The sequence below is a fragment of the Thermosynechococcus sp. genome (assembly GCF_046299635.1).
GTDB lineage: Bacteria > Cyanobacteriota > Cyanobacteriia > Thermosynechococcales > Thermosynechococcaceae > Thermosynechococcus.
The window spans coordinates 1-49,420 of the sequence record NZ_JBKBHV010000019.1 but is presented as its reverse complement, the minus strand read 5'-3'; the positions used below and the strand labels follow the sequence as shown (position 1 = coordinate 49,420).

Here is a 49,420-nt window from a genome sequence, read left to right as displayed (position 1 = left end):
CAGGGGGTTGCAATCTGCTCAAGGAGAGGCTATAAAAGATGCTCTTGCTTCCCTTCGGGGAAGCTGATTAAATGGAAACACTCCGGAAAAATCCGGACTTGTGATTTGAATGGCGTAGCTTGCTTCCCTTCGGGGAAGCTAATTAAATGGAAACCATTGACGATATTGAAATGTTTCGTCTGTTCCTGAAGCTTTGCTTCCCTTCGGGGAAGCTGATTAAATGAAAAAAAACTGCTAGCTCACTTCACGGACACGGGGCTGGCCATCCACAATTTCACCAACGAGGATCACATCAGCCACGTTGACAAAAAGGCCATTTTCGACGACGCCGGGGATGTTGTTCATCGTTTTCTCCAGTTCGGCGGGGTTAGGAATGTCGGCAAATTTGACATCAAGGACAAGATTGCCTTGATCGGTGACCACCGGCCCATCTTTTTTCACCCCCATGCGCAGTTCGGGCTGACCGCCAAGGTTCTTCAGGGCGCGAGTGACGGGAGCCACGGCAAAGGGCAACACTTCAACAGGCACCGGGAAGGTGGACCCCAATTTCTGTACCAGTTTGGTGCTATCTACAACAACCAAGAACAGATCCGCAAGGGAGTCAACCACCTTTTCGCGGGTATGGGCTGCCCCACCCCCCTTGATCAGGTTTTTGGCGGGATCTACTTCATCGGCGCCGTCAATGGCAAGGTCAATGCACTCCACATCATCTAAGGTCGCCAAGGGAATACCGTACTTTTTGGCAAGAACGGCAGCTTGAAACGAGGTGGGCACACCGACGATGTTGCTTAGTTCTCCGTGGCGCAGGCGATCGCCCAAAAATTGGATGACAAAGGCGGTGGTTGACCCGGTGCCCAGGCCGACAATCATTCCAGACTGCACGCGATCGGCAGCGGCCTTGGCCACGGCCTGTTTCATCTGCTTGACGGCATCCTCACTCATGCACAGATTCCCCTAGCTTTTTCCAAAAGCACAATACCACACCACCGCCCTTTACAGGCTTTTTCTAAGGAATAGGAACCCGTTTCTCAGCCCACCTGTCTTTGGAAATGAGTTGCCGGTGACGTTGCCAACGAGGATAATGCTAATGGTTGGCTAAGGGTGTTTTAAGGATGGCGATCGCGCGTACAAAGCAAAAATGGCAGTGGTTTTCCCTCTTGGGGGTGGCCGCAGCATTTTGGGGCACCGGTGGACTGGCGGCCGAGCACCTTAGCCTTGGGCATCCTGCCTTCGGCAAACTAGAGGTTCAAGTTCGGGATCTTGCCACATTTGCAACAACGGGGAATGCTAGCCCGCAGCTCCGGTTCTTAATCCAGTTATTTCCCCCCGATCAGCAGCAAAGTCTGCGGGAGGCCTTGACGACGCGCATGGATCTAGAACCCACCACCGTCCGCCAGTTTGTCAAAAGTCCCATTGGTCAAAGCTTTTTAGAGCGTATCGGCCAAGTCATTCGTGCAGATAATGATGTTAATGGTGGCTCAGCCCTTGGTGAAGCCCTAACCACCGCCGCCAGTTCTCCCTCAGGCATTACCCTCCTCTCAGTGCTACAGGCCTTTCCAGGCAAGAGTGTTAAAGTCAACGGTGAGTTGGGTCTGAAGGCCGTGGGTGCCTTTACCCGTGCATTGAATCAAGAACAACGAGCGCAAGACTTTGTCGAACGCTTGGCGCAACTCCAACCGAAAACGCCTCTGCCAGCCCTCAATCCTGCTCAAAAGGGTCCCTTTCAGTGGCAAAAGCAAAAAATTGAATTTACCAATCCCAATCGCACCACTGGTTCCATTCCCGCAGATCTCTATGTACCCAGGGGAATCACCGCCCCTGCGCCTCTGATTGTGATTTCCCATGGTTTAGCCTCAGACCGCACGACATTTGCCTACCTCGCAGAGCACCTAGCCAGTTATGGGCTAGCCGTTTTGGCGGTGACTCACCCCGGCTCTGATGCCAGTCGGATCAGTAGTTTTCTGTCAGGGGCACCCTTAGACTATGAGAATTTGCCGAAGGATTGGGCGCAGCGTCCCTTTGACTTGAAGTTTGGCGTGGATGCCGTGGCGGCTTTGGTTCAGAAAAACCCTGCCCTGAAAATTGACACCCAAAATGTTGGCCTCTTTGGTCACTCCATGGGAGGCTTTACAGTACTGGCAGCGGCGGGGGGTACCGTTGACTGGAATGCCGTCAAACAACGCTGTCTGGCGGCGGCGAATGATCTCTTTATCTTTAACATTTCCCTGCCCCTGCAATGCCGTAGCGTTGGTCTTGCCGATCTACCCGTCATGCCCACAGATCCACGGGTCAAGTCTGTGATTGCTGTCAATCCGGTGAGCAGCGTTCTAATTGGCGAAAGCGGCATGGCCAACATCAAGGTACCCACGCTGATCCTTTCCAGTAGCAAAGATGTCTTTGCGCCCCCCTTGGAGGAGCAAGTCTTACCCTTTACGTGGTTGCAGGCACAGCCCAAGTACCTTGCCATGCTGGTGCCCGGCACCCATTTTTCGGCGGTGGGGGTCAGTGAAAAAGGGGTATTGCCGGTTCCCAACGACCTCATTGGCCCAAATCCGCGCTTGGCACAACCCTTTTTCAAGGGCCTAGCTGCCGCATTCTTTGGGGTGTTTAATCAAAAAAACGAGCAGTTGCGGCCTTTCCTGAGTCAAACGTTTGCTAACCAAGCGGCACAGCCTACCTTTCAAGCCTATTGGGTGGATCACATTAATCCGCAGCAGTTGCAGGAGGTACTGGCAGGCCGAATGGGGAGTCAGCCTCGCAAATAAAGTGCCCCGGAAATTAGCGTGAGGGCGATCGCCCCACCATAAACAATGACAATTCCCCCCTGCCAACTCGGAGGTAAGGGCGCTAAGAGCAAGCCCACGGCCACCATCTGGCTAACGGTTTTGGCTTTGCCCCAAAGGTTTGCCCCCTGAATTTGCGATTGCTGCACTCGCCAACCGGCAATCCCTAGCTCCCGAAACAGGATCAACGCCACCGACCATGCCGGCACCTCTCCCCATTCAATGCAGAGTAAAAGCGGCATGAGGATCAATAGCTTATCCACCAGCGGATCAAGCACCTTGCCCAAATCCGTGACCTGATGACAACGGCGGGCAATATAACCATCCAGCCAATCCGTAAGGGCAGCCATCAGAAACAGACCCACCCCCCACCAGCGATAGACCGCTCCATTATTGAAGGAGAGCAGACCCAGAATTCCGAACACGATTAATAGGCGAGCAAGGGTAATGGTGGTGGCTAAATTGAAGGGCATCCTCCTCCCCCCTAGACAATAAGAAAACCCCCTCGCGGGGAGGGAGTCTATTCTCGTTGATAACAGGCAGGGCTTAGTACAACTGGAGCGACTTCAACTGCTGATCGAACATGTGGATCGTATCCACAAAGCGCGCTGTCTTCGACTGCGTGGAAATGACCAAGGATTGGGTACGGGCACCGCCCTTGAAGAAGCGCACCCCCTTCATGAGCATACCGGGGGTAATGCCACAGGCGGCAAAGAGAACCGTCTCCCCAGAGGCCAATTCCTCAGCTTCATAGACTTTATCGGGATCCGTAATGCCGGCTTTTTTCAGTTCTTCGAGGTTGCCTTCGCGGGTGCGATTGGCCCACTCCTTGGTCATGACCACGGCGGGATCATAGACCAGTTGCCCTTGGAAGTGCCCGCCCAAGGCTCGCATGGCCGCAGCAGAAATCACCCCCTCAGGCGCAGCGCCAATACCCATGAGCGCATGAATGTTCGTACCAGAGAAGGCACAGGAGAGGGCTGCCGAGACATCGCCATCAGTAATCAGTTGGACACGGGCACCGGCGTCGCGGATTTCTTGAATCAAGTCATTGTGGCGATCGCGCTTCATCACCACCACCACCAACTCGTCAATGGCGCGGTCAAGGCACTCCGAGAGAATTTTCAGGTTTTCGGTCGCCGAGTAACGAATATCCACTTTGCCCTTAGCTGCCGGGGGTGCCGCCAATTTCTTCATGTAGAAGTCCGGCGCTGCAAACAACCCCCCTTTTTCGGAGATGGCCAAGACCGCCATCGAACCCGGTTGACCGTAGGCGCAGAGGTTGGTTCCTTCACAGGGGTCAACGGCAATGTCAATCTCAATGAGTTCTTCGGGGTTACAGTATTGGGCCGCATCGGGACGGGTACAAATGCCCACTTCCTCGCCAATATAGAGCATCGGGGCTTCATCCCGTTCCCCTTCACCAATCACAATGCGACCGCGCATATGGATTTGATTCATGCGGTTGCGCATGGCATCCACGGCCACCTGATCCGCCATTTTTTTGTCACCTTTGCCCATCCACCGCGCTGAGGCGATCGCTGCTTGCTCGACAACTTCAATAATCTCTAAGCCGATGACGTTATCCACACAACCCTCCTAACTGCACAAGTTGATCCCGCAGAGGTTTCCTCTCTGAGCTTACAGAACTTTGGTACGCAGAAAATAATTTCTCGCTGCAAATTATTTGCTTTCAAGCGTCGCTTCTTGGGGACAATAGGGCGATCGCTTGTTGTTAACGCTTCCCCTCAAGAGCTAGGGGGTGGTCAAAAAGAGCAGTTGCTCTGTGGGCAGATGATCTAAGTAATAGCCATCCTGGGCCAATACAATTAACAGATGCAAGCCACAATCAGGATGCAGGTGTAGATCTGCCCAAGGAATGGCCACCTCTAGGCAGGTGCCCAACGCATAGCGGGCATGGGTGGGGCGCTCTTCCCATTGATAGTTAGCGATCGCCTCCTTGAAGGTGAGCTGTTGCTTTTCTAGGTCAATCACTAACTGATGGTGGTACAGGTAGTTGAGGGGGGCTTCATCGGGGCAGTCCCGCAGGTCAGAGAGGGGGCTAGTGTACACCACCCTGTTGGGGTAGTACCAGCAAAAGTGCAGGGTACTGATGTCGGTTCCAAAGGGCTGTTTTTGGCGAGGGGCATCCAGACGCAAGTAGATATTCAGGTGATCTACCCCATACCAGAGGCGATTGATCAGGGTTTGGCGGTGCATCGTCCCCCGGCTGCCCCCGATTTGAATTCGGCCAGCAAAGTTCCAGTCCTGCTCATCACCGCGCCCATCAATTGCAGGGTGAATAAAGCCCTGGGGCGGGTAGGTCGGCTTGGCTGCGTGGACTTCTAGAGGCTCCTTGAGAACCTCAGGAATCGGTTCCCCCAATGCCGTGTAGAGCGCCATCAAGTGCTCACGGAAAAGCTGGTCAAACATGGCATCGTGGTTCGAGGAGTGGCCTTCACCAAACCACCAGAACCAGTCGGAGCCTTCTGCCGCCAAAAGGGCTTGCCATGCCGCAGGATTCTTCGTTTCCGTGGCCTCGGGATGCTGTTCTAGGGTTTGGCGAGCTGCCGCCAGACAGTCCCAAGCTTTGTTTTTGACCGGATCGCCAATCCAGGTGCAGAAATTGCCGTCAATCCAAGAGCCGCTGTGGAGCGCCGAACCGGAGATCACCGCCTGAGGGGGATACTGTTGCAGATACTCTGCTACCGAAACACAGGCAAAATGTTTGCTCTCGCTCAAGCCTTGGTAGAGCGCTTCCAGAAAAGGCAGGCCATCGCGGGGATAGTACTCCCAGCAGTTTTCACCATCGAGGGCAATGGTGACAAGCCAAGGGTGGGCTAGACTGGTCTGACCCCTGCCTTCATAGGCAAGGAGTTGTTGGCGAATGCCCTCCAGCTGCTGAAGCAGATCCGCTGCCGCTGCCTCCGGTGTCAGGGCACTGTAGGTAAAGCCGATTAAATCCGAGAGGCGGTGATCACGAAAGACAATGTGGAGATCGCCCTTGGCCGTGGTGAGGCGATAGGGTTGGTAAAGGACATGGGCCTGTTGCACCACACCCGCTTCGTTGCGGTGAAAATAGGTTCCCGTTGTCCAGCCCAAGACGGCTTCATCGGCACAGATCCACTCAAACCCCTGCTCCAGAATCGGTTCCAGAATGGCGGGACTGACCGCTTGCTCTGAGGGCCACAGGCCGCGGGGCGATCGCCCAAAGAATTGTTCATAGAGAACCCGTGCCCGCCGCAGATGCCGAGAGACATCTTCGGGATATTGAAATCGCCGTTGGGGCAAGGCAATATTGGGAACGGCTACTTTTGCAGCATCGGTATCCACCAAAAGGGGCAAAATTGGGTGGGTGTACGGCGTGGTGGTGACTTCAATTTGACCTACCTCTTGGAGGGCACGGTGCTGGGGAATGATTTGGCTGAGAATTTCTCGCTGTTTGGCAATGATTCGCTGGCGATCGCTGAGGCTAAAGTCACGTCCTTTGGACAACCACTGCGCAATCTCTGGCTCCTTCCAATAGAGAGGATCAATCCACGCTAAATTGTGCCACGCCAGCAAATCCCCATAGTCTTGGGGCTGCCAATTTTGCCAACACCATGTTTTCCCGTGAGTTTGCCGCTGCTCGTAGAGTTCCCGATAGCGAGGATGGGGATCAATCATTGTGCGGTGGTGGGCATCAAAAAAATGCTCAATGATAAACCACCGCTGTTGATCCGTGAGCTGCTCAACTGGTGTCAGTGTTGCTGTCAGGTAGGGATCCAGAGCCGTTCCGTTCACATAGTCCTGAATTTGCAGCAACAGTGAGGGGACAAGGTTGACAGTTTGCTTGAGGCGGGGATATTTGGCGAGGACAAGAACTAAATCTAAGTAATCCTTGGTGCCGTGGAGCCGTACCCAAGGGAGCAGGTATTGACCCGTGCGGCAACTTTTGTAGAGGGGTTGGTGCTGGTGCCAAATGAAGGCAATGTGCAAGGGATAGGCCACAACAAACTTGCCCCCAGTACTTAAGACTTCTCCTCTAGTATTTCAGGAGAGTTTCTTCCAGCACCACTTTGTTACGTAACATCTCACAAGCAGCAAAAATCTTAATATAGCCCTTTTCTAGAGTATGGGTTATGCTCCTGCCTCAGTGCCTGCTGTCGGCCCATAGTAGTTTTGACCATTTTGGGTGTATTCCATCCATATAAAAAGTACTGTACATACTGTACCATTCTCTATAAAGCTTTTGGATTTTCAAAAAATTGATTATGTCCACTGGAAGTCAGTACAACTTAGGGTTTATTAGCGACAATAATATTCGTAACCATGTTAAAGACATAATTTTAAAGTATCGTTTATCAATCAATTACACGGAATTCAAAAAGCTTAAAATTGATCCAATAAAAGCAACCTTTGATATGCTTGTATATAATCTCAGTGATGTCGAATTTATTCAAAGAGAAATCATAAGACAAATTGATAAGTCTAATAATAATCAAATTGGATATTTTCATCAAAATATTTTTAAATACATTCAAGGCTGGGAAGTTCTTAAATTAGGTTATGATATAGTTAATCATGAGAAAAATTATTATGCAGAAATCAAAAATAAATTTAACACAATGAACAGTAATGCAAAAGAAAACACTTTTCGCAAGATGCGAAGAACGATCGAAAATAATTTAAAAGCAACTTGTTTCTTGATTGAAGTAATTTCAAAAGAGTCTAGAAACGATCCTTGGTCTGTTACAATAGACAATGAAGTTGTTGAATGTGAAAGAATAAGAATAATTTCAATTGATAGATTTTATGCGATTGCAACGGGTGATGATCACGCATTTGTAAAATTGTGCAAAAAACTACCACGAATTATTCGTGATGTCATTAAAGTCATTAGAGATGAAGGAATTGAAATCGGCTTCTCATCTGAAAATAACAATATTATGGAAGAGTTAAGAAAACATAATCAAGATCTCTTGACAGCTCTTTATCTTTTAGCATTTGACAGCTATGAAGGATTTAAGAATTTTACACAAGACTAATGATGTCCTCTCGGCTGAGTTGATCGCCGATATTCTCAATGTAACAAAAACTACTATACAAAAGTGGGAGCGTCACGGTCTCTTGACCTGTAGTAAAGAAGATGAACGGGGCAAACGCTACTATCCTATGGCACAACTGCTTCAGTTTGCCAAATTCCGGGAACTTATTTTCAGCCCTTGGGAGCAGGAACAATTGATCCAGCCCTTGCGACCCTACCAAACCCTTGAATTATTTGCAGGGGCAGGAGGTCTGGCTTTGGGATTAGAACGGGCGGGGTTGCACGTTGTCTGTCTGAACGAAATTGATAAGGATGCCTGCGGGACGTTGCGGCAAAATCGTCCCCAGTGGCCAGTGGTTGAGGCAGATATTCGCACGCTTAACTGGGCAGGTCTAATCGAGACAGAAATTGACCTGCTGACCGGTGGATTCCCCTGCCAGGCTTTTTCCTATGCAGGTGAAAAATTAGGTTTTGCTGACACCCGCGGCACGCTATTTTTTGAATTTGCACGAGCCATCAAAGAAGTTCAACCCAAAGTGTTCTTGGCGGAAAATGTGCGGGGTCTGCTCAGCCACGATCGCGGGCGTACCATTAGAACGATTGAAACCGTACTTTCAGACATGGGCTATACGCTGCTGCCACCACAGGTTCTCAATGCCCTGTTCTATCGCGTTCCTCAAAAGCGACAGCGCTTATTCTTGGTAGGAATTCGTAATGACTTGGTTCTCTACGCGCAGTTCGCTTGGCCTAGTCCTTGTCCGCAAATCATGACGTTGGTGGACGCCCTCAAAGCCGGAGTGCTCTACGAAACCGATGTGCCGCCTTCTGAGGGTCAGCGCTACCCTGCGCAGAAAGCGGCAATTTTACAACGGGTGCCTGAAGGGGGATGTTGGCGCGACTTACCCCCCGACCTTCAGCGGGCCTATTTGATGGGCAGTTTTCACCTCGATGGGGGCAAAACGGGCATGGCACGGCGCCTTGCATGGGATGAACCGGCGCTGACATTGACTTGCTCTCCTGCCCAAAAGCAAACGGAACGCTGCCATCCCACCGAAACCCGACCCCTGACCGTGCGTGAATATGCCCGTATCCAAACGTTCCCTGACGAGTGGCGGTTTTGTGGTTCTCTTTCGAGTCAGTATCGTCAGATTGGCAATGCGGTGCCCGTTAACTTAGCGGCAGCAGTGGGGCGATCGCTGGTAAATTTATTGAATGCCCTTGAAACGAAATTGCCTCAGCCTGCTGTTTTTTCACCCTCGGCTAAGCAACTAGAGTTTTCATTTGCCTAGGGGGCGTGGCTTCCCTCCTTGGGAAAAGGGCTGTATCTTAGGGGTGACGAGTTTGCCAAGGTTGCAATGAAAGCCCAAGTGTTCCGAGGGGTAAATCAACTCAGCTACGAAGAGATTCCGATTCCAGAGATTGCTGCCGATGAAGTCTTGGTGCGGGTCAGGGTAGTTGGGTTGTGCCAATCGGACATCAAAAAAATTCGCTATCCCCTCTATGAGCCGCCCCGCATCTTTGGCCATGAAACGGCCGGTGAAATTGCGGCGGTGGGTGAGGCCGTGACGGGTTGGCAGGTGGGTCAGCGGGTGGTGGTGATGCACCATATCCCCTGTATGCACTGTGCCTACTGCTTGAATGAAAACTACTCCATGTGCCATGTCTATAAGACAGTAACGACAACGGCGGGCTTTATTCCCAGTGGGGGTGGCTTTGCCGAGTATGTGAAAGTGCCGGGACACATTGTGCAGCATGGGGGACTCATTCCGATTCCCGATGCGATTAGCGATGAAGAAGCCAGTTTTGTCGAACCCACCAACTGTTGTCTGAAGGCAATCAAGAAAGCGGGCGTTGCTCCCGGTCAAACGGTGCTGATCACCGGGGCAGGGCCTATTGGCCTGATGTTTGTCATGCTGGTGAATCTCTTTGGAGCGCGGGCGATCGCCACCGATTTATTGCCCTCGCGGATTGCCAAAGCTAAAGAAGTGGGTGCTGCTGCCGCCTTTGATGCCCGCGATCCCGATCTTGCTGCTAAGGTGCAAGCCCTGACCCACGGTCTAGGGGTAGATGTCAGTTTGTTGGCCGTCCCCAGTGAGAAGGCCTTTTTTCAAGCGTTAGAGTGTACGCGCAAGGGGGGCAGAATCCTCTTTTTTGCCGAGTTTCCCGATGAAGTCGAAATTCCCCTCAATCCCAATATCCTCTATCGGCGGGAGATTGACCTCATGGGCAGCTACAGCTCCTCCTATCGCTGGCAGTCCCTTGCCTGCGACATTATTTTTAACCGCCGCATTGATGTGAAAACCTTGGTGAGCGATCGCTATCCCCTCTCAAAACTGGCGGCAGCGGTGGAGCGGGCGGTTCACCCCGACCCGGACACCTACAAGATCCTCATCTATCCGGAGGCCTAATGCACGCCCTATCAATTCCCACCTGGATAGTGCATATTTCCAGTGTGCTAGAGTGGATGGCGGCCATTTGGTTTGTGGCTCAACTGGATCGTCGCCGTCCGGCACAGGGGTGGCGGTGGTTGGCGTGGGCAATGCTACCCGCGTTGGTGAGTGCCATGTGTGCCTGTACGTGGCATTACTTCGATAATGCGGTGACACTGGCTTGGTTGGTGGATCTGCAGGCCCTGCTGACTTTTGTTGGCAACTGTACCCTCTGTGGGGCAGCGGCATGGCTGTGGGGGCGATCGCAAAGCACGTCCTAGGGTGTTCGCAGGCCGTCTTACTTTTTAGCAATATTTATTGAAATTGGTAGTGTTGAAAGAGTTCCAGTATTCTGTAATCAGGTTCCCTAGGAATCCCTGTATCAAATCAATGCAAAGGATAGACCATCACATAGAGAACTATCACATAGAGAACTAAGGAGGAACATTTGCCCGTCAGTCTAGCCCTAAACGCCTAAACCTCTGTGGAGGCTGCAATGGAAAGTAGTGCCGAACTCACCGCCTTGTTCGTCATCACTGTGGTTTTGGGAATTGGCGCCCAAATCACTGCCTACTGGCTTCATCTTCCTAGCATTGTCCTGCTGTTACTCGCAGGTATTCTTTCGGGGCCAAGTGGCTTGGGTCTTGTGCATCCAGAGGTGTTAGGTGAAGGCCTAGAGGTTTTAGTGCCTCTGTGCGTAGCCTTGATTCTCTTTGAAGGAGGCTTGAGTTTAGATCTCACCCGTGCCGACCAAGACATTAGCGGCAGCCTTTGGAAGCTCGTGAGTATTGGGAGCTTGATTACCTTGGTGGGGGGAGCGATGGCCGCCCACTGGTTGGGGGAATTTCCATGGCAACTGGCGTTTCTGTACGCTTCCCTTGTGGTGGTAACCGGGCCGACAGTTGTTGGACCTCTGCTGCGGCAAGTGGGGGTAGAGCACAAACTGGCTGTCATTCTCGAAGGCGAAGGGGTTCTCATTGACCCCATTGGTGCCATTTTGGCGGTGATGGTGCTGAACGTGGTGCTCAATCAAGACCTTGGCATGGGGGCGATCGCCCTTGGGATTATTCAGCGCTTGGCGGTGGGTGCCTTGATCGGCGGCATGGGCGGTTGGTTGCTCAGTCGGTTTCTGCGCCGCGCTTGGTTTCTGGCCGATGATCTTCGCAATCTTCTCGTGCTGGCGGTGCTGTGGGGGCTGTTTTGGCTCTCGGATCAACTGGTGAGTGAATCCGGTTTGATGACAGCGGTGGTTCTTGGGCTGGTGCTGCGTTGGTCGGATGTGCCGGGGGGGCGCCTGCTGCGGCGCTTTAAGGGTCAATTGAGTACGCTCTCGATTTCGGTTTTATTTGTGCTGCTCGCTGCCGATCTCTCCCTCGCCGGTCTATTGGAGCTAGGGTGGTCGGGGGTGCTCACGGTGTTATGCCTGATGTTTCTCATCCGTCCCCTTGGTGTGCTGCTATGTACGTGGGGCAGTGATCTCAGTTGGCAACAAAAAGCCTTCCTCAGTTGGATTGCCCCGCGCGGAATCGTTGCTGCTTCGGTGGCTTCTCTATTTTCGATCACCCTTACCAATGCGGGAATTAGTGGGGGAGATGCCATCAAAGGACAAGTGTTCCTGACGATTTTGATGACCGTCTTTGGTCAAGGCTTAACGGCTCGCTGGGTAGCAATGCAACTGAATGTCCGTGCCCAAGGGGCTTCCGGGGTAATGATTGCGGGCTGTACACCCTTGGGTCGCCTGCTGGCGCGGATTTTGCGCGATCGCGGGGAAGAGGTGGTGATGATTGACACGGATCCAGAAGCCGTGGAACAAGCCCGCTGCGACCACCTGCCGGTTTATCTCAGCAGTGCCCTTGATTTGAATATTTTGCAGGAGGCAGGGATTACCCAGTTGGGTACCTATCTGGCGGTAACCAGTAATACAGAGGTGAATGCCGTACTGGCCCAGCGCGTTCTTGAGGAATTTCATCCCCCACGGGTTTTGGCTGCCCTTGAGTTAGAGGATTGTCCCTTGGGGTTGAGTCCAGCCTTTGCCACCCAACTCTCGATTAAAAAATGGAATGAGTATATCAACAGTGAGGCAGTTCGTCTGGGGGAGCTGGTAATTGAGGAGGAGCGATCGCAACTCCAACGCCAACACCTTGATGCTCTGGTGCGCTCTGGGAAAGTGCTGCCCCTTCTTGTGGAACGTCCAGAGGGATTGCGGGTGGTGCGAGCTAATGAAGAGTGGCAAGTGGGCGATCGCCTGATTTACCTGCTCCACAGTCCCAAACCCCATACCCTTCCTGCGGCGCTGATTTCCGGCTGGCAAATGAATACCCAAGTGGAATCGGTACTGGTGCCCAGCGAAGCGCCGACTGCCAAGGGAACCTAGAACCCTGTTGGCCGTCCATAAGCATCAGCAACATGAATAATTTCGTGATTCCCTAGCCGATACATGGTGGGGCAACCCAGCCCTGCTTGTAAAAGTTGAGTGATTTAGACTTTGGAGAGAGTTGTATGCCGAACCTAGCACAGCGCAGCTTGGCAGTTTTGAGCTGCGGTTTAATGAGTTCTGGTACCCTTGCCCTTGTAGCTGCTGTGCCGGCTCAAGCCCAATCCCGTTTTACCGATACCCAAGGTATTTGGGCACAGACCTGTATTGATCACCTTGCCAGTCGCAACATTATCAGCGGCTATCCCGATGGCACCTTCCGTCCCTTTGCGCAAGTCACCCGTGCTGAATATGCTGCCATGCTGGGGAAGGCGTTTCCCAATGCTCCTGTGGTGCGTGCGCCCGGTACGTTTAACGATGTGCCCACTACCTTCTGGGCTGCCGGTGCAATTCAAAATGCCACCCGTACCGGCTTCTTGAGTGGCTACCCCGGCAATGTGTTTCAGCCTAATCAAAACATTCCTCGCGTTCAGGCGATCGTGGCCTTGGCGAGTGGCTTGCAGTATCCCACACCGCCTTCTGTGGAGGGAGTCTTAGCCCAGTTCAATGATGCGGATGCAATTCCAGCCTACGGCCGTGGGGGGGTGGCTGCTGCCACTGCTAAACAGGTGGTGGTGAACTATCCCAATGTGCAGTTCTTTGCCCCCAATCAACTGGCCACCCGTGCGGATATTGCCGCCTTCCTCTGTCAAGCGACCCGTGCTCCCGGTACCCAAGCCTTGGTGCCCACTCAGTACATTGCCGGTGCAGCGACTGCTGCCCCCATTGCCCTCAACCTGCCGGCAGGGCAGCAAATTCCCGCCCGTTTCCCGGATGCGGAGCGGATTGTCCTGAGCCCCAATGAGACGGTTGCCATCCGCTTGGTGACGGCTGCTGATGTCCGCGATAGCCAAGGGCGTCTTGTGATTCCCGTGGGCAGTGAAATTTTTGGCCAAGTTCAGCCCGTCGAAGGGGGGTCTCAATTTATCGCCAATACGGTGGTGATCAATAATCGCCAACTGCCGATCGCCGCCAATTCTCAAGTGATTCGCACGATTCGCGATGCTCGTGACCCCAACATTGGCAATGTCTTCCGCAATGCGGCCATTGGTTCGGCAGTAGCTGCGGGGATTTCTGGCTTGGTGGGAGATCGCAAGATTACCCCCCTCAAAGTTCTCACCGGAACCGTGACCGGTGCCGCGATTGAAACCAACCAAGGACGGCCGGCTACCTCCATTATTCGCGATACCCTGATTGGCGCTGCCGTGGCTGCCGGTGCCTCTGCGGTGATTGGCGATCGCAAAATTACGCCCGAAAAAGTAATTACCGGAGCCGCCGCCGGTGCCACAATTGGGGGCGCCATTGATCCGGCCGTGCAGCGACTGGTGGTGATTGATGCCAATACGGACTTGGGCTTGACTCTGACTCAACCCTTTACGGTCTCCCGATAGCGACTAGGCACGCGCCAATCCCAGCGATCGCGCGCATTCCTCGACGGCCTTGGCCACCGCCGGTGCCACCCGTGGCTCAAACACCGAGGGAATAATATAGGCCGAGTGCAGTTCCGAGGGACTGACCAAGCTCGCGATCGCTTCTGCTGCGGCTAAAAACATCTCTTCGGTCAGCCGAGGTGTTTGGCAATTCAGTGCTCCCTTAAAGACGCCCGGAAACGCCAGCACATTGTTAATTTGATTGGGATAATCACTGCGGCCGGTGGCCACCACCGCCACATGGTCATAGATAAGTTCCGGTTGAATTTCCGGCACCGGGTTGGCCATAGCAAAAACAATTGCATCGGGTGCCATGCGTTGCACCATTTCCAATGTAAGCACGCCGGGAGCACTTAAGCCGATAAAAACATCGGCATCCTCAAGGGCATCGGCAAGGGTTCCCATTTGGGGAACGGCAAATTCCTGTTGGGCGGGGGTCAGCTCTCCTTGCACTGAAAGAATGCCTCGGCGATTGCACAGAATTAAGTCCTTGGCGCCGGCGTTGCGCAGGAGTCGAGCCACCGCAATCCCTGCTGCCCCCGCACCGTTAATGACAATACGCGCCTTTTCTAGGGATTTACCCACCCATTGCAGGGCATTTTTAAGGGCAGCAAGGGTGACAATGGCAGTGCCATGCTGGTCATCGTGGAAGACGGGAATCTCCAGTTCCGCTTGCAGCCGGGCTTCGATCTCAAAGCAGCGGGGGGCGCTAATATCTTCGAGGTTGATCCCCCCAAACACAGGGGCAATGTGCTTGACGGTGGCAACGATTTCCTCCACGTCTTGGGTGCCCAAGCAAAGGGGAAAGGCATCTAGGCCGGCAAATTCCTGAAAAAGCATGGCCTTGCCCTCCATGACCGGTAGAGCAGCCGCCGGCCCGATGTTGCCTAATCCCAAGACCGCACTGCCATCAGTGACAATGGCCACCGTATGGCTTTTAATGGTGAGCTTGTGCACCAATTGCGGATCGTCAGCGATCGCCTGAGACACGCGCCCGACTCCCGGCGTATAGGCCATTGCCAGATCGTCGTAGGTCTGAAGGGGATATTTGCTTTTGACGGTGATTTTGCCGCCCTCATGGAGCCGAAAGGTGCGATCGCTCACCTCTAGCACAGTAGCCTGAGTATCGGATTTCACAGCATTGACAATTGCTGTAGCATGATCGCGGCTAGCAGCCACCACCACCAGTTCCCGCAGAACCTTATTGGCCGTTTTCTCGATGAGAGTAATGGAACCCACTTGCCCCTGCTGCTCACCAATGACCTGAAGAACGGTTGCCAAGTCTGTCGGATCCAAAGAGGTCTCTAATCGCAGCGTCAGGCTATAGGCAGGCGTCGGGGTCAGCTTAACCATCTAAAACTTAACGGCAAAAGGTACTGTCTGATACGTTTCCATTTAAGTTTCCATTTAAGTTTCCATTTAATCAGCTTCCCCGAAGGGAAGCAAGAGCATCTCTCTGAGCGGATTGCAACCCCCTGTTCCGAGGGATCCCTTGCAAGGGGGGGCAAATTATTTTCTACAAAGTGACTAAAAATACTCAAACCTGCTCCCAGAGCGACTCCGAGGGATTCTACGAAAAAATGAGCTTGGCAGCAATTTGCCGAATCTGTCGGACTCGAACTCTCTACGCGACTTCAAGAGAGGAATTAATTTCTTTTTAACCCTTCGATATTGTAGAGCGGATAGAAAACGTTAATTTTCTTTGCAAAGTGTTGGGTTCTGTAGTCTGGATCGCATGGGTCAGGGAAAGTGAGAGGCTATGATGATTGTCAAATTGCTTCTGAGTTCGGATTATGACACTGTACATCGGCAACCTCTCGTACGAGGCCACTGAAAACGATCTTCGCGAGGTTTTTGAAAAATATGGTGCTATTCGCCGGATTGTGTTGCCGGTGGATCGCGAAACGGGCAAGCGGCGTGGCTTTGCTTTTGTCGAGCTGGTGGATGAAACTCAGGAGGCTGTGGCCATTGATGATCTTGACGGTGCGACATGGCTAGGACGGGTGCTCAAGGTCAATAAGGCAAAGCCAAAACAAGCGGGGGGGCAGTCAAACTCTGCCTTCTAAGGGCATACTGGTAGGGAAGTGCTGTTCACTCTTCCTGCTATGCCTCGACGTTCGCCCTCGCCATCGCGTCCCCAAACTCGTCGGCCTCCCCAGCCAGAATCAAAGTCACCGGTGAATACCCGCACTTTGGCCGTGTTGGGAGGGGTTTTTATTATTGGCGTCGGTGTGGGGGTCACCTTTAGTAAAACCACGACCCTGAACCCTGATAACGTGGCCTCGACGCAGTTTATTGATCAGGCAGCGCCCAATCCCGATATTTGTGTGCAATTTGGTGCCAGCGCGATCGCCGTGGATACGCGGATTTTCGTCACCTTTAACCCCTTTTCGGTCTTTGTGTCCCAGCCCTCGATGCAGCCGGGCTGTGTGATTCGCGCCAATAACGTCGCCCTCCTAGAGCAGCGCCAACTGATTACGGGAGAACAATTGCGCAGTTGTCGGCAGCGGCTGAATACCTTTGGCTATGTGGGCAACCTTGAAAGCAAACCGGAAATAAGCTGTGTCTATCAGAGCACAACGGATAAAAACCTCTTCCTCAAACTCTCAGGTTTGGGTAATGGGGCGGCGGGTGAAACCGGTAATTTCTAGGACGCAACGATGAAGGCGATGAAGTGGCCACGGCTGCGCTGGCGTGCAAGTCAGGGGGTACAACGCTTGGGTACGGCCTTTCTCTTGGCAGGTCAAGTCATCTTCTATCTGGTACGGGGACGGATTGCTCTGCGCAACTTAATTGAGCAAATGGCTTTGGTGGGGCCTGCCTCCCTTAGTGTTGCCCTGATTACAGCGGCGTTTGTAGGCATGGTGTTTACGATTCAAGTCGCCCGTGAATTTATTACCTTTGGTGCCACCTCGGCGGTGGGTGGGGTGCTGGCGATCGCCCTTGCGCGGGAACTAGGACCGGTGCTGACGGCGGTGGTGCTGGCCGGACGGGTTGGCTCCGCCTTTGCGGCTGAAATTGGTACCATGAAGGTCACCGAGCAAATTGATGCCCTCTATATGTTGAACACAGATCCCGTAGATTATCTGGTGGTGCCACGGTTTATTGCCTGTGTGCTGATGTTGCCGATTCTCAATATCTTGGCCTTGGTGACCGGCCTGTGGGGGGGCTTGATGATTGCCGAGTCTCTCTACGGCATTCCGCAGGGGGTCTATATTGACTCCATTCAGAACTTTCTGCAAACTTGGGATCTGTGGAGTTCAATTATCAAATCAGGTATTTTTGGCGGTGTAGTGGCCATCATTGGCTGCAATTGGGGCATGACAACCACGGGGGGCGCCAAGGGGGTCGGTCAATCCACGACGGCAGCTGTGGTGATCTCGCTATTGGCGATCTTTATTCTCAACTTTTTCCTATCTTGGGCACTCTTTGGCGGCAACAGTAGCCTCGTTCCCACGTTTTAGAGGTCTAGTCTGTGGAACTGCGGGTGGGGCAAGGCTGGCGAGTGGGCTGGCGCAAGGATCAACCCTATGCCGGGCTGGTGGGCGCTGAGGACTGGGCCACGGAACTCACAGAAGCGGAATTCAACGCATTTGTAGATTTATTTTGTCAACTCCACGAGGAGCTTCAGGCGATCGCCCCCGAATTGATGCCGGAGGAAATGATTACCCTCAATGGCCGCAACGACGCTGTGCATTTGGAATTGGAGGGCTATCCCCATGCCTATAGCCTGCATCTAATTGTGTTGGGCGATCGCCGCGTTGAAGGCACATGGCCTGCCCCTGTGCCTCCTGACTTTCTCCTTGCCTGCTGTGAGTTGCAGCACAGGATTGCGCAGGGGCAAAGTTTAGAATAGAAGACATCCCTTTCGGTTGCGATCGCCCCTATGACCTCTGCCAAATCCTCAAAGGTCAGCCCTGCTTTAGCGGCACTGGTCAACACCATCAAACAGTTACAACAGCAAGAGCAAATTGGTGGACTCGTCGCTCCCCTAGTGAATTTTGCCCAAGAAACCCTCGGCATGTCCTTTGTCTGGTTGGGACTGTACAGCGAAGCCGCCAAACAACTCATTGGCCAAGGGGGAACCACCCCCAGCGGAGATCACCCCTTTCTCAAGCAGAAAATTCCCCTTGCCGCCGGTAGCCTGCTGGATCAGGTGTTGATGAACCGCAAGCCCATTAGTTTGCCTAGCTTTAAGGAGGAACCCCGTCTAGGAGAGTTACGAGAAACCGCTACCCGCCTGGGCATTCAAGGCACCGCCATCTATCCGATTGTCCGCCATCGTCAACCCCTTGGCCTGCTGATGGTTGGTTCGACCACATGGGGCGATACGCTGCGGGGAGATGATTTAGCCCACATGAGCCTCTTGGTAAGTGCCCTGGGTGCAGAACTGGAGCGCCTGACGGCGACGCAAGCAGCAAAAGCGGCACCAGAAGCAAAGCAAACGACTGCTCCTACAATTACCGGTGATGACCCCGTGCGCCATCTCCTCCAAGAGGCCAGCCGTGCCCCTAGCTTGGGTCAACGCATTGACGCCCTGTTGCTGGCCTTGCACCGATTCTGTCAACCTCAACGTACGAGCCTCTTTTGGCGAGATTTAGAGCAGCCCCTCTATCGGCGGCGCAGCTACACCGTCGGCAAACCCCAGAGCCGTGAGAGCCAGCGGCAGCCCTTGGCGATTAGCCAGCAGGAGTTAGGGGGTTGTTATCCTGCCCTTGCCAGTGGCCAAACCGTGAGTGTCAGCGATAGTCAAAGTGTGGTCAGTGCCACCGCGCCCCTGCGGTTGATGCAAATGCTCAATTGCCGCGCCCTTGTGGCGACCCCGATTCTGGTGGAGACGGAGCTTGTCGGCTTTCTCACCCTAGAGCGCAATGAGCCTTACCCTTGGAATGACCACGAGAGGAAACTCCTCCAAGTCACCGCAGAGCTATTGGCCTTGGCCGCCCCCACCGAACGCCTAGAACACCTCTTGGCCCAGACCCAGCATGCCCAAAGCTTGGTGAGTGAGCTGGCTCAGGCTATCTGTGATGAGCAGGACTGGAAGCGGGTGCTCCACCATGCAGGCGAAACGTTAGCGGCGAATTTGGGGGCACAGTGGGTCTTTTTGCTGACCTATAACTCGCTGACCCAAGCCTTTGATGTCCTGTTGCAGTATCCGACCCCTCGGGGGCGCGATCGCCATCCACCCTTCCCACCTCTGCAAAAAATGGATTGGCAGCTTCTGGAAACGGCCACAACCGCCATTGCCCTTGAAGATTACCGCCATGAACTGCGCTTGCACTCTTGGAAAGAGGTTCTCGGCAAACTGAATCTCCAATCTCTTCTGGTGGCAACCACGACCCCCGGCCATTCTCTAGAGGCAGTGCTGTTGGTGGGGCGCACTGAACCCACAGCTTGGGGCAAAAGCCAGCAAACCCTCGTGCAGGAGGTGGCCCGCACCCTTGGCTTGATTAGCCATCAGTGGCAACTGCAAAACACCAATACGCAGCAGGAGCAGGTGCGATCGGCGATGCTGGCGGGTCTGACGGCGCTGCAGCGCACCCAAAACCTAGAGCGCATTGAACTGACGGGCTTGCAGCAGCTTATGAATTTGATGCAGGTGCCTCTTGTCGCTCTAGTGACTTGGCGCCCCGGTCAAACCATGGGTTCAATTGTGGCACCCCCCCCTGGCCATCCCAAATTTGCCATTCGTAACGAGGCCGAGATTGCCATTTATGAGGATCCGCTGATCCACAGTGCCCTGATGACTTCCCAAGCCGATGTCACCAGCAATCCCTACGCTTGGTTGATTCAAACCACGGCAGCAGAACTGGATCCGCAGACGCGGGAATGGCTGTCAGGGCCGGACATTGGTCAAATTTTGGCGATCGCCCTGCGCACCGATCCCGAATATGAACCTTCAGGCGTTCTGATTGTGGCCGATCGCTGCGATCGCCGCTGGTCAACCTTGCACCTAGAGGCCTTCGTTACCCTTGTGAACCATTTGGCTTGGGCACATCGCAGCACCGCCCTCATTCAGAGGCTCACCCAAGGTTGGCAAACCCTCGAAACCCTTAACTGGTACAAACACCGTCGCCTTGAGCAGGCCTATAGTCAACTCGCAGGTCTGTGCAATCAGTTGACGCAATGGCTTCAGCAGCACCCTGAGGCGGATCCCCTGCTGCGGCGGTTGGGCACACTCCTGCAAACCCAGTTGGAATCCCTGCATCCCCTCTTGAGCTATGAGGTGTGGCAACTAGACAAAGTCACCGACACAGCGGGTTTAGCGGTACTCCTTAAGCGAGTGATGGATCGCATCGAAAATTGGAAGCAGCGCAAACAACTGTGGATTCAAGTCCACAACCAACCTGTACTCACCCTCAATGGCGACATTAGCAAGCTGGAGTTAATCCTCTACGAATTGCTTCTCTTTGCCTGCCAGCGATCGCCCTCCCAAGGCCGCATTGACATTTGGTGCCAACAAATCGAAAGCATGGGTCAAGGGGGCAAAATGCTATCTTGGCTGGAACTCTCCATTACTGACAATGGGGAAGTGGAGCCACAGTTACTCATTAACCTGCGTCAACTCGAACATCTCGACTGGCTTGCCCCCTCCAGTCTCGATCAGCCCCCCGGACGACACCTCAAAGTCTGCTTTAACCTGTGTCAACGCCTAGGCTACAACCTCGATATGTATAAATTAGAAGACGGCCGCTTTCTCAGTCGCCTGCTGATTCCCCTGAATAATAGCGATACGGGTACCTTTGAACTCCACACTACCCAACCCCGCCAATGACCCCGAGCACAATCGCCCTTCTCGGCCTCCCCAACACCGGTAAATCCACCTTCTTTAATCGCATTGCCGTCGCCCGTGCCCATGTGGGCAACTGGCCGGGGATGACGGTGGACTTGCTAGAAGCTGAGATCTCCCTCAACGGTGAGCCGGTCAAGGTGGTGGATTTGCCGGGCATCTACGATCTGGCGGGGACGGCTGCCGATGAAACCCTTGTGCGTGAGTTTTTCCGCCAGGTGCCGGTGCGGCTGGTGTTGGTAATTCTTAATGCCAGTCAGATTCAGCATCAATTGCGCTTGGCGCTTCAGGTCAAGGCTTGGGGGCTACCGATGGTGGTGCTCCTGAATATGGCCGATGAAGCTCGGCAACTGGGGATTCAGATTGATAGTGAGACATTGAGCGATCGCCTAGGGGTGCCGGTGGTGGCTCTTAGTGCCAAGTACGGTGGCGGCTATTGGCAGGCCTATGAAACCATTTGCCATGCCCTCAAGGAGGCACCGATTCCCCCCACTCCCCTTTTCAATCCCACATTGCCGGAGATTGATCCGCAGGCGATCGCCCCTCTACTTGAAGGCACCGTTACTTTCCCCCGTCGCGCCGTTCGCCGACTAACCGAACAGTTGGATCACTGGTTACTGCACCCCCTGTGGGGACTGCCCCTCTTTTTGGCGGGGTTATACCTTGTCTTTCAGGTGGTGTGGGTGCTGGGTCTGGGGGTGCAAGGTTGGCTCAGTGAGACCTTTGAAGCTTTTCAGGCACAGGTGCTGGAGCCACTCCTTGCCGGGCTGCCCCCCTTGCTCAGCAGTTTGCTCATTGAGGGTCTCTATGGCGGCATAACCACCGTGGCAGCCTTTGTGCCTTTGGTAACTGTTTTCTTTATTGTGATGGCAATTGTTGAGGACAGTGGTTACCTTGCCCGTGCCGCCTACCTCATGGATGGCCTAATGGCACGCTTGGGGCTAGATGGCCGCAGTTTTGTCCTCAGCTTGATGGGCTTTGGCTGCAATGTCCCTGCCCTGATGGCCACCCGCATTATTCGCTCGCCGGAGCTGCGGCTGCTGACGATGCTGATTATTCCCTTTTCCCTGTGCTCGGCGCGGCTACAGGTGTTTGTGTTTCTCATTGCCTGTTTGTTTCCGCCGCAGTGGGGGGCAGCCGTCCTTGTCTCCCTCTATGGCTGGAGTATTCTGGCGGCTTTGCTCACGGCGCTCTGTTTTCAGGGCTATTTCCCCAACACCGATCCCTTTTTGCTAGAGTTACCTCCCTACCGCTGGCCAACAGGGCGACAGGTGTTTCTGCGGGCGTGGGGCGAGGTGCGCCATTTTCTCTCGCGAGCCACGGGTTTCATTTTGATTGGGGTTCTGGTGGTGTGGGCCTTGACCCATTTGCCTCTGAATGCAACACCGTCCAGTCCACAGACGTGGGCAGGTCAATTGGGGATAGCACTCCAGCCGCTTTTGGCACCCGTGGGAATTCCACCGACACTGACCATTGCCCTCATTGTTGGCTTTGTGGCCAAGGAAGTTGTCATTGGTGCATTGGCGGTGATCTATCACCTTTCGGGTACCGCATTACAGGAGGCGATCGCCCAAGACTTGACGCCCTTGCAAGCCTACAGCTTTATGCTCTTTACGCTCCTGTACACCCCTTGCCTCAGCACCTTGGCTACCCTCTGGAGTGAATCAAAACGCGGGCAGTTTACGATTTTTGCTACCCTCTATGCCTTGGTGACGGCATGGGTGGTGAGTGGTAGTGTCTATCAACTGGGGCACTGGTGGGGATGGGGCTAATGGCCACCCTTTGCGGCATCGGCGTCGGCCCCGGCGATCCCGAACTCATTACCCTCAAGGGTTGGCGACGCCTCCAGCAAGCAAGGGTGATTGCCTTTCCGGCGGGACGACAGGGGCGGCGTGGCATTGCCGAGGAGATTATTTCCCCCTACAAAGACCCCCAGCCCATTTATCTTCCCCTTGAATTCCCCTATGTCTTGGAAGAAGAGGTCTTAAAGCGGGCATGGCACAAGGCGGCAGAGCAAGTCTATGCATACCTCGCCCAGGGCATGGATGTGGTCTTTGTCTGCGAAGGGGATGTTAGTTTCTACAGTACGTTTTCCTATCTGGCGGCAGCCGTCCGGGCCCTTGACCCCCATATGGCGATTGAAGTGATTCCGGGAGTTTGCTCGCCCTTGGCCGCAGCGGCCAGTTTAGGAGTGCCCCTGACCGTGGGGAGCGATCGCCTGGCGATTTTGCCGGCGATGTACCATGTGGACGAGTTAGCCCAGGTGTGGGTATGGGCGGAAGTGGTGGTTTTAATGAAGGTGCGATCGGTCTATGGTCAAGTCTGGCAGTGGCTCAAGGAACACCATCTTTTGGCACAGGCGGCAGTGGTGAGCTGGGCAACAACGCCGCAACAGCAAATCTACACCCCCCTTACGAACTATCCCGAGTTAACCTTGCCCTACTTTTCGCTGCTCATTGTTTGGAAGCGGCGTCTGCGGTTCAATCCCGTTTAGGTTAAGCCGAGATGCCCACTTAAATAGTCCTGCAACTGGCGGGCATGGTCGTGGGCAAGATGGGCCAAGGGAAGGTCATTGAGGGGAAAGGACTGTACTGCCCGCACTTCCTTGGCATCTAAGACCTGTGGCTCACCGACAACGCGGGCGGCGATCGCAATACATACGGCATGGATGCGGGGATCTCGCTGCGGGTCAGAGTAAACTCCCACCAAGCCCTCAAACTGCTTGAGATGCAATCCTGTTTCTTCTGCCAGTTCGCGCGCTCCCGTTTCGAGAATGGTTTCGCCCCAGTCCATCATGCCCCCCGGCAGTGACCATTGGCCGGTATCGCGACGTTGGATCAAAATCAAGCGATCGCCCGCCGTCAGGGCAATCACCGACACCGCCACAAAGGGATGCCGCCAGACGCGCCTTAGGAAAAAACGGACGACTCGCCAAAACCCGTTCACGCTTGTAGCCGCTCCAGATCTGCTAGCACCTGTGCCACATGGGCATCGGGTTTGACGCGCCGATAAATGGCCGCAATTTTGCCCATCGGATCAATAAGAAACGTATCCCGATAAACACCGAGGGACTCCCGACCCATGAACTTTTTGGGGCCATAGCTACCGTAGGCTTGGGCGACGCTGGTGTCCTCATCTGCCAGCAGACGAAAGGGTAAGTTGACCTTTTGCTGAAATTTGGCATGGGAAGCGACACTATCGGGGCTGATGCCTAGGATCACGACGTTGCGCTCCTCTAACCTCGCACTGACATCGCGGTAGGCACAGGCTTCTTTGGTACAGCCGGGGGTATTATCGCGGGGATAAAAGTAGAGAATCACCCACCGCCCCTGAAAGTCGCTCAAGCGCACAGGCTGACCCGTGGCGTCTGGTAGTTCAAAAGGGGGGGCGATCGCCCCAACGGTAAGGGACATTTCTAAGCCATTCCCAAGGTTTTGCCATTTCTATCTTCTCCCAGTTTGGCTCCTGCTGCGGTGGCTTTAGCCCTCAACAATAAAAAGGCGGGCAAACAGAGACACCATGAGCCGGCGATAACGATAGACTAGGAGGGCGATCGCCGGGGTCAGCACCACAAAAAAGCCGTAGAGGCCGACCACCGTGGCTAAGTCGGTATGGAAAAAATCGCGAGCTAGACGCACAAAATCGTGATCAATGCCCCCTTTGCCCATCAGGTACCTCTCCCGAAACACGGGATTAAACTGTAACTGCCACGCCAAGCGCATATTAAAAAACACAATGAAAAACCCCACCATACCGTAGAGGGGACCTTCAATCGGGTAGCGGCACCCCCAACCACTGAGGGCACGGTAGAGAAAAATCACGGCAACAATGAGTTCAAAGCCATGCCCCATGGCTACAAAGAGCATTTCATGAACGGGACTAAAGGCCACAAGGGTATAAAGCAGCGTAAAGACTCCAAGGCAAGTAAGGGTAAGCCGACGGCGACGGTAGAAATAGGCCAAGGCCAGCAATCCCGTATAAATGAGCAGCACAATGACCCCTGCGCGATCGCCATGGAGGGTGACCCCGCCACCGTAGCGAAAATCAAAGGCAGAAATCGCTGGATAACCAAAAAACCACGCCGTCACCGCATGACCCATCTCATGCACAAGGGTAATCAGCGGACTAAGCAAAAACGTCACCTGCTCTGAGGCAAGGAGAAGGAGTGACAGACCTAACCCTGCCGCGATCGCCTGCCAATTTTGGGTGTTGAGGGGTTGGACGGAAATACCAAACTCTTCCTTGGGGGGGATGGAGAGGCTTTGGCGCAGATGTTCACCCTTGGCAAGGCGTTGCAGCTCATGGCGACTCCTGAGATCAAGCACCCCTTCCCAGAGTGCCTTGCTGTCTTGGTAGGCCGTAATCAGGAAGTTTCTGTGGGCGTAGCCGGGCCAGTGAATGAGTTCGCGAGCAAGGAGCGTGAGCACAATCGCAGCAGGAACTGCCGTCGGACACCAGAGGCTCACTAGGAGCGATTCGCGCCGCTGACTCACTGTGACGCCTATCCCCTTGGGGGCAAGTGCCGCTTCTAGGAGGGCTTGAATGGCCTCGAGATCCCCTGTAGCAGCTGCTAGGCGTCGGGCAGGGCGGGTCATGATCTACTCCGATTCGAGGCGGCGTAACCACTCGCGATCCACAGCTTCCGATTGGGCAAGTTCCTGCTCCACTAAATCCTGATCGGAGCGATAAATGACATCCTGTTCACGGATTTGCCGCTGCTGGGCATAGGCTTGAGCCGCCCGTAATTTGGTACGCAACTGCGGTGTGGGATTGGCCAAACGATTGGCGTAGTGGTAGCGGCGGGCATTGCGATCCCGAATACGTTGATTTTGCCACAGCAACCAGTAGTACCGCCCCAAGGGAATGCCCAAAAAGCCAATGCCATAGCCAAGCAAAACCCAAAAGATGGAGGCCACAAAGGCCACCAGTCCCCCCAGTTCTTGGGCGATCGCCCCATCTCCCAACAGGTAACCCAGCATCAAGGCACCAATGAGATTGACGCAACCCAAGCCAATGGCCACCATAATTTGCCAAGCGGGTGCCCGACTAAAGCGCCAGAGGTGCTCTTCCAAGATGGGGGGAAGCGTTTGCCGTTGACCCTTGGGAGCTTGAGCCGTCGTTTGTAACTCAGGAAAGCGATAGATAATCTGCCCAGTATCGGTGACTTCGGGGCGACCATTAAAGTGGGTGAGTACGGGTAGCATATACCACTCGTCATCCCCCGCATCGGTTTCTAAGTCAAGGTAGGGGGCAATCTGTTCTGCCGTAACCGCTCCGCCGTTGTTGCGGATCACTTGGCCAATGAGTTGCCAACGACGTTCTTCTAGGTCGGCATTGGGATTGCCATCGCCAAAGAGGAAGGAATAAACCCCCTCAAAGAAGTTCATTTCCTCGCCCTCGTCCCGCCCAGGGGGTTGCGATCGCCGCGGGGAGGGATCACCAAAGAAATACCAAACGTCAGGAAAGACCCAAAAATTGATGCCACCCCCACCCCAAGAGCTATCTTGAGCGCGATCGTCACCGTCTCGCCCTTGACTGGAAAGAGCAATCAAAATAAGGGCGATCGCCAGAAAAATCAGGACAATGGAAACAATGAGAAAAATGCCAAAGGAAATGCGAATCAGATAGAAAATAACCCCCCAAAACCGCTGCGCTACCGCCCGCAGTCGTAGTTGCCAATACTTGGCTTGCAGGATACTGCGAAAATTTCTTGGGAAGACGTAGACAATCTCGCCGCCTTCGGCCACTTGCAGCGTTCCCCCGACATCGGCAGCCAAGGCCATTAATCCCTTTTCGGCCGTGTGCAGCGGCAATCCCATCGTGCCTGCCACATCCCCTGCGGTCACTCGGTACCCCAGCGTTTCCACAGCTTGCATTAGGCGGCGATCCACCATCATGTTTGCCTCCCTATTTGGCAAAAGGCCTCCTGTTTCACCCTAACGCTTTCCCACAGGTCTTGGCGAGACAAAAAAGAACCCACCCCATGGGCAGGTTCGGCTGCACGAATCGGTTTGAGACAGAGGGGCAATTAGCCTACCGCTTCAAAATAGACTTTGGATTTGACGGGATCGGGGTTCATCGTTTTGTCGCCGGGTTTCCAGCCGGCAGGACAGACTTCGTCGGGGTGAGTTTGGACGTATTGAATCGCTTGTAGCACTCGCAGCGTCTCATCCACATTGCGGCCAAAGGCCAAGTTATTGATTGTCGCGTGTTGGATAATCCCTTCTTTGTCAATGATGAAAAGCCCCCGCAGCGCCACCCCTTCTTCGGTCAACACGTTGTAGGCAGTGCTGATTTCTTTTTTCAGGTCAGATACCAAGGGATATTTGAGATCGCCGACACCGCCAGCTTTGCGATCGGTTTGCGTCCAAGCCAAGTGGGAGAACTGGCTATCCACAGACACGCCCAGGATTTCGGTGTTCAGTTTGGCAAATTCGTCGTAGCGATCGCTAAAGGCGACAATTTCCGTGGGGCAGACAAACGTAAAGTCCAGAGGGTAGAAGAACAGAACAACGTACTTCCCCCGATAGTCCGAGAGCTTGACGGTTTTGAACTCTTGGTCATAAACGGCAACCGCTTCAAAATCCGGGGCGGGCTGGCCCACGCGCAGACAGTTAGACATAAGAAACCTCGTCCTCCTAACTACGACAGGTTGAATAGGGCTGTTCACATTTTTTAACAGCTACACCTACTATATCATACTCATAACGGTTTTGATTATGAAATAGCCGATCCTTGCTACCGCTGCTCAAGAAAACGTAAGAGTCAAGCCAGAGGAAAACAGAGAACATAGACAACGAGCTTGCGCTGCGAACCCGTAATCGGACTGGCAAAGGTACCGGTTCTGGGTTGCAGTTCGGGCACGCCAATCACCGCCAAGAGGGCGCGGTTCTGCATCAGGGCAATGACGTTGTTGGTAAAGGGGGGCAAGCTAGTCAAAATGGCTGGGGGCAGAATAATCCGCCATCGGGTTTGCCGTGCCGACAGCCCTAAGCCGAGGCTGGCTGCCGTTCGTCTTTAGGCCACTGCGAAGGACTTCGCTCAAGTAAGCACCGCAGTTCCAGCCCAAGCCCAGAATGCCGTAGAAAACCTAATTGAAAAGGGGACAAAAATGCCGTTTTTTACCAAAGGGGGGAGAAACGGTGCCACTTGTGGCCTTTCAGAAGGAGAATACCCCTCCCTTATTCTTGGGCAGGATGCTCCACAGCCCCACAGGAAAAGTAGGCAAGGAATTCCTGATTGCCCGCCGGCCCTAAAATCGGCGAGGGGGTCACCCCATGGCACTGCCAACCTAATGCCTCGGCGGCTGCAATTACCTGATCCACCGCTTCTTGACGCGCCTTGGCATCGCGCACAACCCCATGTTTGCCTAGGCGATCGCGCCCCACTTCAAACTGCGGTTTAATCAAGGCAATCAGCTCTCGCGGCGGCAGCAGCAATTCCCAGAGGGCGGGTAAAACTTTAGTCAGCGAAATGAAAGAGACATCCACCACCCCCAGATCAGGACGAGGGGCAGCCTCGGTGTACAGATCAGCCGGTGTAAGATAGCGCAGGTTGGTCCGTTCCCGCAAAATGACGCGCGGGTCTTGGCGCAGCTTCCAGTCCACCTGCCCATAGCCAACATCAATGCCATAGACCAGCTTGGCACCCACTTGCAGCAGACAGTCGGTAAAGCCCCCCGTGGAAATCCCACCATCTAAACAGACGCGATCGCGCACCCCCACAGGAAAGACCTGTAGGGCATGGGCAAGTTTTTCACCCCCACGGGAAACATAGGCAGATTTTGCCTTCACCTGAACTGTGGCATCCACCGCCACCAGCGTACCCGGCTTATCAATAGGGACGTGGTTCACTTGGACTTGACCAGCGCGAATCCAACGTTGTGCCTGTTGGCGGCTCTCACACAGGTGCCGCGCCACAAGAAGACTATCCAAGCGTTGCTTACGGGGACTCATTGATCTTTCTGAAGGGGGGCAAAGGCAAAGAGCTGGTTGACATCAAGAGCTACCCCCCGCAACTGAGGTTGGGCAAAGAGAGTGGTTTTACTCTGCCAGAGGGGCAAAAAGGCCACGGCCTCGGCATTGAGTTCCTGAAGCTGACGCAAGAGCGCCCCGCGGCGTTGGGGATTGGCCTCACGACGGCTGGCCACAATCAGCTGGTTGGCCTTAGGACTGTAGAAAAAAGAACCCCACGCCGCACTGGCACCGCTTTCACAGCCTGTTTCCTCCGAACCGCGATCGCAACTCAGAAAGGGTTCAAGGTAGTTATCGGCATCGTAAAAATCACCATACCAGTCGAGCAACACCAAGGGATAGGCTCCCTTTTCTAGATTGCGGTAGATGGTCGCCGAATCGGCACTGTCTAATTGCACCTGAACGCGATCGCCCAAATCTCGTTCCAATGAAGCCTTAAGAACCGTTGCCGCCAAGACATTACTGGGAACATTGGCGCGGTACCACAGGTTGACCACCAAAGGCTGCTGGGGTGAAATGGCGGTGTTCTTCAACCAGTGTTCAATTTGAGCAGTATCCCCATCCCCATAGCGATCGCGAAAAACGGGGTCACTCACAGGAAATAAACTCGGCACCAGCGAGTACAGAGGTTCTGCCTCCCCCAAAAAGACCCGTTCCGTGAGGCGCCGGCGATTGACACTGGCCGCCAAAACCTGCCGCGCCGCCAATTGATCCCAAGGGGGTTGGCGCAGATTAATGCTTAGGAGGGTTACCGCGTTGCCTGCCCCCGTAATCACCTGCCAGTTCTTTGCTGCCGCTTGAGCCTTGAGGGCACGCATTTGATTGGGATCCAGCGCACCGATCGCCACATCCACAGCCCCCGTGCGAAAAGCATTGTAGAGATTGGCACTGCTGGAGAAAATTTGCAAACGAATGCCGGCATTTCGAGGTTTGGCGCCCCAATAATCGGCAAAGGGTTCAAGGCGCACCCCATCCGTACTGGAGGCCGCTAGACGGTAGGGGCCTGTGCCCACAAACTGCGTTGGCAAAAAGCGATCGCCGGCTGCTCGGTAAGCCGTGGGGGAAACGGCACACAGACCACTAAAGGCCAACAAGTGGGGGAAAGCCACAAAGGGTTCCTTGAGGCGAATTTCCAGCAAATCTTCGCCGATTGCCCTAATTTCCTGCACGCGTCCCGCCAACAGCGAAGCGGGTTGGCCGCCGCTATTCATAAACCGCTCAAGGGAAAAGGCCATGGCTGCGGCATTAAAGGGCGTGCCATCGTGGAAGCGAACCCCGCGCCGCAAGGGAATACGGTAGGTGAGGCCATCCTTGCTCACTTCAGGTAGGGCTGTGGCCAGTTGGGGAACAAGCTCTTTGCCTGCGTAGGTATAGAGGCGATCGCCCAAATTAAACAGCAGCAGTCCCGCCAGCGTTTCGTAGGCATCCGCAGGATCGAGGGTGCGCAGGCGAGCCGTCGTACCAATGACAATACTGTGATCCCCTTGGCGAAGCCCCTCAGCGCCACAGGCAACCAGCCACAGACTCAACAACAGGACAAGACATCTCCACAGTCGCTGTCGTGCCACGGACACACCCGCTCGGTACATCATCCACTAGAATAAAGGGCGAGCGATGGGACTCGAACCCACGAATGGTGGAACCACAATCCACTGCCTTAACCACTTGGCTACGCTCGCCATCTTTCCTGAGCTAGTCTTCTAGTATAGCATAGAGACTTTCCCATGAAAGTGCCCCTTGTTTCCCAAATTGTGGCACGCCCTCTCTGGTGGGGCGGCGGCGCCTTCTTTCTCCTAGGGATGATTACAGCCTGTCTCACCAATCCCACCCCTGCGGACTATCAACGCCATGCCGCAGCGGAAATGAACACCTTCCTTTTGACTCAAGTGTGTCCAGAGATCATCAATCGCGACAGCGCGATCGCCATGGTGGCTTTGGAGATCTGCGATCAACTGGAATCCCGCCCAGCAGAAGAGATTGAGCGTTACATTGCCTACAACACCCAAGCCTATAACCTTGGCGTGGCCACCCTCTTTGTCACCGAACTGCCGATCCAAACCGTTTGGAGCCTCGGCCTCTTTGGTCAAATTATTCCGCTAACGCTATAGAACCTCCTTTCCTCTAGTGGTAGGTGCAAAATGCAAAACTCCATCGCCCAAGATATTGACCTAGTTCTTTGGGGAAATGCTGTCCTAGGGGCAATTGCGGCCAATGAATGCTCAAGAGAGGAGTTTGAGTTCTCCCAGCCCGTGACATTTCTGGATCTGCAAAAAAAAGACCACTCATGGCGCGAAATTCCCTATGCCCCTGACCCTATGACTTGGTTGAAACGCCTGTGGGGGGAGGGTGCTGGAGCCTTGCAGTTATTCTACGAAGCCTCCCAAAATCCCGAAATTCCCGACCGCCTATCAGTTGTCTTTCCCGGCGGCGGTGGCCACTGGTTGGTTGAGGCGGTGAAGTCAACGGGGTGTGATTATTGGCGCAGCCGCTGGCGCTGGAGCGAACGCAACCAACATTGGGAAGTGGCCTATGGGCGTATTCTTTGCAATCATCCCCGCTTAGCTTCGCCGATGAGAGCCATTCCCCCAGCAACCATCCGCGCAGAGTTACTCACCCACCTAGACCAGATGATTGAGTTTGCTACCAACCATGACCAAGAGACCTTTGCCCGCACCTTTGACCTTGCCCGACAAATGCTCAACAGCCCTAGTTTACTCACTGAGGAGGAAACACCTTGGCCAGTGAGTCGCTTAGCCGAGATTTGCCAACAACTCTTGAGTGCCGCAGAGGTGGCTTGGGTCTTTGGCGGTATGGGGTCGTGGAATGATCTCACCTTTAGCGGTGACAGCCAAACGGAATACGAAACCCTATCGGATGCCCTCTATCAGTTACTCAATACTGCCATTGTTGTGGCTGTTAACTCGAGTGCGATCGCACCCGTTTCCTGAAACTCATAGTCGTACAGGGAGTATTTTTATGGCCTCTAATCGTTCACTCCTGTTGCTACTATTCCTCCTCCTCCTTGGGGCGCTAGGGTTAACCTTGATTGCCCATTGGCGGCGAATCTCCCTCTGGAACTATTGGGCTGTACCCTTGGGAGCCATCCTGCCTTGGCTACTGATCACTGCGCTACTCCTTTTTAGGATTAGCTTTATCCAAGATGCCGATACCAAACAGGCGGCGATCATGACCGCGCTCTTTCCAATCCTAGGAAGCATGGGCTGTTTCCTACTGAGCCTCGTTATCAGCCTATTCATTGATCCTGCCGTGACGGGAAGGAGTCGTTTTATCTCGTCTTTTGCGATTTCTGGGGGTGCAGGGGTGGTTTTCCTCTCTCCTGTGCTGTACGCCGTCTTTACCGCCGAATAGCCACTGCATCAAGGGGACATCGTCATGGTGGAGCAGGGAAGGGCTGTGCCAAGATATATCAACGAGGAGAAGCCGGTGAAAAACAATTATCATGATTGGGAAAACCCTTGGCGGGCGCTATAAACTCATTCGAGTCTTGGGGGCTGGGAACTTTGGCCAAACGTTTCTGGCTGAGGATATTCACCGTCCCATTCGTGCTAAGTGTGTGGTGAAGTACCTGCGCCCTGCCCGTACCGATGCGGCGTTTCTCCCTTTGGCGCGATCGCTCTTTCAGCGGGAGGCACAAACCCTAGAGCGGCTGGGTAGCCATGAGCAAATTCCTCGCCTCCTTGCCTACTTTGAGGAAGACCACGAGTTTTACCTTGTGCAGGACTTTATTGAAGGCCAAGTCCTACGGCAGGAATTGCTGCCGGGCTGTGCGTGGTCGGCGGCTCAAGTGATTGAGTTCCTCCAAGATGTCCTTGGGATTCTGAGCTTTGTGCATCAATGGGGTGTCATCCACCGCGACATTAAACCCGATAACTTAATTCGTCGCCAGTCGGATCGGCGCTTGGTGCTCATTGACTTTGGCGCGGTAAAGGAGATGGGGGTTTCCATCGGCGGCGGTACCCTTGTTGGAGAAACCAATGCCCAGACGATCGCCATCGGCACGCCGGGGTATATGGCTCCAGAGCAAGCCCAAGGTCGTCCCCGTCCGGCCAGCGATCTCTATTCCTTGGGAATGGTGGCTGTACAGGCGTTGACGGGGCTGAGTCCGCTACAGCTCACCCAAGACCCCTACGGCTGCTGGTGTTGGCAGGCCGCTGAACCGGTCAGCGATCGCTTGGTGCAGTTTGTTAACAAGCTAATTCATCCTTCCCCCTACGAGCGCTTTACCACGGCTGCCGATGCCCTTGCCAGCTTGCAACAGGTGGAGGTGCCCAAGTCCTTTTGGTTTCGCCTTGGTAAATTGCTGAAAACGCCCGTTCAAGACCTCTGGCGATCGCCGAGGAAGGATGAGGGGACTACTACGGTGCCGCCTAGTCCTCTTCCCCCCCAAACTACGGTACCCAAACTGGGGGTCACTCCCCCCACGGCCACTGCCGCCCCTTCCCCCCAAGGTCGCTATGTGTTTATTAGTCACTCCAGTGACGGCACCGATTTGCAATTGGCGAGTGCCCTCCAGGAGGTACTGCAAAAGGCGGGACACCAGCCCTTTATGGCCAGCCAAAGTATCCGTCTAGGGGAGGCATGGGCACAGCGGATTGATCAAGAACTGAAGCGGTGTGATTTCTTTGTCCTGTTGCTCTCGCAAACGGCAGCGCAAAGTGAAATGGTGCTTGAGGAGATCCGCACGGTCAAACAGTTGCAGGCCCAACGGCGCGATCGCCGTCCCGTCATCTTACCTGTGCGGGTGAATTTTCCCTTGGATATGCCCTTGAACTATGAGTTGCGCGGCTACCTGCATCGCCTCCAACAGCGCTTCTGGCGATCGCCAGCGGACACCGACACCCTACTGCAAGAGATTCTCGATTTGGTGAATGCCACGACAGCCCCTGTGGCAACGAGTAGCGAGGTGGCACAAGAAACCATTGCTGAACCCGCCCAAACCGGCACATTGATAAGGGATGGTGCTCCCGTTCCCGTAGCCGAGCCAGAACTCCCCGAAGGTCAAGTGGAAGTAGCCTCGGCCTTTTACATTGAGCGACCCCCCATTGAGCAACGCTGTCGCGAAACCCTCTTGCAACCCGGCTCCCTCATTCGCATCAAAGCCCCCCGCCAAATGGGCAAAACCTCACTCATGGCACGGCTCCTCTACCGTGCCACCCAAGAAGGCTATGGCACCGTTCCCCTCAGTTTTCAACTGGCGGATGCCCAAGTCTTCAGTGACTTGGAAAAACTGCTGCGTTGGCTCTGTGCCAGTGTTGGGCGGCGCTTAGGGTTAGAAAACCGTCTCAATGAGTATTGGGATGACATCTTTGGCAGCAAATACAACTGCACCACCTATTTTGAGGAGTATCTTCTACCCAATTGTCAAAAAGCGGGGACGCAATTTGAGGGTCGCCCCCTTGTCCTCGGCTTGGATGAAGTGGATCGGGTGTTTGAATATCCCGACGTGGCCAGTGACTTCTTTGGCCTGTTGCGGGCTTGGCATGAAGAGGGCAAAAACCGCGATATTTGGCGCAACCTGCGGCTGATTGTTGTTCATGGCACCGAGGTCTATATTCCCCTGGACATCAACCAGTCTCCCTTTAACGTTGGCCTAGCGGTTGATCTGCCGGAATTCAATCAAGAACAAATTGCCGAATTGTGTCGTCTGCATGGCCTAAGTCTCTCAGAGGGGCAGCTTCAAGACCTGCAGTACCTGGTGGGAGGTCATCCCTATCTGATTCGGCTGAGCCTCTACCATCTGGCGCGCCAAGACTTGACATGGCAAGAGCTAATGGCCAATGCGGCCTCAGAAACGGGGTTGTATCGCGATCACCTGCGACGCCAGTGGTGGCATCTCCAGCAGCAGGCAGACTTGGTGCCCGCCTTTAGGGAAATTCTCAAGGCAGAGAACGGCAGCCTTGTTGATAGCACTATTGGCTTTAAGCTCCATAGTTTGGGTCTGATTACTCTTGATGGGAATCTAGCGAAGGTACGCTGTGATCTCTACCGCCGCTATTTTGGCGATCGCCTCCACTAGTTGACTGAACCATTGGTAAGACAGGCAGCGGTTGTGCGAGCAACAACTCCCTTGCTAAGCTAAAGGTAAAGGGGTTCGGTTATCCGCCAATGACTCTGACCAGTCTTGGATCTGTATCCCGCTGCCCAGTTATCCTTTGCGGGTTATGCCGTCTATGACGTTAATGTACGTTGCGCCTCAATGGCAAACCCTAGCATTTCCCTCAACCCTTTTTCTGCAACCCATCTTAGAAATTCTAATTAGTGATCTTCCCCCCCAGTACAAAGAGGAAATTAGGCTAGGCCTCCAAGAAGCCCTCGTTAATGCCGCTCGGCACGGCAATCAACTCAACCCTGAAAAGCTAGTTTCCGTCCGTTATACCTTCTCTGCCGATCAATGCTGGTGGGTAATTACGGATCAAGGCGACGGCTTCTCACCGCCCAGTCATGTATCTGAGACCGCCGATGAGTTGTTGCCAGCCGCCGACTGTGAGTGTGGTCGGGGCTTATTTTTGATCTATGCCATCTTTGATGAGGTGTATTGGAATCCCAAAGGAACTGAAGTGAGCCTCTGCAAGTACCTCACACGAGGGGATCACAGCCGCTTTGGCTAGAGCGGAATGATATCAATCCAATGGCGATACTGGGGATCGCGGCCTTCAACAATGGCTTGTAATTGTTTTTGCAGTTGGAGGGTCAACGGGCGATCGCTGGGCAGGGTGTAGGTTTCAATACGACTCACGGGCACAATTCGCGCAGCCGTACCGGTTAAAAAGACCTCATCGGCAATCAACAGTTCCGTGCGATCCACCGGCCGCTCAATCACCTTGACACCGGCAGCTTGCGCCAGTTCAATCACACTGCGGCGGGTAATCCCCTCAAGAATATCTTGATCGACACTGGGGGTAATCAGTTGGCCTTCCCGCACTAGGAAGAGATTCATTCCCGTAGCTTCGCAGACTTTCCCCTGATCATTGAGGAGAATTGCTTCATCAAAACCGCTGGCAACTGCTTCTGTTTTTGCCAAGGCAGAGACAATATAGGAGGTGGTCAACTTGCCCCGCAGGGGAAACGAGCGATCGCACTGCCGCTGCCACGAACTAATCCGGCAGGTAACGCCTGCGGCAGAAAGGTAGTCGCCAAGGGGCATGCCATAAATGAGAAAATCCTTCTCAATATCATGGAGCCGGGGGGCAATGCCCAGCCCAGAAGTATAAACCAAAGGCCGAATATAAAAGGGCACGTTGGGTTGATTCCGCTGCACCCATTCAACAATCTTCGATTTAATTTCACTTGCCGGTAATTCATAGCCTAGATAGTGGGCACTGCGACTGAGACGACGACAGTGATCCTCAAGGCGAAACAGCAGGATTTCCTTGGCATTGGCCGGATTGGGCAGACCGCGCAGGCCGCCTAACGCTGCCGTACCGTAGTGAAGGGCATGGGTTGCCACAGAAATTTTGGCCTCTGCAAAGGGAACAAACTGACCGTTGAGATAGGCGTAGGGGAGAAAGTCATGCATGCGTTCAGTTAAAGTGTTTGCAATAGACGAATCAAACCCAAACTATCGGTTACAGTCTCAATAGTCTATCATTTTGGCTTGGCACTCCAACATCTAGGGCAAGGGCGCTTCTGAGGTTACTTCTTCCACATTCGAGACCTAGAGCACCAGCCGAAAGGGGCGCCGCATCTGCCGTTCGATAAACTGCTCCATCAGAGCCACCTGTTTGGGGGTCACAGGCTCCCGAGCCCGTACATTGAGGCGCACGACGGGGGGATCGGTGACCCAGCTGGTTTCCATGCTCAACAAATCCAGCCGTTGAAAAGTCAGTGTTCCCCGCGTCAGGGCTTGGCGCACCTGATGTTGTAAGCGTGTCTGCTCAATGAGGCGGCTAAAACTAATGGCCAAGGGAATCACCAACAAGCCCGTGAGGGCAGCCGCAATTGCCAGCGGACGCTGACCTTTTTGGAGGGGAATATACCCCACAATCACAAAAACCACCATACAAGCCAAGGCAATGCCGAGCAGGTTCGTCAAATACAGGAGGGTAGCTCCAATACTCAGCCGAGCATTCAACTGCGCTATTCCGAGGCCAATGGTACAGATAGGGGGCATCAGCGCAACGGCGATCTCCGTTCCGGCCAAGGTGCTGGAAACACGGGGTTCTGCTATCGCGTAGGCACTCACCGCCCCCGCTGCTACGGCAATCCCCAAATCCAGAAGATTGGGTTGTGAGCGTGCCATGATCTCACTGCCATAGACCTCAAGACCCACCATGACGCCAATCGTCCAAGACATACCAATAGCCACTAGGGTGCCGACAATCAAGGCAAAGGCCGCTTGCCAAAACATCTTAAACTCGCCAATGAGAGCCGCGAGAGCCAAGCCCCGTATGGGGAGCATCAGGGGCGCAATCACCATCGCCCCAATAATCACCGCTGCACTGTTGGAGAGTAACCCAAATGTGGCGATCGCGCAGGAGGCGATAATCAAGACCACATAGGGAATGTTCAGGTGGGATTCAGCATACAGCATCTGGATCAATTGATTGAGGCTTTCAGTCGTGCGACGATGGTAGCGGCAAGCTTGAACCTGATGCAGCCAATGGGCAAGGCGGTCTCTCATGGCTTGTTAGACATTGGATAAAACAGGATGGACTAGATCAATCCTACAAGAATTGCCATTGATCAAACGTCGCTGCTTGTCCGACAGGGGTGCCCATCTCATCCAAAACCGTCCAAATCCAAGCATTTTCAATGCGAAACCGTCGCCCAGAACGAGAGATGCGAACACCACTGTAGTTGTTGGTATAGCCTTGGCGGGCTGCTTGAGCAAGAAGTCTCGCCCGTTCCTCTTGGGCCATGGGTTCCGCCGTCAGCCGCGAAGGGAGCTGCACTAGTTCTCCCCACGACAGTTCCCACAAACTCAGGGCGGCTTGGTTGCCATAATTGAGGAGGGGATCGGTCTCACAGCCGTGGGAAAGCACTGGTTGTGACCAGTGAAACAACTGCTGCGCTAAGCACAAGCCATCCTCAGCAGCATCTGCTAGGAGCGATCGCCCCGTCCACTGCCGAAAACTGACACAAATTCGTCGTGCCTGCTGAATTACCTCTGGCTGCAACCAAGGCTCCATCGTTTAGGCAGTGGTCAATACGCGGCTAGCGGCGGCTACCCCAGCGCCAGGGCTAAAGTTGCTGTACCCCAATTCGCCAAGCACCGCTTCAAGGGCACTGATGGCTGCCAAAATATCGCGATCGCTCACAAAACCCAAGTGACCGACCCGGAAAATTTGCCCCTTGAGGTGATCTTGACCGCCTGCCAAGGCAATGTCAAAGCGTTTTTTCATCAGACTGCGGATTTTCTCGGCGTCCACACCCTGGGGAGCCACGGCGGTAATGGCCGGACTGGCACAGTGATCCGGCGCATAAAGAGGCAGGTTGAGGGCCTTCATGGCGGCACGGGTCGCCTGCATCAAGCGCTGATGGCGGGCAAAGATGTTCCCCAAGCCCTCCGCTTGCATCATCTCCAGAGCCGTTTTCAGGGCAAAGAAGAGATTCACGGGTGGCGTAAAGGGGGTTGTGTGCTTGGCTGCATCTTTGCGGTATTTGCCGAGGTCAAGATAGAACTTCGGCAGCGTCGCCGTTTTGTAGGCTTCCCAAGCCTTAGGACTCACACTGACAAAGGCCAACCCCGGTGGAATCATGTAGCCTTTCTGGGAGCCAGAACCGACGACATCTAACCCCCATTCATCTACGGGCACATTCACAGCCCCTAAACTGGTTACCGCATCCACAATGATCAAGGCTTGGCCATGGGCTTTGACATGGCGGTTAATGGCCTCTAGATCGTTAAGCACCCCGGTGGAGGTTTCACTGTGGGTAATGATCACCGCCTTAATTGTTTTGGCCGTATCTGCCTCTAGGGCTGCTTTGAAGTCATCGGGGTTGAGGGGTTGCCCCCAAGGGGCGCTAATGCGCTCGGTTTTGAGGCCGTAGGCATCGCATACTTCCCCCCAGCGATCGCCAAACTTACCGTTACAGCCCACAAGGACGCGATCGCCCGCACTGAGAAAGTTAATGATCCCGGCCTCCATTGCCCCTGTGCCACTGGCAGCCAAAATGAGTACATCATTCGTCGTCTGATGCAGCCATTTCAGTCCCGCCGTCACCGCCGCCATGATCTCGCTAAAGTCACCGCTGCGATGGCCAATGGGATGTTTGCTGAGGGAAAGGAGCACCGACTCCGGCACCGGCGTAGGCCCCGGAATCATTAACATTGATTTATCTTGCATTGTGAGTTGCGAACCAATTCTTAAAATGAAACGATTAAGCCCAGTGAGCAGCCATGTGCTCTGCCAAGTCCAGAACCCGCTGGCTATAGCCCCACTCGTTATCGTACCAAGCCACCACTTTCACCAGATTGCCCCCCATGACCATTGTTAGGGATGCATCCAAAATCGAGGAGGCATTATGACCTCGATAGTCGGAGGAGACCAGCTCCAATTCGCTGTAGTGGATAATCCCCTTCATGGTGGTTTCCGAGGCTTCCTTAATCACTTGGTTCACCTGCTCAGCAATGGTGGGTTTTTCCACCTGAGCCACAAAGTCCACCACCGACACATTGGGGGTGGGTACCCGCAGGGCAATCCCATTTAGCTTCCCTTGCAACTCCGGAATTACCAACCCTACTGCCTTGGCAGCCCCCGTAGAGGTGGGCACAATGTTCATTGCCGCTGCCCGCGCCCGCCGCAGATCGCGGTGACTTGCATCGAGTAGGCGTTGATCCCCCGTGTAGCTGTGGGTTGTCGTCATCATCCCGTGCTGAATGCCAAAGGTTTCATGGAGCACTTTGACAATGGGGGCTAAGCAGTTGGTGGTGCAACTGGCGTTGCTAACGATGTCTTCACTAGGATCGTAGGTGTGGTGATTCACCCCGACCACATACGTGGGGATATTGCCTTTGCCAGGTGCAGTAATGAGAACTTTCTTGGCTCCAGCACTTAGGTGCTTGCTGGCACCCTCGCGGCTGGTAAAGACCCCCGTGGCTTCAATGACCAGATCAATCCCCCAAGCGCTCCAGGGCAGATTTTCAGGGTTGCGATCGGACACGCATTTAACCGCATGACCATTGGCATAAATGCAGTCGTCGTCAGCGCTAATTTCGGCATCGTGGAAAATGCCCAACATCGAGTCATACTTCAGCAAATGGGCATTGGTACGGGGATCGGAGGTATCGTTGATGCCCACAATCTCTAGCTTGCTATTGGCTTTCCGCTGTAACCAGCAACGCATGAAGTTCCGACCGATGCGCCCAAAACCATTGATAGCGACTCTAACCACCTGATCCCTTCCTCTGTTTACTAACTCATGGCCAGAAATGATCTAGGAAACATTCTAAGGGGGAATGGTCATTTTATTTCGCTTTTTTTAGCGATGCACCAGAGACCGATCCTCAAGGGGCGCTGACAAGGCCTCCTCTAAGGGGGCACGGCCAAATCGCTCCTCCAGTAGATGCATCACAGTGCGGCCAAAGTCATTGGGATTGAGTCGCCAAGCCGCAAGGCACACTTCCCCAAAGACGGATCCCATGGGTTCGGGGTTCCAAAGCAGTTTCTTAGCGGTCCAAGGCATCAGGCTCATGGGGTTGTAGCCGGGACGCAAAATGCCGCGCTCAAGGGCATATTCCTCAAGGTGGGTATGGGGTTGCAGGCCAATGAAGAAGATGGCTGGCTCAACCTTATCAGCACCAAAGATACGTTCCAGTTCGCGGTGGTAGGCAATTGTCTGGGCAATGGTGTCGGGGCGCTCGTCAATGACATTGAAGGAGTAGTTCACCGAAACTAAAGCATTGAACCCGGCGGCTTTCAAATCACGGCAATTTTGCAGCACTGTCCGCAGGTTGTAGCCCATGCGCATTTTCCGCACGAGTTCTTGGGAGCCACTGGTAATGCCGATTTCAAAGTAGTTCATCCCCGTTTGCACCATTAGCTCGCATAGTTCGGGGGTGAGGTTGTCGGCACGGATGTAGGCTGCCCAGTGAATATCCTTTATGCCGGCTTTCTGGATTTCCCGCAGCAGGGCGATCGCGTCGGGGATAAATTTGCGAGCGGGGATAAATTGGGCATCGGTAAACCAAAAGTTGCGCACACCGCGATCGTAGAGCTGGCGCATTTCGGCGACGACTTCCTCAGCGGGGTTAATGCGCACCTGTTTGCCTTCAACAACGGTATAGACGCAGTAGCAGCAGTTGTGGGGACAGCCCCGTTTGGTTTGCACACCAATATAAAAGTCGCCCCCCTGAAGGTAATACTCAAATTCTGGCCAAATGGTCTCGATGTAGTCGTAGTTGCAGGCGGTTTTTTCAATGGGGGTTGGCCATTCGTGGATCAGGCGATCGCGGGGCTTTTCAACACCGGCAATGTAGCAACGCTCCCCGGAGATGGGTTGGTTCGTTAAGACTTTGTGGAGCAGTGTTTCCCCTTCACCAACAGAAACAATGGTGCCTTTGGGCAGTTGGGAACCCAGTTGTTCGTAAAAGACACTGACTGCACCGCCACCCACAATGGTCGTGACCTTGGGACGATAACGCTTGGCATGGTGAAGTCCCAAACGGATTAAGTTGAGGTTGCGCCAGAGTTCACCGTAGTAGGCACTCATCACCCGCAGACCCCCGATCGCCCCCCGCAACTTCACCAAGGGATTGCGAGCGTAATAGACCTCAAAGGCATTTTGCAGTGGATTGCCCCCCCGTCCCCCCACGGGGGCATAGATTTGAATATCCCGCCAAGAAAACACCAGATGCGTGGGTTGAAATTCATCAATCACTTGAGTAAGGGCACGGCGAAAATCAAGGGGCGGCACCGTTCCCAAATCAAAAATCCGTTGTTCAACACTGGGTAATTGCTTATGAATATAGTCGGCAAGATAAACGACACCAATGGGAAAAATGGGGTTGCAGGGGAGACGGATGTAGAGGACACGCGGGGACATAGGCCAGCCCAAGATCTATGGAAACGCTAAATATTTAATAAATCTCTATCGCTGTTTAGGTTTTAACACATTTGCGCCTTTGCAGCAGGGGATCACGGGAACTCAAGGAAAGAATCCACTGTGCATCCTGTAGTTGAGTTTACAACTGTATTAAATTGGCAATGTTAGGCTAACAAGGGTAAAGCCATGTCCTATAACAAAGCCACTAAATTCCTATGCCGCAAATCTTTGATCTCATCCCCACCGAGAGTTGCGATCGCATCCTCTGCTGTTATGTCAACGCCACCGGCAAAATTCAGGTGGTGCGGATTACAAACATTCCCAATTGGTACTTTGAGCGGGTGGTGTTTCCGGGGCAACGCCTCCTTTTTGAATCCCCACGGGCAGGGCAACTGGAAGTTCACAGCGGCCTGATGGCCAGTGCCATCCTCTCGGATACAATTCCCTGTACCGACTTCCAAGTGCAAGAGGGGGAAGATCATTTTTCACCCCTGCTTCTGTCAGCCAACGGCGGCTAGAATTGTCCGATGAGAATTACGATCCCTTGAACCGCCCCCACACGATTGCCGTTTTGGCCAGTAGTTTAGACGGCGGCCTTGCCCGTGCGGATGCCCCGGCTCGACGGATTGCCTCGGCCTATGACTTTCAGCATCTTGAACAGCAGGTGGCTCAAGTAGATGCCGTCCTCTTTGGGGCGACAACCTTGCGCTTGGGGGGAACGGCAATGCGTCTTCAATCTCCCTATCTCATTGCTGAGCGGGAACGGCAGGGGCGATCGCCCCAACCCTTGCAAATTGTCTGCTCTGCTAGGGGTGAATTAGACCTCAATCTTCCCTTCTTTCGCCAGCCGATTCGCCGTGCCCTGCTGACCACCGAGAAAGGCGCCAGCCGCTGGCAAGGATCCACTGCCTTTGATTACTGTTGGGGCGTAGGAGACAAAGAAATTGACTGGCCAAGGGCATTTAGGTGCCTTCAAGGGGCGGGGGTGCAAACCTTGGCTGTGTTGGGGGGAGGGCGACTTTTTGCTTCCTTGGTGCAGATTGCTGCCGTTGATGAACTGTGGTTGACCCTCTGCCCACTGCTCTTGGGGTCGGCAGCCCCCAGTCTCTATCCCAATGCAGTCGAATTCTCGGGGACGTTGACCCTTCTCAATGTCTTGCCGGTGGGCAATGAGGTGTATCTCCACTATCGTCTCAACTATGCTTGGCCCGTTGCGAATAAATCTCCGGCGAATCTCATCAGTTCTCATCAGTTGTGATCTCCATCTCCAAGGGTGAGGCAAGAATGCAGTCACAGTAATTTAATACGGGTGGCGAATGCCAACCCCATGTAACACCAATGCTCCCCGCTGCGCCCCCCCGCTGAGCCATGAGGCCATCACTATCGGCATCGCCAATGACCACGGTTTGATCGGGGCGCACCCCCAGGCGATCGCACACCCTGAGGAATACCTGCGGATCGGGCTTTGGGGGCGGCTCATCTCCCCCCTGCCAGAGGCGAAAAAAGGGCTTCAAGTGATAGCTGTCTAAAAAAGCCTCGATCTCTGAGGTGCGATCGCCGGAGATAATCGCCAAGACACATCCCAAGCTATGGAGCCGTTGCACCAGCTCAATCACCCCCGGCAGGGGCGGGGTTAACGCTGCTTTGGCAGTCAATTCTCGGTCTGCTTCCGCAAAGGCAGCGATCGCCCGTTCTAGGGCGGCAATCCAGGGAATTCCCTGGGTGGCCACAAAGGCTGCGGCGGCAATCAGATTCTCTTGGCGTGTCCCCACCGCTTGTAATCCGGTTGGATCGAGATGGTTGCCTTTCACCCCAAAGGCCTGAAGTAGCGACTCTTTGAGATTGGGAAAGTGATTGGCAATTTTCACAGCGCGGGCGATCGCTAGCCGCCTCAGGTAATAGGCAACGTCTGCGAGTGTGCCATCCTTATCAAACACGACTGCTGCTACTGACCTAAAACAGTGCCCCCGACACCGTAGCCGCACCATGGATAAAACCTCAGGTAGTAGGATCAAAACACATCAGAAGATCAGTTAACGAGGATGCTTCCCCCTTGATTATCGTCATTGATAACTACGACAGCTTCACCTACAACCTTGTCCAGTACCTAGGGGAGCTGGGGCAGGAGTTCCCCGTGGCAGCAGACCTGCGGGTTTTTCGCAACGATAAGATCACCTTGGATGAGATCGCTGCCCTTGCGCCGGCGGCTCTCGTTATTTCTCCCGGTCCCGGTCGCCCGGCGGCTGCCGGTATTTCTGAAGCCCTAATCCGTACCTATGCCGGCCAACTGCCCATCCTAGGGGTGTGCTTGGGACATCAGGCGATTGGTGAAGTTTTTGGTGGCACGGTAATGCGAGCACCCACCCTCATGCACGGCAAAACCTCGCCCATTTACCACAAGGGTGTGGGAGTGTTCCAAGATTTGCCCCAACCCTTTACAGCAACGCGCTACCACAGTTTGGTGATTGATCGTGCCAGTTGCCCCGATGTCCTAGAAATTACAGCTTGGACAGAGGATGACCTAATTATGGGCGTGCGCCACCGCCACTATCCGACGCTGGAAGGGGTGCAATTCCATCCGGAGAGTATTCTCACCACCTGCGGTAAAGACCTGCTGCGGAACTTTTTGCGACGGGTGTCCAGTCCATCGTTGTGAGCCAGCCACTTTTCGGTACACTGGGCTGGGATGGCGTTGTGGGGAGAAAAAATGGAACGGCGGCAGTTCTTGCGCTTGGCTCAACTTGGGGCGATCGCCAGCCTCGGTGGACATTGGGCAGCCCATGCCCAAGGGAGTGGTCTCTCTCTGCAATGGTTTGGCCATACCTGTTTTCTCTTTAGCGGCAGTGTTCAGCGGGTACTGGTGAATCCCTTCCGTCCCCTGGGTTGCACCAAAGGATTGCGGCCTCCCCGTGTTGCTGCCGATATTGTCATGATTAGCAGTCGCCTCTTCGACGAAGGCTACATCGAAGGCTTACCCGGTCGACCGAAACTGCTCTTTCAACCCGGCTCCTACAAAGTTAATGGTTTGAGTATTCAGGGCATCCGCACCAACCATGACCGCATCGGTGGTTTCCGCTTTGGCGTCAATGTGGTTTGGCGCTGGCAGCAGGGGGGCATCAATCTCCTGCACATGGGCGGCATTGCTATGCCCATCACGATTGAACAACGAATTCTCATGGGACGGCCGGATGTGATGATTGTGCCGGTGGGGGGGAGTGATAAGGCCTATAGGGCTGAGGAGGCCAAGGCGGCCATTGAGGTTCTCCAACCGCGTTTGGTGATTCCTGCCCACTATCGGACGGCGGCGGCTGACCCCAACAATTGTGATCTGACGGGGCTAGAGGACTTTTTGAAAGTCATGGAGGGAACCCCCGTTCGCCGCAGTAGTGGTGCGTCCCTCAGTTTATCGGCAGCCAATCTGCCGCAGAATACGACTATTCAAGTCCTCAGTATTTGATCAGAAAAACGGCTATATTGTGAGTCATTGTTTCCCGTAGAACAAGTAGCAAGTTGAGGAAACGCCATGATTCAGGTCGAACACCTGACCAAGGTTTACGGTACAACCGTTGCCCTACGGGATGTCAGCTTTTCGGCCGCCAGCGGTGAAATTCTCGGTCTCCTTGGCCCCAATGGTGCGGGTAAAACCACCACAATGCGCATTTTAGCGGGGTATCTACCGGCAACAAGTGGCACGGCCTCGATTGCCGGTTATGAAGTCCACACAGATCCAATGGCGGTACGGCAGCGCATTGGCTATCTGCCAGAAAATCCTCCCCTCTACACGGAAATGACGGTGGCAGGCTATTTGCACTTTGTGGCTCGCATTAAGGGTGTCAGTGCCGGCGATCGCCCCCAGCGGGTGGAATATGCCCTCAAAAGCTGTGGCCTCTGGGATCAGCAACGGACAATTATTCGCAAACTCTCGAAGGGCTATCGGCAGCGGGTCGGCATTGCCCAAGCCATCGTCCACGATCCGCCCGCCATCATTCTGGATGAACCCACGGTCGGTCTCGATCCCCGTCAAATTATTGAAGTGCGCAACCTGATTAAAAACTTGGCGGGACAGCATACGGTGATTCTTTCTACCCATATTTTGGCGGAAGTGAGCATGACCTGCGATCGCGCTGTGATTATTCACAAAGGCGAAGTGGCGGGCATTGGCAAACTCGATGAACTGCTGCAACACCTCAGCGGCAGCTACACCTATGACCTCGAACTCGTGGGCGATCGCTCCCAGATCGAAGCGCTCCTGCAGCGGCTGCCGGCGCTGCAACAGATCGACTGGGGACATAGTCCTCCCGCAGGACGACAGCAGCTTCGGGTGAGTAGCTCAACGGAAATCGGTGCCGATCTCGCCAGTCTCTTGGTTCAAAACGGGGTGCAACTGTTTGAAATGCGCCGCTCCCGTGCCAACCTAGAGGAGGTGTTCTTGAAGCTAACGACCGATGAACCAGCCGCAGAACCCAGCAATGAACTCGAAGAAGCCCATGCCTAGGATCTCCCTCCACGGGCTGCGTGTCCTTCTTGCCAACATTCTGGCCATCTATCGCCGTGAACTCCAGAGTTACTTTACTGCCCCCTTCTACTATGTGATTGCCGGAGTGTTCTGGCTGCTCAGCGGCCTCTTTTTCCTTGTTGTCATGACGACGATTGTGAGCCAAGTGGCTCAGCAGGATTTGCTGCAACAGCAGTTTGGGGCACCGAGCCAAGCCATTGATGTGCCCAAGCTGATTCTCGAAAGCTTCCTTGGACTCCTAGGCTCCATTTCCCAAGTGATTCTGCCCATGCTCTCGATGGGACTCTACACCGAAGAGCGCAAACGTGGCACCCTTGAACTGTTGGCCACCTCGCCCATTACCAACTGGTGTGTAGCAACGGGTAAGCTTTTGGCAGTGCTGACGTTCTATACTACGCTCCTGCTGCCTGTTATTGTTTATCAGTTTGTGGCTCTGCGGCAGAGTACGCCCCCCCTCTCCCCTTGGCTGATTCTGGCGGGCAATGGCGGACTGATTCTCTTAGCAGCGGCGGTTCTCTCCTTAGGGATGTTTCTCTCGTCCTTGACCGATAGCACGATCTTGGCGGCCATTTTGGGGTTTGCTGTCTTGCTGATTCTCTGGGTGCTGGATGTCTTGGCCAAAAATACGGGGGGGAATCTCAGTGATCTCCTCAGCTATCTCTCACCGCTGGAGCACTTTACCCACCTGACGCGAGGCATTTTCCGCACCAGCAGCCTTGTTGTCTTTGGCAGTTATATTTTCCTCGGTATTTTCCTCACCGCACAATCCATTGATGCCTTTCGCTACCAGCGCAATTAGGGAGTACATGGGATGAAACGCTTTGCCCTAGGCTCATCCGAACGATTGACCACGCTATTGCTGTGGGCGGCACCACTCTTCATCATTGCCGGCTTGAGTGCTGGCATTGTCACCAATCGCTGGAATTGGCTGCCTTTGGGTCTTTTAGCCTTGGGGGGCATTGCCCTGCTGCTGTGGCTGATCCAGCAAAGTCGTGTCTCCACGGGGTTTTGGGGGCGGCGTTCTACCCAAACGAGTACCAATGCTCTCCTGACGGTAATTGCCGTGATTGCCCTATTGGGCATTGTCAACTTTCTGGCCGATCGCTACAGTGTTGAGGTCGATCTCACGGAAAACCGTGCCTTTACCCTCGCAGCAGAAACCCGCGATGTCCTGCAAAATCTGGATCAGCCGGTGCGGGTCTTGGTGTTTGATGCCAATGCCACCCCTCGCGATCGCCTGCTGTTGGAGCAATACCGCCGTCAGGCCAAGCAGCAGTTTTCCTTTGAGTTCATTGACCCCCAAGAACAGCCGGCTCTTGCCAAAAAGTACAATGTGACCCAAGTGGGGCAAGTGGTTGTGGTGGCAGGGAAGAAAACCCAGCGCATTGATGAAGCCCTTTCCGAAAGCAACCTCACCCCTGCCCTGATTCGTGTCACCAGCGATCGCGCCCTCCACGCCTATTTCACCACGGGGCACAATGAACTTCCCCTTGCGGGGGGAGCAGCCAGCCTCGGTGAAGTGGCCAAACTCCTCGAACAGCGGGATGTGAAACTCCTGCCCCTGAATTTATTAGAGAAGGGGAAAATTCCTGAGGATGCCGATGTCATTGTTGTCGCTGGCTCCCGGCAGCCCTTTTTACGGCTTGAGCAGGATCTTCTCAAGGAGTACCTCAATCGTGGTGGCAGTTTACTGCTCATGTTAGACGTGGATGTGAACATCGGCCTTGATGATTTACTGAAAAATTGGGGACTGACGCTGGATAATCGCTGGATCATTGATGGCTCTGGTGTGGGTCAGCAGGTGGGACTCGGTCCCGATACGATTATTGTCACCACCTATGGCAATCACCCCATTACCCAACGCTTTGCCCAAGGGCCGAGTGTCTTTCCGCGGGCACAGGCGATTCGCATTGATCCTGTCAAGGATGATGACATTGTGGAGATTGCCCTCTCCGGCCCGCAAACTTGGGCAGAAACGGACTGGCAGTCGGGCAACCTTGAATTCACCGAAGGCGTAGATACCAAAGGCCCTCTGCCGATTGGCGTGGCAATTACTCGTCAGTTAAGTGAAAATCCACCGAAGGAAGCCCGCTTAGTTGTCTTTGGCGACTCAGAGTTTGCGACCGATGGCGTCATTGCCTACCAAGGGATCAATAGCGATCTGTTTGTCAATTCTGTGCTCTGGCTCGGCGATCGCGACCAGAAGGCACTTTCCATTCGGCCTCGCGAAACAACGAATCGCCGCCTGCAACTCAATGTCACCACCAGTCGTTGGCTAGAGATAATCAGCGTGTTTCTCTTACCCCTTGTAGGTTTTGGCTCAGCTGTCTTTGTCTGGTGGCGGCGACGCTGACTCTTCGCTCTGGCAGGTATTTCCCATAGGACAATGCTGCTCCTGAGGGCGATCGCCACTCTAACCGGTTACCTATTGACCTTGCCCGTTGCTTGGATCCCCGGCCAGCGATCGCCCGCCCAGACCCCTGATCCCTGAGAAATCATTAACAGAATATAAAATTCAGACACAACCCTTTACATTTTCCTGAGAGATTGATTAATATAAGGTTACATTCCGTTGCACAACGCCAGTGAGTACTCCTGAAGACTTTCAGGGACTTGACTTGGAATTGTAAGCGGTTTGTAACATTTATTCATCTTGTTCAACAGGACTTATCACTATGACGACTGCTTTACAACGTCGCGAGCAACTGAACCTGTGGGAGCAATTTTGTAGCTGGGTCACCAGCACCAACAACCGCCTCTATGTAGGCTGGTTCGGCGTGTTGATGATCCCCACTCTGCTCGCTGCTACCATCTGCTTTGTGATTGCCTTCATCGCTGCTCCCCCTGTGGACATCGATGGCATCCGTGAGCCCGTCGCTGGCTCCTTGCTCTATGGCAACAACATCATCACGGGTGCGGTTGTCCCCTCCAGCAACGCCATTGGCTTGCACTTCTACCCCATTTGGGAAGCTGCTTCCCTCGATGAGTGGCTCTA

At 54.1% G+C, this 49,420-nt stretch carries 46 protein-coding genes, 1 tRNA gene and 1 pseudogene; 27 read left to right on the top strand and 21 right to left on the bottom strand.

Features of this window, described 5'->3' with window-relative positions; all coding sequences use genetic code 11:
* Positions 1–234 precede the first annotated feature (234 nt).
* Positions 235–942, bottom strand: a complete 708-nt coding sequence (gene rpiA / locus ACK4IR_RS08905) for a ribose-5-phosphate isomerase RpiA (protein ID WP_409874016.1) — start codon at positions 940–942, stop codon at positions 235–237.
* 170 nt (positions 943–1,112) lie between these two features.
* Here rpiA and ACK4IR_RS08900 point away from each other — a divergent pair, with 170 nt between their 5' ends.
* Positions 1,113–2,765, top strand: a complete 1,653-nt coding sequence (locus ACK4IR_RS08900) for an alpha/beta hydrolase (RefSeq protein WP_409874015.1) — start codon at positions 1,113–1,115, stop codon at positions 2,763–2,765.
* Here ACK4IR_RS08900 and pgsA read toward each other — a convergent pair.
* From pgsA to ACK4IR_RS08885, 3 genes are all read right to left on the bottom strand, one after another.
* Positions 2,750–3,256 carry a CDP-diacylglycerol--glycerol-3-phosphate 3-phosphatidyltransferase gene (gene pgsA, locus ACK4IR_RS08895; RefSeq protein ID WP_409874014.1) on the bottom strand — a complete coding sequence of 169 codons (507 nt, stop codon included), beginning with the start codon at positions 3,254–3,256 and terminating at the stop codon, positions 2,750–2,752. The two genes, ACK4IR_RS08900 and pgsA, sit on opposite strands and share 16 nt — an antisense overlap.
* Before the next feature lie 73 nt (positions 3,257–3,329).
* A complete protein-coding gene (gene glpX / locus ACK4IR_RS08890; protein ID WP_409874013.1) occupies positions 3,330–4,373 on the bottom strand; it encodes a class II fructose-bisphosphatase in 1,044 nt (347 codons plus the stop codon).
* Between the two features lie 165 nt (positions 4,374–4,538).
* Positions 4,539–6,773, bottom strand: coding sequence for a glycoside hydrolase (locus ACK4IR_RS08885; protein WP_409874012.1), 2,235 nt, complete (start codon positions 6,771–6,773; stop codon positions 4,539–4,541).
* 263 nt (positions 6,774–7,036) lie between these two features.
* On the opposite strand from ACK4IR_RS08885, the gene ACK4IR_RS08880 reads away from it, so the two are divergent.
* The 6 genes from ACK4IR_RS08880 (at position 7,037) to ACK4IR_RS08855 (ending at position 14,102) form a co-directional block, all read left to right on the top strand.
* Positions 7,037–7,810 (top strand): Eco47II family restriction endonuclease, encoded by a 774-nt coding sequence (locus ACK4IR_RS08880; protein WP_409874011.1) that lies wholly within the window; start codon positions 7,037–7,039, stop codon positions 7,808–7,810.
* Positions 7,779–9,098 (top strand): DNA (cytosine-5-)-methyltransferase, encoded by a 1,320-nt coding sequence (gene dcm, locus ACK4IR_RS08875; protein ID WP_409874010.1) that lies wholly within the window; start codon positions 7,779–7,781, stop codon positions 9,096–9,098. The genes ACK4IR_RS08880 and dcm overlap by 32 nt, the downstream gene beginning before the upstream one ends.
* 66 nt (positions 9,099–9,164) lie before the next feature.
* Positions 9,165–10,217 (top strand): zinc-dependent dehydrogenase, encoded by a 1,053-nt coding sequence (locus ACK4IR_RS08870; protein ID WP_409874009.1) that lies wholly within the window; start codon positions 9,165–9,167, stop codon positions 10,215–10,217.
* Positions 10,217–10,519, top strand: a complete 303-nt coding sequence (locus tag ACK4IR_RS08865) for a DUF2499 domain-containing protein (protein ID WP_409874008.1) — start codon at positions 10,217–10,219, stop codon at positions 10,517–10,519. Before ACK4IR_RS08870 ends, ACK4IR_RS08865 begins: the two co-directional genes overlap by 1 nt.
* Positions 10,520–10,734: 215 nt before the next feature.
* Positions 10,735–12,612 carry a cation:proton antiporter gene (locus ACK4IR_RS08860; RefSeq protein WP_409874007.1) on the top strand — a complete coding sequence of 626 codons (1,878 nt, stop codon included), beginning with the start codon at positions 10,735–10,737 and terminating at the stop codon, positions 12,610–12,612.
* A gap of 125 nt (positions 12,613–12,737) precedes the next feature.
* The gene (locus ACK4IR_RS08855; protein ID WP_409874006.1) at positions 12,738–14,102 is read left to right on the top strand and encodes an S-layer homology domain-containing protein; all 1,365 of its coding nucleotides are present in this window, start codon (positions 12,738–12,740) and stop codon (positions 14,100–14,102) included.
* Positions 14,103–14,105: 3 nt separating this feature from the next.
* Here the strand turns inward: ACK4IR_RS08855 and ACK4IR_RS08850 are convergent, their stop codons facing one another.
* Positions 14,106–15,494, bottom strand: coding sequence for an NAD-dependent malic enzyme (locus tag ACK4IR_RS08850; RefSeq protein WP_409874005.1), 1,389 nt, complete (start codon positions 15,492–15,494; stop codon positions 14,106–14,108).
* A 440-nt stretch (positions 15,495–15,934) separates the two neighbouring features.
* Here ACK4IR_RS08850 and ACK4IR_RS08845 point away from each other — a divergent pair, with 440 nt between their 5' ends.
* From ACK4IR_RS08845 to ACK4IR_RS08815, 7 genes are read left to right on the top strand one after another with little or no spacing between them, the layout of a single operon-like run.
* Positions 15,935–16,207 carry an RNA recognition motif domain-containing protein gene (locus ACK4IR_RS08845; RefSeq protein WP_409852031.1) on the top strand — a complete coding sequence of 91 codons (273 nt, stop codon included), beginning with the start codon at positions 15,935–15,937 and terminating at the stop codon, positions 16,205–16,207.
* A gap of 39 nt (positions 16,208–16,246) precedes the next feature.
* Complete coding sequence (locus ACK4IR_RS08840) at positions 16,247–16,792, top strand: DUF3172 domain-containing protein (RefSeq protein WP_409874004.1); 546 nt, start codon at positions 16,247–16,249, stop codon at positions 16,790–16,792.
* Between the two features lie 9 nt (positions 16,793–16,801).
* Positions 16,802–17,605: an MlaE family lipid ABC transporter permease subunit gene (locus ACK4IR_RS08835; RefSeq protein ID WP_409874003.1), complete on the top strand. Its 804-nt coding sequence runs from the start codon at positions 16,802–16,804 to the stop codon at positions 17,603–17,605.
* Between the two features lie 11 nt (positions 17,606–17,616).
* Positions 17,617–17,997, top strand: coding sequence for a DUF1818 family protein (locus tag ACK4IR_RS08830; protein ID WP_409874002.1), 381 nt, complete (start codon positions 17,617–17,619; stop codon positions 17,995–17,997).
* Between the two features lie 30 nt (positions 17,998–18,027).
* Positions 18,028–20,916 (top strand): GAF domain-containing protein, encoded by a 2,889-nt coding sequence (locus ACK4IR_RS08825; protein WP_409874001.1) that lies wholly within the window; start codon positions 18,028–18,030, stop codon positions 20,914–20,916.
* The gene (gene feoB / locus ACK4IR_RS08820) at positions 20,913–22,703 is read left to right on the top strand and encodes a ferrous iron transport protein B (protein ID WP_409874000.1); all 1,791 of its coding nucleotides are present in this window, start codon (positions 20,913–20,915) and stop codon (positions 22,701–22,703) included. Before ACK4IR_RS08825 ends, feoB begins: the two co-directional genes overlap by 4 nt.
* Positions 22,703–23,425, top strand: a complete 723-nt coding sequence (locus tag ACK4IR_RS08815) for a precorrin-2 C(20)-methyltransferase (protein ID WP_409873999.1) — start codon at positions 22,703–22,705, stop codon at positions 23,423–23,425. Before feoB ends, ACK4IR_RS08815 begins: the two co-directional genes overlap by 1 nt.
* Here ACK4IR_RS08815 and ACK4IR_RS08810 read toward each other — a convergent pair.
* The 9 genes from ACK4IR_RS08810 to ACK4IR_RS08770 all read right to left on the bottom strand — a co-directional run bounded on the left by ACK4IR_RS08810 (position 23,422) and on the right by ACK4IR_RS08770 (position 30,583).
* Positions 23,422–23,877 (bottom strand): NUDIX domain-containing protein, encoded by a 456-nt coding sequence (locus ACK4IR_RS08810; protein ID WP_409873998.1) that lies wholly within the window; start codon positions 23,875–23,877, stop codon positions 23,422–23,424. The genes ACK4IR_RS08815 and ACK4IR_RS08810 overlap by 4 nt on opposite strands.
* Positions 23,874–24,344 (bottom strand): thioredoxin-dependent thiol peroxidase, encoded by a 471-nt coding sequence (gene bcp, locus ACK4IR_RS08805; RefSeq protein WP_409873997.1) that lies wholly within the window; start codon positions 24,342–24,344, stop codon positions 23,874–23,876. The genes ACK4IR_RS08810 and bcp overlap by 4 nt, the downstream gene beginning before the upstream one ends.
* Before the next feature lie 66 nt (positions 24,345–24,410).
* Complete coding sequence (locus ACK4IR_RS08800; RefSeq protein WP_409873996.1) at positions 24,411–25,526, bottom strand: hypothetical protein; 1,116 nt, start codon at positions 25,524–25,526, stop codon at positions 24,411–24,413.
* A gap of 3 nt (positions 25,527–25,529) precedes the next feature.
* Complete coding sequence (locus ACK4IR_RS08795; RefSeq protein ID WP_409873995.1) at positions 25,530–26,828, bottom strand: hypothetical protein; 1,299 nt, start codon at positions 26,826–26,828, stop codon at positions 25,530–25,532.
* 131 nt (positions 26,829–26,959) lie between these two features.
* On the bottom strand, positions 26,960–27,553 hold the full coding sequence (locus tag ACK4IR_RS08790; protein ID WP_409873994.1) for a peroxiredoxin: 594 nt from the start codon (positions 27,551–27,553) through the stop codon (positions 26,960–26,962).
* Positions 27,554–27,696: 143 nt separating this feature from the next.
* Positions 27,697–27,870, bottom strand: a complete 174-nt coding sequence (locus tag ACK4IR_RS08785) for a hypothetical protein (protein WP_409873993.1) — start codon at positions 27,868–27,870, stop codon at positions 27,697–27,699.
* 242 nt (positions 27,871–28,112) lie between these two features.
* Positions 28,113–28,886, bottom strand: coding sequence for a TlyA family RNA methyltransferase (locus ACK4IR_RS08780; RefSeq protein ID WP_409873992.1), 774 nt, complete (start codon positions 28,884–28,886; stop codon positions 28,113–28,115).
* Positions 28,883–30,478: an ABC transporter substrate-binding protein gene (locus tag ACK4IR_RS08775; RefSeq protein WP_409873991.1), complete on the bottom strand. Its 1,596-nt coding sequence runs from the start codon at positions 30,476–30,478 to the stop codon at positions 28,883–28,885. The genes ACK4IR_RS08780 and ACK4IR_RS08775 overlap by 4 nt, the downstream gene beginning before the upstream one ends.
* A 32-nt stretch (positions 30,479–30,510) precedes the next feature.
* A tRNA-His gene (locus tag ACK4IR_RS08770) sits at positions 30,511–30,583 on the bottom strand.
* A gap of 45 nt (positions 30,584–30,628) precedes the next feature.
* On the opposite strand from ACK4IR_RS08770, the gene ACK4IR_RS08765 reads away from it, so the two are divergent.
* The 5 genes from ACK4IR_RS08765 to ACK4IR_RS08745 all read left to right on the top strand — a co-directional run bounded on the left by ACK4IR_RS08765 (position 30,629) and on the right by ACK4IR_RS08745 (position 35,533).
* Positions 30,629–31,012 carry a DUF4359 domain-containing protein gene (locus ACK4IR_RS08765; protein ID WP_409873990.1) on the top strand — a complete coding sequence of 128 codons (384 nt, stop codon included), beginning with the start codon at positions 30,629–30,631 and terminating at the stop codon, positions 31,010–31,012.
* 30 nt (positions 31,013–31,042) lie between these two features.
* Positions 31,043–31,852, top strand: a complete 810-nt coding sequence (locus ACK4IR_RS08760; RefSeq protein ID WP_409868667.1) for a hypothetical protein — start codon at positions 31,043–31,045, stop codon at positions 31,850–31,852.
* A 28-nt stretch (positions 31,853–31,880) separates the two neighbouring features.
* Positions 31,881–32,273 (top strand): hypothetical protein, encoded by a 393-nt coding sequence (locus ACK4IR_RS08755; RefSeq protein ID WP_409873989.1) that lies wholly within the window; start codon positions 31,881–31,883, stop codon positions 32,271–32,273.
* A 91-nt stretch (positions 32,274–32,364) separates the two neighbouring features.
* Positions 32,365–34,941 carry an AAA-like domain-containing protein gene (locus tag ACK4IR_RS08750; protein WP_409873988.1) on the top strand — a complete coding sequence of 859 codons (2,577 nt, stop codon included), beginning with the start codon at positions 32,365–32,367 and terminating at the stop codon, positions 34,939–34,941.
* A 154-nt stretch (positions 34,942–35,095) separates the two neighbouring features.
* Complete coding sequence (locus ACK4IR_RS08745; protein ID WP_409873987.1) at positions 35,096–35,533, top strand: ATP-binding protein; 438 nt, start codon at positions 35,096–35,098, stop codon at positions 35,531–35,533.
* Here the strand turns inward: ACK4IR_RS08745 and ACK4IR_RS08740 are convergent.
* The 6 genes from ACK4IR_RS08740 to ACK4IR_RS08715 form a co-directional block, all read right to left on the bottom strand.
* Positions 35,530–36,441, bottom strand: coding sequence for a branched-chain amino acid transaminase (locus tag ACK4IR_RS08740; RefSeq protein ID WP_409873986.1), 912 nt, complete (start codon positions 36,439–36,441; stop codon positions 35,530–35,532). The two genes, ACK4IR_RS08745 and ACK4IR_RS08740, sit on opposite strands and share 4 nt — an antisense overlap.
* Before the next feature lie 138 nt (positions 36,442–36,579).
* Positions 36,580–37,545 carry a DUF389 domain-containing protein gene (locus ACK4IR_RS08735; RefSeq protein ID WP_409873985.1) on the bottom strand — a complete coding sequence of 322 codons (966 nt, stop codon included), beginning with the start codon at positions 37,543–37,545 and terminating at the stop codon, positions 36,580–36,582.
* 43 nt (positions 37,546–37,588) lie between these two features.
* Entirely contained in the window at positions 37,589–38,053 is a 465-nt protein-coding gene (locus ACK4IR_RS08730) for an MEKHLA domain-containing protein (RefSeq protein ID WP_409873984.1), read from the bottom strand.
* A 3-nt stretch (positions 38,054–38,056) separates the two neighbouring features.
* Complete coding sequence (locus ACK4IR_RS08725) at positions 38,057–39,211, bottom strand: pyridoxal-phosphate-dependent aminotransferase family protein (RefSeq protein ID WP_409873983.1); 1,155 nt, start codon at positions 39,209–39,211, stop codon at positions 38,057–38,059.
* 34 nt (positions 39,212–39,245) lie between these two features.
* Positions 39,246–40,259: a type I glyceraldehyde-3-phosphate dehydrogenase gene (locus ACK4IR_RS08720; protein WP_409873982.1), complete on the bottom strand. Its 1,014-nt coding sequence runs from the start codon at positions 40,257–40,259 to the stop codon at positions 39,246–39,248.
* A gap of 87 nt (positions 40,260–40,346) precedes the next feature.
* Positions 40,347–41,909, bottom strand: a complete 1,563-nt coding sequence (locus tag ACK4IR_RS08715; protein WP_409873981.1) for a photosystem II high light acclimation radical SAM protein — start codon at positions 41,907–41,909, stop codon at positions 40,347–40,349.
* A 215-nt stretch (positions 41,910–42,124) separates the two neighbouring features.
* Between ACK4IR_RS08715 and ACK4IR_RS08710 the strand changes: the two genes are divergently transcribed.
* On the top strand, positions 42,125–42,427 hold the full coding sequence (locus ACK4IR_RS08710) for a DUF1830 domain-containing protein (RefSeq protein WP_409873980.1): 303 nt from the start codon (positions 42,125–42,127) through the stop codon (positions 42,425–42,427).
* 2 nt (positions 42,428–42,429) lie between these two features.
* Positions 42,430–43,167, top strand: coding sequence for a RibD family protein (locus ACK4IR_RS08705; RefSeq protein WP_409873979.1), 738 nt, complete (start codon positions 42,430–42,432; stop codon positions 43,165–43,167).
* Here ACK4IR_RS08705 and ACK4IR_RS08700 read toward each other — a convergent pair.
* Positions 43,148–43,846 carry an HAD family hydrolase gene (locus ACK4IR_RS08700; RefSeq protein WP_409873978.1) on the bottom strand — a complete coding sequence of 233 codons (699 nt, stop codon included), beginning with the start codon at positions 43,844–43,846 and terminating at the stop codon, positions 43,148–43,150. The genes ACK4IR_RS08705 and ACK4IR_RS08700 overlap by 20 nt on opposite strands.
* Before the next feature lie 116 nt (positions 43,847–43,962).
* Between ACK4IR_RS08700 and ACK4IR_RS08695 the strand changes: the two genes are divergently transcribed.
* The 6 genes and pseudogenes from ACK4IR_RS08695 to ACK4IR_RS08670 all read left to right on the top strand — a co-directional run.
* The gene (locus tag ACK4IR_RS08695) at positions 43,963–44,565 is read left to right on the top strand and encodes an anthranilate synthase component II (RefSeq protein WP_409873977.1); all 603 of its coding nucleotides are present in this window, start codon (positions 43,963–43,965) and stop codon (positions 44,563–44,565) included.
* Positions 44,566–44,616: 51 nt separating this feature from the next.
* Complete coding sequence (locus tag ACK4IR_RS08690) at positions 44,617–45,366, top strand: MBL fold metallo-hydrolase (protein WP_409873976.1); 750 nt, start codon at positions 44,617–44,619, stop codon at positions 45,364–45,366.
* A 66-nt stretch (positions 45,367–45,432) separates the two neighbouring features.
* Positions 45,433–46,404 carry an ABC transporter ATP-binding protein gene (locus ACK4IR_RS08685; protein ID WP_409873975.1) on the top strand — a complete coding sequence of 324 codons (972 nt, stop codon included), beginning with the start codon at positions 45,433–45,435 and terminating at the stop codon, positions 46,402–46,404.
* Positions 46,397–47,224: an ABC transporter permease gene (locus tag ACK4IR_RS08680; RefSeq protein ID WP_409873974.1), complete on the top strand. Its 828-nt coding sequence runs from the start codon at positions 46,397–46,399 to the stop codon at positions 47,222–47,224. The genes ACK4IR_RS08685 and ACK4IR_RS08680 overlap by 8 nt, the downstream gene beginning before the upstream one ends.
* A gap of 12 nt (positions 47,225–47,236) precedes the next feature.
* Complete coding sequence (locus ACK4IR_RS08675) at positions 47,237–48,778, top strand: GldG family protein (protein WP_409873973.1); 1,542 nt, start codon at positions 47,237–47,239, stop codon at positions 48,776–48,778.
* A gap of 322 nt (positions 48,779–49,100) precedes the next feature.
* Positions 49,101–49,420, top strand: a pseudogene (locus ACK4IR_RS08670) (photosystem II q(b) protein); the annotation flags it as partial.

Bases quoted from the DNA above. Each gene is read 5' to 3' on its own strand.
- ACK4IR_RS08835 (WP_409874003.1), top strand. From the start codon at position 16,802: ATGAAGGCGATGAAGTGGCCACGGCTGCGCTGGCGTGCAAGTCAGGGG.
- ACK4IR_RS08730 (WP_409873984.1), bottom strand. From the start codon at position 38,053: ATGGAGCCTTGGTTGCAGCCAGAGGTAATTCAGCAGGCACGACGAATT.
- ACK4IR_RS08715 (WP_409873981.1), bottom strand. From the start codon at position 41,909: ATGTCCCCGCGTGTCCTCTACATCCGTCTCCCCTGCAACCCCATTTTT.
- bcp (WP_409873997.1), bottom strand. From the start codon at position 24,344: ATGTCCCTTACCGTTGGGGCGATCGCCCCCCCTTTTGAACTACCAGAC.
- dcm (WP_409874010.1), top strand. From the start codon at position 7,779: ATGAAGGATTTAAGAATTTTACACAAGACTAATGATGTCCTCTCGGCT.
- ACK4IR_RS08845 (WP_409852031.1), top strand. From the start codon at position 15,935: ATGACACTGTACATCGGCAACCTCTCGTACGAGGCCACTGAAAACGAT.
- ACK4IR_RS08855 (WP_409874006.1), top strand. From the start codon at position 12,738: ATGCCGAACCTAGCACAGCGCAGCTTGGCAGTTTTGAGCTGCGGTTTA.
- ACK4IR_RS08865 (WP_409874008.1), top strand. From the start codon at position 10,217: ATGCACGCCCTATCAATTCCCACCTGGATAGTGCATATTTCCAGTGTG.
- ACK4IR_RS08780 (WP_409873992.1), bottom strand. From the start codon at position 28,886: ATGAGTCCCCGTAAGCAACGCTTGGATAGTCTTCTTGTGGCGCGGCAC.
- ACK4IR_RS08850 (WP_409874005.1), bottom strand. From the start codon at position 15,494: ATGGTTAAGCTGACCCCGACGCCTGCCTATAGCCTGACGCTGCGATTA.
- ACK4IR_RS08880 (WP_409874011.1), top strand. From the start codon at position 7,037: ATGTCCACTGGAAGTCAGTACAACTTAGGGTTTATTAGCGACAATAAT.
- ACK4IR_RS08735 (WP_409873985.1), bottom strand. From the start codon at position 37,545: ATGAGAGACCGCCTTGCCCATTGGCTGCATCAGGTTCAAGCTTGCCGC.
- ACK4IR_RS08790 (WP_409873994.1), bottom strand. From the start codon at position 27,553: ATGTCTAACTGTCTGCGCGTGGGCCAGCCCGCCCCGGATTTTGAAGCG.
- ACK4IR_RS08900 (WP_409874015.1), top strand. From the start codon at position 1,113: ATGGCGATCGCGCGTACAAAGCAAAAATGGCAGTGGTTTTCCCTCTTG.
- ACK4IR_RS08690 (WP_409873976.1), top strand. From the start codon at position 44,617: ATGGAACGGCGGCAGTTCTTGCGCTTGGCTCAACTTGGGGCGATCGCC.
- ACK4IR_RS08710 (WP_409873980.1), top strand. From the start codon at position 42,125: ATGCCGCAAATCTTTGATCTCATCCCCACCGAGAGTTGCGATCGCATC.
- ACK4IR_RS08860 (WP_409874007.1), top strand. From the start codon at position 10,735: ATGGAAAGTAGTGCCGAACTCACCGCCTTGTTCGTCATCACTGTGGTT.
- ACK4IR_RS08725 (WP_409873983.1), bottom strand. From the start codon at position 39,211: ATGCAAGATAAATCAATGTTAATGATTCCGGGGCCTACGCCGGTGCCG.
- ACK4IR_RS08685 (WP_409873975.1), top strand. From the start codon at position 45,433: ATGATTCAGGTCGAACACCTGACCAAGGTTTACGGTACAACCGTTGCC.
- ACK4IR_RS08795 (WP_409873995.1), bottom strand. From the start codon at position 26,828: ATGATGGTGGATCGCCGCCTAATGCAAGCTGTGGAAACGCTGGGGTAC.
- ACK4IR_RS08745 (WP_409873987.1), top strand. From the start codon at position 35,096: ATGACGTTAATGTACGTTGCGCCTCAATGGCAAACCCTAGCATTTCCC.
- ACK4IR_RS08760 (WP_409868667.1), top strand. From the start codon at position 31,043: ATGCAAAACTCCATCGCCCAAGATATTGACCTAGTTCTTTGGGGAAAT.
- ACK4IR_RS08755 (WP_409873989.1), top strand. From the start codon at position 31,881: ATGGCCTCTAATCGTTCACTCCTGTTGCTACTATTCCTCCTCCTCCTT.
- ACK4IR_RS08765 (WP_409873990.1), top strand. From the start codon at position 30,629: ATGAAAGTGCCCCTTGTTTCCCAAATTGTGGCACGCCCTCTCTGGTGG.
- ACK4IR_RS08800 (WP_409873996.1), bottom strand. From the start codon at position 25,526: ATGACCCGCCCTGCCCGACGCCTAGCAGCTGCTACAGGGGATCTCGAG.
- ACK4IR_RS08740 (WP_409873986.1), bottom strand. From the start codon at position 36,441: ATGCATGACTTTCTCCCCTACGCCTATCTCAACGGTCAGTTTGTTCCC.
- ACK4IR_RS08680 (WP_409873974.1), top strand. From the start codon at position 46,397: ATGCCTAGGATCTCCCTCCACGGGCTGCGTGTCCTTCTTGCCAACATT.
- ACK4IR_RS08675 (WP_409873973.1), top strand. From the start codon at position 47,237: ATGAAACGCTTTGCCCTAGGCTCATCCGAACGATTGACCACGCTATTG.
- feoB (WP_409874000.1), top strand. From the start codon at position 20,913: ATGACCCCGAGCACAATCGCCCTTCTCGGCCTCCCCAACACCGGTAAA.
- ACK4IR_RS08870 (WP_409874009.1), top strand. From the start codon at position 9,165: ATGAAAGCCCAAGTGTTCCGAGGGGTAAATCAACTCAGCTACGAAGAG.
- pgsA (WP_409874014.1), bottom strand. From the start codon at position 3,256: ATGCCCTTCAATTTAGCCACCACCATTACCCTTGCTCGCCTATTAATC.
- rpiA (WP_409874016.1), bottom strand. From the start codon at position 942: ATGAGTGAGGATGCCGTCAAGCAGATGAAACAGGCCGTGGCCAAGGCC.
- ACK4IR_RS08750 (WP_409873988.1), top strand. From the start codon at position 32,365: ATGATTGGGAAAACCCTTGGCGGGCGCTATAAACTCATTCGAGTCTTG.
- ACK4IR_RS08815 (WP_409873999.1), top strand. From the start codon at position 22,703: ATGGCCACCCTTTGCGGCATCGGCGTCGGCCCCGGCGATCCCGAACTC.
- ACK4IR_RS08825 (WP_409874001.1), top strand. From the start codon at position 18,028: ATGACCTCTGCCAAATCCTCAAAGGTCAGCCCTGCTTTAGCGGCACTG.
- ACK4IR_RS08840 (WP_409874004.1), top strand. From the start codon at position 16,247: ATGCCTCGACGTTCGCCCTCGCCATCGCGTCCCCAAACTCGTCGGCCT.